This window comes from Streptomyces sp. ISL-98 (genome assembly GCF_018614055.1).
GTDB classification, from domain to species: Bacteria; Actinomycetota; Actinomycetes; order Streptomycetales; family Streptomycetaceae; genus Streptomyces; species Streptomyces spiramyceticus.
In genome coordinates this window covers 1-57,303 of the sequence record NZ_JAGGPB010000026.1, presented here as the reverse complement: position 1 = coordinate 57,303, position 57,303 = coordinate 1, and the positions used below count along the sequence as shown (strand labels likewise).

Here is a 57,303-nt window from a genome sequence, read left to right as displayed (position 1 = left end):
GTACGTCGGGCACGGTATTCGCGGCGACCAGGACGAGGCCCGCCGATACCTCACCGGCGCTCGCCGGATTCGCCGGCGCCGACGGCACGTATCTGCCGCTCGCCTGCACCCTGAACTGCACGCTCGCCGTCGACAAGGTCGCCGCGCTGCTCGGCCTCGACCGCGAAGACGCCGCGCCCGGCGGTGAGGCGGTGCTGCTCCCCTACCTCGACGGCGAACGCACCCCGGACCTGCCCGGAGCCTCCGGCCTGCTCACCGGGCTGCGCCACGACACGACGGGGCGTCAGATCCTGGGCGCGGCGTACGAGGGGGCCGCCGTCACGGTACTCCGCGCCCTCGACGAAGTACTGCGCGCGTGCGGCCTGGACCCGGCCGACCCCGAGGTCGCGGCGCGTCCGCTGCGCGTGGTCGGCGGAGGCGCGCGGGGCCGTACGTGGGTGGAGACCGTACGCCGCCTCTCCGGCCGCCCGCTGCTGATCCCCGACGCGGTTGAGCTGGTCGCACTGGGTGCGGCGGCGCTCGCGGCGGGGGCGGCGGGTGGGCGGGATGCGGTGGCTGTCGCTGCGGGCTGGGGTACGGGTGGAGGTAGGGAACTCCCGGCGGTGGAGCTCGACTTGGCCACTTGGCGGCGGGTTGCGTCGGTGCTTGACCGGGTCAGCGGCGGATTCCCCGGCTAGGGCGGGGCCTGCGGCGCCAGGCCCCCCGGCACCGCCACCCCGCGTCAGACCTTGCGAGCAACTCCCGTGTACCCCGGGATCGGGTCGTCGCCCGCCACCGGTACCAGCTCGCCCAGCTCCGGGTGCCACTCCGCCGCCAGCGAGACCCCGGGGTCGACGAGCTCGAAGCCCTTGAAGAACTCGGCGAACTCCTCGCGGGAGCGCGGGCGCAGCGTCAGGCCCCGCGCCTTGTACAGCGCGGACGCCTTCGCCGCGCCCTCGGGGTCGAAGTCCCCGGTGACGTGCGAGAGCACCAGGTAGCTGCCCGACGGCAGCCGGTCCATGAGGCGGCTCACCAGTGCGTGAGCGCCGTCCTCGTCGCCCACGAAGTGCAGCAGCGCGACGAGGGACAGCGCGACCGGCCGGCTGAAGTCGAGTACCTTGCCCGCCTGTTCGAGAATGGCGTCGGGCTCACGCGCGTCGGCCTGGATGTACTCCGTGGCGCCCTGGGGTGTCGAGCGCAGCAGTGCCTCGGCGTGGGCCAGCACGATCGGGTCGTTGTCGCAGTAGACGATGCGCGCGTCGGGCGCGGTCTGCTGGGCGATCTGGTGGAGGTTGGGCTCGGTCGGTATGCCCGTGCCGATGTCGAGAAACTGACGTACGCCGTTTTCGGCGAGCCAGCGCGTGGCCCGGTGCATGAACGCACGGTTGACGCGCGCCATGTCCCGTCCCCGGGAGTCGAGAGTGAGGAGCTGGCGGGCCATCTCCTCGTCGACGGGGTAGTTGTCCTTGCCGCCCAGGAACCAGTCGTACATGCGCGCCGGGTGCGGCTTGCTGGTGTCGATCTCGACGTGGGTGCGGTCTTGCCCGGTCATACGGCGCTCCATGGGGGGTGGCAGTGACAACGTGGACGGGTGAGACGGGTGAGATGGGTGAGACAGGTGAATCAGATGAGGCAGCTGAATCAGGTGAGCAGGAAGTCGGCCTGGCCGGCCTTCGCTCCCCGGATGAAAGCGGCGATCTCGCCGGGGGTGTAGATCAGCGCGGGACCTTCGGGGTCGGCGGACTGGCGGACCGCGACTCTGCCGTCAGCCAGCTTCATCGCCTCGATGCAGTTGCCGCCATTGCCGCCGCTCCACGGCTTGTACCAGCCTTCGGCGGGGAGGTCGGTCGCGGGCATTCCGTTGTATATCCAGTCCATCACAGCTCCTTGCGGAGATCTTTCAGGATCTCCTTTGTGCGTTGTGCAGTTGCGGCCTGAGCCGCCATGCGGTCCATGACTTCAAGGTGGGCTGCCACCTCGGGCCGCGCATCGAGATAGACGGCGCCGGTCAGGTACTCGCTGTAGACCATGTCCGGGAGCTCCGGCACGGCGAAGCGGAAGAGGACGAAGGGGCCGTAGGTGCCCGCGTGGTGTCCGGTCGCGAACTCCGCGATCTGCAGCGTTACATTGGGCATCTCGGCGGCCTCGATGAGCCGGTCGAGCTGCTCCCCCAGTACGTCCGGACTGCCGACGGGACGACGCAGGACCGTTTCGTCCATCACGACCCACAGCTTCGGGGCGTCGGGTCTGGTGAGGAGGCTCTGGCGCTCCATGCGCAGAGCGACGTGCCGGTCGATGTCCCCGGGTCTGCTCTGGCCGACCGCCCCGCTGCGCATGATCGCGCGGGCGTAGCTCTCGGTCTGGAGCAGCCCCGGCACGAATTGGGGTTCGTACGCCCTGATGAGCGACGCCGAGCCCTCCAGGCTGACGTACATGCTGAACCAGTCGGGCAGGATCCCGTGGAATCGCTGCCACCAGCCGGGTTTGTTGGCCTCCTCGGCCAGCTCGACGAAGGCTTCGGCGTCTTCCTCGGAGTTCCCGTACGCCTTGAGGAGCAGCTGTACGTAAGGGATTTTGAGCGCGACCTCGGCGGTCTCCATCCGGCGGATCGTCGCCGGGGCGACGCGCAGGATCTTGGCGGCCTCCTCGCGGCTCGTCCCGGACCGCTCGCGCAGGTCCTGCAGGCGCTTGCCGAGAACGACCTGACCCACCGTCGGGGCGGACCTCGGTTCACTCACTTCAGACCTCCCCATGGGCTGTTGCGAGCAGTGTGCCACGCAGTCGCGACCAAAGAAACGACACTCTGTAATTTTCACAGTGCCTCTTGCCAAGTGTGCCCGCCGGAGGGAGAGTTGTACTGTGAACTACCGTTCACCCACACCGTGAGGAAGCGCTCGTGGCACCAGGCAATACGCTCGCCCCCCGGCTCATGGACCGGTGCCAGGGGACGGACATACGGCGGTACGGCTTCGATTTGCCGGCACGAGCCGAATGTGTCGCCGCCGCCCGGCGCCTGACGAGAGATCAGCTAACCCGGTGGGGCGTCGACGACGACACCTGCGACACGGCGGCACTGGTCGTCTCGGAGCTCTTCACCAATGCCCTGCTGCACACCGCGAGCGAGCACATCGTGTGCGAACTGCGCGACAGCGACGGGCGGTTGCGCGTCGCCGTGAAAGATCAAGGGCTACGTCCGACCGGACCGCAACTGCGCCAGGCCGCCGAGGAGGAGCACGGGCGCGGGCTGCAGCTTGTCGACGCCATGAGCAGCTTCTGGGGAACGCGCGACGCCGAGGACGGGCCCGGCCGCGTCGTCTGGGCGGAGCTTCCTTGCTGAGGTCCGTAATGACCAGCCTGCCGGCCGGTCGTCTCTCCCGCGCCCGCCGCGGCGCCGGCAGGACAGGCGGCCGGGTACTCCTGCCCGTGCCGGCCGAGCTGTCCGCCCCGCTCGGCTGCGATGCAGTGGGACTGCCCGCGCGGCACGGATTCCGGCTCATGGCGCACCTGTCGCGGCCGGGCTGCGTGTTCGCCGACGCCGACTGGTGGTGGTGGATCGTGCCGTCAGGCTCGGACCTCGGACTGACCTGGCCGCAGCCCGCACGATACGTCGCCGGGGCGTACGTACCGGCGACACGTCCGCGCCTGATCCACTGGCCGGACGGCAACGCGCCGTACACGCCGCCGATTCCGCTCTACCTGATGGCGTGCCGCGTGGCGGGGACCGCGCCCGCCTGGTCGGCCGCCGCTGCGCCGCGACAGCTGCCGTGACCACCGGTCTCTGACGACCGGCCTCTCACCACACACACCTCGGACCACCGCCGCCCGACCACCCGGAAGGCGTCGTTTCGGGTGGGGCGCTCTGGACAAGACATGTCGTACCGGGAGTCAATACCCTCAGTGCCAGTTCTGGCATGTCCATGATGCCCGGGAGAGGAATCTCCGCGCCATGAACAGACCCAAGTTACGCAGCCGCGCCGTGCACACCATGACCGCCGTCGCCGTCGCGATCGGGACAGTCCTCGCCGCCGGCCCCACGTCCGCCGCCGACCGGACGGCCGAGTCCAGCGCATCCGCCGCATCCGCCGCCCGGGGCACCACGCCCGTCGTCACCTGGGCCGCCAGCACCGACCGGCTGACCACCGCCGCCGCCTTCCCCGATCGTACGTACCGGCTCGTCGTGCGCACCAGCGCGGGCGGCACCGGGCTGCGGATCCGGCTCTCCAACGCCTTCGGCGACCAGCCGGTGACGTTCGGCCGCGCCTTCGCCGGACTCCGCTCCTCGGGCGCCTCCCTGGTGCCCGGCACCAACCGCCCGCTGTCCTTCGGCGGCTCGCCCTCGGTCACCGTCCCGCCCGGCGGATCCGTCTACAGCGACCAGCTGCCCGGGACGCTGCGGCCGCAGTCCGACCTCGCCGTCAGCCTGTACGTACGCAGCGCGGGCGGCGTCGCGACCGGGCACAAGATGGCCCTCCAGACGTCGTACATCGCCCCCGCCGGCGACCACGCCTCCGACGACTCCGCCACCCCCTACACCCAGCGGATCACCTCCTGGTTCTACCTCGACGCGGTGACGGTCGGCGCCCGGCGCGGCACCGGCGCCGTCGCCACGCTCGGAGACTCCATCACCGACGGCGCCATCTCGACCCGGGACACCAACCGCCGCTGGCCGGACTTCCTCGCCCGCAGGCTGGACGCCGATCCCGGCTCGCGCATCAAGGGCGTCGCCAACGAGGGGATCTCCGGCAACAAGGTCCTCAAGGACGGGTCGGGCGAGAGCGCGCTCAAGCGGCTCGACCGGGACGTCCTGTCCCAGCGGGGCGTGCGCACCATGGTCCTGCTCGAAGGGGTCAACGACATCAAGGGCGTCCCCGCGCCCACCGCCGCCGAGGTGATCGCCGGCTACCGGCAGCTCATCACCAGGTCGCACGCGGCGGGCGTATGCGTGGTCGGCGCGACCGTCATGCCGTACGAAGGCTGGCGGGATTGGACGCCGGGAGGGGAAGCCGTGCGGCAGGAGGTCAATGCCTTCATCCGGGACAGCGGCGCGTTCGACGCGGTAGTCGACTTCGACAGAGCGGTCAAGGACCCGGCCGCACCGTCCCGGATCCTTCCGGCGTACAACAGCGGAGACCATCTCCACCCCAATGACGCGGGGATGCGGACGATGAGCGACACCGTCGATCTGAAGAGCCTGCGCTGCTCAAGGCGTCAGTAGCTCCGGCCCCCTCGGGAGCTGTAGGCCCCTCGGCCGGGGCGGGCCTTCCGGTCCGGTTCGAGGGACCGCAGTGCCTGCCTCGCCCGTGCCACCAGGCCGTCCGCGCTGCACGACTCCGCGAGCGCCAGGCCCCGGGTCAGTTCCCCGGCGGACCCGGCCGCGATGCCGTACTCGACACGGGCCAGCGCATGCTCGTACGCGCACGGGGACGCTTCGAGGAACGCGACCGCCTTGGACAGCAGTTCCACAGCGCGCTCGCCCTCGGCCAGGGCCGCCTCGCAGCGCAGTGACTCACCGATGGCCGTGTCGGTGCCGAAGCGCTCGGCGCGGTCGCGGGCGTAGGCGGCGAGGGCGGCCGCACGCTCGGGTTCCTCGGCGGCCACCGCGCGGGCGAGGTCGCTCGCCCATGGGGCCATGATCCCGTTGTGATGGCCGCGAGCGGTCAACGCATCGCCCGCTGCTTCGAGTTCGGCGACGGCTTCCTTGGTGCGACCCTGGGCGAGCAGCAGCCTTCCGCGTACGCACTGCGCGTCGGGGATCACCATCGAGGACGGGTACGGAGGGGCGAACGCATAGCGGTCGGCCGCCTCCTGGGCGGCGTCGATCCTGCCCCTGGCGAGCAGCGTGTCGATGAGCATGCACGCGGCGTCCCAGTGCATCGGCAGGCCGTCCCCAACGCGCTCGGCGAGGCGCAGGCTCTCGCGCAGATACATCTCGGCCTCCGCGAGGTTGCCGCGCCTGCGCTGGAGATAGCCGACCTGGGTGTGAGCGAAGGCGAGGTGGCCGCCGCTCCAGCCGGAGAGCTCGAAGTCGTGCAGCGCCTCGTCGAAGAGCCTCTCGGCCTGGTCGAGCCGGTCCGCGAAGGCGTAGGTGAGGCCGAGCAGGGCCGGGGGTTCGAAGCCCCATGTGGTGTTGGTCCAGCCGAGCCCGGGCGCGAGCCGGCCCTCGTACAGGGCGCCGTCGCAGATCTGGACGATCTCCTCCGCATTCTCGCCACGTGCGGTGCCGTCAAAGGCTCTCAGTATCAGCAGGACGCGTTCGGAGTTGTCGCGGCCCCGGAGGCCGTCGGTCATCGCGGCGAGGCGGCGGGACCGTCCGGGCCCGTCGTCCTCGGCCGCCTGCACTCCCTCCCACAGGAAGTGCACGGCCTGGAGCCGCATCCTGGCGGGCCCCGGTGCGGTCCTTGCCACCTCGGCGGCCACGACCTGCGCGGCTTCCCGTGTCTGGTTGTTGTGGGTGAGGGCCTGGGACAGCCGGAACACCACGTCGACGCGCTGGCCGGCGTCGAGCCCCGGCATGTCGAGGGCGGCCCGCAGGTGGCCGACCGTGGTGGCGGGTGAGGTCAGCAGCGTGGCGCAGCCCAGTTCGTACAGGACCTGGGCGTGGTGCTCGGGCAGTGGCGGCTCCTGGAGGGCACGCTCCAGGCAGCGCCTCGCGGCGTCCGGCGCTCCCACCGCGAGATGCTCGGCGGCCGCGGCGCGCAGCTGTGCGACCAGTTCGGGATCGTCGTCCGGGTGGACTTCGAGGAGGTGCCTGGCGGCGGCCGCCGCGCCCCGGCCGACCCGGGTGACCGCCCAGGCGGCCCTGCCGTGCATGGCGGTGCGCATCGCGGACGGGATGGCGCGGTAGACGCCGCCCGCGATGAGCGGGTGGACGAACTCCATCGGGTCCGTCCCTTCGAGGATGCGGGCCGCGCGCAGCCGTTCGGCACAGTCGGCGGCCTCGGCACGCCCGAGTACGGCGAGCGATGCAGCGAGGTCCAGGAAGATCTCGGTGCCGAGAATCGCGGCCGCCCAGGCGAACCGGGTGGTCACGGTGCCGAGCTCTTCGAGCCTGTTGATCAGCCCGGTGCCGCGTGCCGACGCGCCGAGGGCGCGCAGGGCGCCCGCGGAGCATTCGACGGGGTCCAGGCCCTCGTCGCGCACTTTGGCGATCAGTTCCACGGTCTCGTACAGGTTGCCGCCGGTGACCGCCCACACCTCGCGGCAGAACGGATCGTCGGCGTGCTCGCCGAGATCGGCCCGTACGAGCCCGGCCGCGGCGGAGGGAGTGAGCGCCTGCAGGGACACGCATTCGCGCGCGGCCGCCTCGATCGCGCGGATGAACTCCGCTGTGTCGCCGACGGGTTCCTCGGTGCGGTACGCGATGACGACGAGGACGGGAAGCTCGCGCCGCTGGACGAACGAGGCCAGCCAGCCGAGGGTCTCCAGGTCGCACCAGTGCGCGTCGTCCACGATCAGGACGAGCGGACGGTACGCCGCCGCCAGTCGTACGACGAGGGTGTCGAGGCCGTCACGGACACCCTGCGGGTCGGCCTGCCCGCCCGGCGGTGCCACGCCGAGGGCGGGGCCGATGATCTCGTAGCCGTCGCCGAGCAGGCCACGGGTGTCTACGGTGCCGGGCAGTGTGAGCGCGGGTTGCAGCAGTTGTCGTACGACATGGAACGGCACGGATGTGACGGTCTCGCCGCCTCGTGCGGACCATACGGTGCAGCGTCCGGCGGCCATGCGGCGTACCTCGGACAACATTGCTGTCTTGCCCAGTCCGGCCTCGCCGCTGTAGACGAGAACCCCACCGCCGGGCGTGTCGGCGCACAGCGCTTCTACGGCGTGTGCGGCGGCGGCGAGTTCCGTCTCGCGTTCCAGCAGCGGGACGGTGACCGGGTGCTCCTGACGGGGCACCATCATCCCTCCCCAACGGTGGCGGATCTCGAGGGTAGCCCGACGGGACGGCCGACGGAATCGATCCGCGCACTTTGGTCCTGGACGGGTGACGGGCTGGTAGGGGCGTAGATCGTCAATGGCCCGCCACAGCCCCGGAATCATGGGCTCCGGGGAGGGTTCCGGCAGTCTGAGCGACCGTCAACTCACGGACAGTCGGGGTTGTATACAGCTGGCGGAGCGAGACGGGTGGCAGCCCGCGTTCCCGGAGTGCTGCGGCTACTCGGACGGCGTAGAGCGAGTTGCCGCCCAGGTCGAAGAAGTTGTCGTCGGGGCCGACGGGTACGCCGAGTACGGACTCCCAGACCTCGGCCAGGGGATTGCTGGCCTGGACGGCGGGCTCGGGGGTGTGCTGGGGCTGGGGCTCGAACTTGGGCTCGGGCTTCGGTTCGGGCTTCGGTTCGGGAAGTTCGCGTACGTCCAGCTTCCCGTTCTCCGTGAGCGGGAGCGCGGGCAGAGCCGTCACCGTCGTCGGCACCATGTAGTCGGGCAGCAGCTTCGCGACTCGCCGCCGTACCGCGGCCGCGGCCGCTTCGGCGAACCGCTCTTCGAGCAGCACGACGTATGCGTCGATGCGTACGCCCGCCGCGTCCTTCAGCACATCGCCGCCGAGCACTACGGCGGCGGAGGTGACCGACGGGTCGTCGAGGAGGACGCTGCGGATCTCGTCCAGCTCGATCCGGAAGCCGCGTATCTTGACCTGGCTGTCGAGCCGCCCGAGATGTTCCAGGGTGCCGTCGGGGCGGAGTCTGCCGAGGTCGCCGCTGCGGTAGATGCGGCTCTCCTGCCGGTAGGGATCGGGCACGAAGCGTTCGGCGGTCAGCTCCGGGCGCCCCAGGTACTCCAGTGCGACACCGGCGCCGCCGACCCAGATCTCGCCCGCCGTGCCGGTCGGCACGGGGCGGCCCTGCGCGTCGAGCACGTACACGTACCAGCCGGGCAGCGGACGGCCCACGGAGCGTGAACCGGCCATCGCCTCGCGGCGGGTCACCGTCTGGGCCGTGGCGTGGACGGTGGTCTCGGTGATGCCGAACATGTTCACCAGCCGGCACCGGCTCTCCGGGTAGCGGTCGAGCCAGCCGAGCAGTGGGCGCGTGTCGAGCGGCTCGCCGCCGAAGACGACGAGGCGCAGCGGCAGTTCGGGCCGGTGGGGCCGGTCGGCCTCCATGAGCTGGCCGAATGCCGAGGGGGTCTGGTTGAGCACTGTCACGCCCTCGCGCATGAGCAGTGCGCGGAACTCGGCGGGTGACCGGGACACCCAGTAGTCCACTACGACCAGCCGTGCGCCGGTCAGCAGTGCGCCCCAGATTTCCCAGACGGAGAAGTCGAAGGCGCTGGAGTGGAAGAGCGTCCAGGTGTCGTCGGCGCCGAGGCCGAAGTCGTCGCGGGTGGCGTCCAGCAGCGCGGCCACGTTGGCGTGCGGCACGACGACGCCCTTGGGGCGGCCGGTGGAGCCCGAGGTGTAGATGACGTACGCGGCTTCCTGCGGGGCGCGGGCGGGGTGGGTGCGGGCCGCCTTGGATTCTGTGGCCGCCTTGGCGTCCGTGGCCGCCATGGCTTCCGTGCCTGTGGCGGCCAGGTCTGCGGGGGTGAGGGTGCGGACGTCCGTGTCGTCGCCGGGGAAGGTGTCGGGGGCCGTCACGATCAGGCGCAGGCCCGCGTCCTGTGCGGTGTACGTCAGCCGGGCCGGTGGGTGCGCCGGGTCCAGCGGTACGTACACCGCATCCGCCTTCAGCACCGCGAGCATGACCACCACGAGGTCGGCGGACCGCTCCAGGCAGATACCGACCCGCTCCCCCGCCCGCACACCGGCCGCGCGCAACCCGGCGGCACAGAGCTCCGCCCGTTCGCGAAGCTGCGCGTAGGTCAGGGTGCGGCCGTCGTGGGTGAGGGCCGTCGCGGTGGGGCGCAGGGCTGCCTGTTCGTCGAAGAGGGCGTCGATGCGGCGGGGGCGCGGGCGGGGTGGGTGCGAGTCGCCTTCGGGGCGGCCGAGGGCGAGCTGGGTTTCAGCTTCGGCGGCGTCGAGCAGTGCGATGTCGGCGACGGGTTGGCCGGGGGATGCGGTCAACTGCTGGTAGACGCGGGCCACGTGGCGGACGAAGGCACGCGCGGTGGCGTCGTCGACGTGTTGGAGCTCATGGTGCAGGTCGAGGGCGATGCCGCCGTCAGGGGTAGTGGTGGTGCGGATGGTCAGTGTGAGTGGGAAGGGGGCGGTTTGGCAGGGGAGGTGGTGCGGGGCGGGGCTGCAGTGCGTGGCGTGGGGGGTTGGGGTGCGGGTTGCCTGCGGCGCAGTTCCCCTACCCGCCCCTTCCCGAACTGGGGGCAAGCCCCCAGACCCCCGGACCGACTGGAGGTTGCCGTAAATTCCAGCCTCTCCGGCGTTTGAGGAGCGGGCGAAAGAATCCTTCCCCCCGAGGCCCTCGCCGCCCAGCACGCCGACGACGGGGCGGACCCCCTCGTACGGGCCTGGCCGCGCCGCCCGGACCGCGTCCAGCAGCTGTCCCGCCGTGCACCCCTCAGAGAGGTCCACAGCCTGGACCCACGCCTCGTCAAACGCACCAAGAGCGCGCTCGGGCCGGTCCGCCCCCTCCGCCAGCACGCCGACCTCCGTCGCCGCCCGCCCCTCGTACCGCCCCACCACCAACGCCGCAGCAGCGACCACGCACGCCAGCGGATCATCGGACGTACCGGCAAGTGCCGTACTCAACACCACGCCTGTCCCTCCCCACTCGATCCGGCCGCCGGATCCCGGCCGTCCGCGCACCGGTGAGCTGTCGCCCGCGCATCCCTGAGCCACCCAGAACTCCCCGGCTGGCACCCGCCCCAGCACCACGTCCGCGACCCCGGCCAGCGAGCGGGCGTCGAGACGCTGCCGGTGGGCGGTCAGGACCAGGTCGGCTGGCCCGTCGGCGTACTCCAGCAGCACGGCACGCAGCAGCGGTCCCGAAGCGACGCTCACCGGGCGGTGCGTCTCGGCATACAGCCGCCGTTCAGCCGCGTCACAGTCGGCCGGCGCCCGCACCGCCTCCCGCCACAGCACCGGCCACCGCTCCCCCGCTTCGGGCCACCACAGCCGGACAGCGGCGTCCAGCGACCGGCCGAGCCCGTCGGCGTCACCACCGTCCGGCAGGCGTACGGACAGGGCGTGGCAGTGGGCCGACGGCGGGCAGTCCGCCGGGACGATCCGGGAGAGGGCGGCCGGGGCAGGGACGTGTGGCATTGGGGGTTCTCCGGGGGTCAGCGGGCGGTGAAGCCGCCGTCAATGGTGAGCACGCTTCCGGTCACTTGCCGGGACTCGTCCGACGCCAGCCAGACGGCCGCCCCCGCGATGTCCTCGGGCTCGACCAGGGCGTTCATCGGCTGGGCCTGGACGAACGTCTCCTCGTGCTCGTCGACCCGTACGTCCAGGGACCGGGCGATCTCGGAGAGCATCCGGCCCTCCACTTGCGGTTCGTCCCGTACGGAACCGGGGCACAGCGCGTTGACGCGGACCTTGCGCGGGGCGTAGTCCAGCGCGACGGCCTTGGTCAGGCCGACGAGGCCGTGCTTGGCCGCGACGTAACCCGCGAAGTGGCGGTAGCCGACGAGGCCCGCGGTCGAGGCGATGTTGATGATGCTGCCCGAGCCCTGGGCCGCCATCAGGCCGCCCACCGCCCGGATCGTCCGCCAGGCACCGGAGAGGTCGACGTCGAGCATGAGCTGCCATTCGTGCTCTTCGATCTCGTGTGCCGTCTTGCCCGAAGGGGCCGCGATTCCCGCATTGTTGACTAGTACGTCGACACGGCCGAAGCGGGCGACCGTGTCGGCCACCGCCCCCTCCACCTGCCCCAGGTCCCGCACGTCGACGGGGCGCGTGAGTACGGCTGCGCCTTCGTCCCGGCAGAGGTCGGCGGTGTACGCGAGCTGGCTCGCGGAACCGAGCGGGTAGGGGACGCCCTGCAGGTCCCCCGCCACGTCGACCAGCATCAGGTCCGCGCCCTCGCGGGCGAAGGCGACCGCACAGGCACGGCCCAGTCCCCTCGCCGCTCCCGTGATCAGCGCGGTCCTGCCGGACAGCCGTGTCCTCATCGACGTCATCGTGCCCGGGCCGTGCGGAGTTCGGCCGCTGTCAGCCGCAGCAGAGCTTCCGCCCGCTCGGTCACGTACATGTGCCCGCCGTCGAGTTCGGCCGTCGTGAGCTTGCCGGTGGTCGCCCACGCCCACTGCGCGGCCTCCACAGCGCTGACGAGTTCGTCGTCGCGGCCCCGGACCGACGTAATGGGAGCCGAGAGCGGGCGGTCGGAGGAGGGAACGTACGTCTCGTGCATCCGTACGTCCGCACGGAGCGTCGGCAGCAGCAGCGCCCGCATCTCGGGGTCCTCCAGTGCCACGTGCGAGTAGCCCGCGAAGGTACGGACGCGGGCCACGAACTCGTCGTCCGGCAGGTCGTTCGCATGGTCGGCGCGGCGGGTCCAGGGGCCCGGCGAGCCGCTCACGACCAGGCCGTCGAGACTCACGCCGGGCGTCGCTTCGAGCCGGTGCGCGAGTTCGTACGCCAGCACCGCCCCCAGGCTGTGGCCGAACACGGCCACACGGGCGCCTTCGCCGAGCTGCGCGGTCGTCAGGGCGTACGCCTCGTCCACCGCGTCGGCGGCGTCGGTGTGCGGGGGCTCGACGAAGCGCTGCTCACGGCCGGGAAGCTGCACGGAGAGGATGCGCAGGCCCTCGGGGGCCAGGTCCTGCCACGGCGTGAAGAACGACGCGCCCGCTCCGGCGAAGGGCAGGCAGATGAGGAAGGTCTCTTCCACGGGTGGTGTGGCTCCGTTCCGGGGGAAGGCCGCGCTGATCTCGGCGGCCACAGCGTCGCGGTTGTTGGGGTCCAGGAGGTAGAAGTGCCCGCCGGGGAAGGAGCGTTGGCGGCGCCCGGCGGGGGCGTACGTCGTCCAGGCGGCCGGTTCCGGGCCCGTGACGAGTGCGTCGTCCTCGCCCGTCAGCACCGTCGGCGGCACGGGCAGCGCCCGGCCCGCGTTGAGGCGGGCCAGTCGCCGGCCGAGTGTCAGGTCGCAGCGCAGGAGGGACAGTACGCGGTCCCGGAAGAACGGGTCCGCCAGGACCTCGGCCGGGGTGCCGCCACCCCGGCGTACGACATCGAGCAGGGCGGCCTCGTCCCAGGCGTCCCCGGCGTCCCCGGAGTAACCGGCAATACCGGCGTCTCCACGGACCCCGGCGTCCACGTCCGGCGGTGCGCTGAGCACCAGCCCCGCGCACAGGTCCGGCGCCTCCAGGGCGAGCGCCGCCGCGAGCACCGAACCCATGCTGTGGCCGAAGTACACGGTGGGCAGTGCGGGCATCCGACGCAGTTCGCCGAGGACGGCGCGCACGACGGCCGGCGGGTCGTCCGGCGTGTCGGCGAAGGTCTCCGTGTACCGCCGTTCGCGCCCCGGCAGGGTGACCCCGACGACTTCGATGCTGTCGGGCAGGCGCTTCAGCAGGGGCAGGAGGGAATTGGGGCCGGCGCCCGCGTTGGGCACGGCGACGACCCGGCCGCGCGGCCCGGCGTCGTGCGGCCCGGCGCCGTGCGGTCCGTCGCCGCGTGCGGGGCGCAGTACGGCCGTCCATTCCTTACGGGATTCGTCCTGTGTCATCGCCTAGCCCGCCGTGACGAATTCGGTGAGCACCTGAGCCAGCAGCCACGGGTCCTGCGTTCCGCACAGCTCACGCGCCGAGTGCATGGAGAGGCCCGGCACCCCCACATCGACCGTGGGAATGCCCGTACGGGCCGCCGTGAGCGGGCCGATCGACGTGCCGCAGGGCATGGCGTTGTTCGAGACGAACGACTGCCACGGAGTCCCCGCCCTTTCGCACGCCGCAGCGATGACCGCGATCCCCTGCCCGTCGGTGGCGTAGCGCTGGTTGACGTTGACCTTCACGACCGGCCCGCCGTTGGGCAGCGGGCGGTGGTCCTGGTCGTGGCGCTCCGGGTAGTTCGGGTGTACCGCGTGCGTCATGTCGGCCGATACGCAGAACGAGCCCGCGAAGGCCCGCTCCCGGTCCTCCTGTGTACCGCCGCGCGCGGCGACCGACCGGTTCAGTACACGTTCGAGGAGGGGGCTCTGGGCGCCGCTCTCCGACGCGCTGCCGACCTCCTCGTGGTCGAAGGCGGCCAGCACCGGTACGTACGCGCTCTCCCGGCCCGTGGCGGCGGCCAGTGCGGTGACGCCCGCATGGACCGACACAAGGTTGTCGAGGCGGGAGGAGACCAGGAACTCCTCGTCCGCTCCGAGATACGCGGGCGGCTGTACGTCGTGGAACATCAGGTCCCAGCCGAGGATCTCGTAGAAGTCCGCGTCGGCCTCCTCCGCCACCCGGCTGAGCAGCGCGCCCTGTTCGGCCCCGCCGAGACCCCAGATCGGGGCGGTGTGCCGCTGGCGGTCGAGGGCGAGGCCCTCGTTGACCGTACGGTCGAGATGGATGGCGAGCTGCGGCACGCGCAGCAGCGGCCGGTCGATGCACACCAGCCGGTTCGTCCCGTCGCGCATGGTGACCCGTCCCGAGATGCCCAGGTCTCGGTCGAGCCAGGTGTTGAGCGGCACTCCGCCGTACACCTCGACGGCGACCTGCCGCCACCCCACCGAGCTCGTGTCGGGCGAGGGCTTGACGCGGAGGTTCGGCGAGTCGGTGTGTGCTCCGACGATCCGGAAGGGGGTGTGCGCGGGTGCGCCCTCGGGGACGTACCAGGCGATGAGGGCGCCGCCCCGTACGACGTAACAGCCGCCGCTCTCACCTGACCAGCTGTCGGTCTCGGCCAGCTCGCGGAAACCGGCCTTCTCCAGCCGCTCGGCCGCGCTCGCCACCGCGTGGTACGGGGACGGGCTGGCGCGGATGAAGGAGATCAGGTCGTCGCTGTGACTCCGGTCGTGGGTCAGCGTCATGCGGTCCGTGCCTTTCCGTTGGCCTGCAGCAGAGATCCGACCGGCTCTTCGGGCCGGGAGCACAGCTCGCTCAGGAGGGTGGTGTATTCGGTGAGCAGTGCCTCGGCGGCTTCCGCGTCCCACAGGTCGGCGGAGTATTCGAGGAACGTCCGGTAGCCCGTCGCGGGGTCCCTGCGCGGTGCCAGGCCGAAGCAGAGTTCGCTGCGGGCGAGCGGCGGCGCCAGGTCGTCCACCTCGACGCCGAGATGCGGGATCTCGATGTCGGTGTCGACGGAGTTCTGGAAGGCGAGGACGTACGGGACGCGGTCGGGCACGTCGGTCGCGCCCGCCTCCCGCATCGCCTGCATGATCCGTGCCGTGGGCAGCACATTGGCCATGGCTTCCATCGCGCCGGCGCCGGTGCGGGTGACGAGGGCGGCGCAGCTCTCGTCCGGGTCGGGGCGTACGCGGACCATGATCGCTGTCGATGTCATGGCGACCAGGGATTCGAAGGCGGTGGCCTCGCGGTTGGCGTAGGGGACGGCGAGGAGGATGTCCCGCTCGCCGGAGAGCCTGGCCAGGAAGACGCCGAGGGCGGCGGCGGCCACGGCGAAGGGTGTGGTGTGCCGGGCCGCGGCGAACCCTTCGACGGCGGCGCGGAGTTCACCGGACGCGAGGCCCCGGATCGTACCGCCGCGTCCGCTGAGCTTTTCGGGTCTCGGGAGTGCGGTGGGTACGTCGAGGGCGGCCGGTACGCCGTCCAGGTACGCGGCGCAGTGTGCGGCCCTGCGGGCCTCGGTGGCCGGGTCGTCCTGCTCGCGCTGCCAGCGTGCGTAGTCGGTGGACTGGGACGTGGGGGCGGGGAGGGTGTGGGCGGTGCCTGAGGCGTACGCGGCGTACAGTTCGGCGATTTCCGCGAGGAGCACGGACAGGGACCAGCCGTCCACACAGATGTGGTGCAGTACGAACATCAGCGCCCACTCGTCCTCCTCGGTCCGGATCAGGCGGAGGCGGGGCAGGACGGGGCGGGTGAGGTCGAAGCTCGCGGCGGCTGCCTCGTGGCACAACTCCTCGCCGTGTTTGCGGCGTTCGGCGGCGGCCGGGAGATGCGTGAGGTCCTCGACCGGCAGGTCGAGCGGCGGAGGCGCGACGACCTCCTGCCACCAGGCGCCGTCGTCCTGCTGTACGAAGCGCGTGCGCAGGCCGTGGTGGCGGCCGATCAGCTCGGCGAGGGCCGCCCGGAGCGCGTCCGGGTCCAGGGCGCCGGTGAAGCGGATCCTGGTCGGTATGTTCCAGACCTCGGCGTGCGGTACGGAGTAGTGGCCGGCGATCATGCGGGCCTGCTGGTCGCTCGCCGGGGCCCGGTCGGTCACCTCGTGCGTGACGCCGGAGATCCGGGCGATCAACTCGGCTTTGTGCGAGCGCAGTTCGGCGAGGAGGTCGTCGGTGAGCGCATGCCGGGGCGCGTCGTAGCGCAGTGCGCCCCCGGGTGTCGCCAGCAGCCGTACGTCGAGTGCTTCCAGCCGGGCGAGCAGTGTGTCGATGTGATCGGGTACGGTCACAGTTCCCCCTGTACGCGCGGCGCGTCCTGGCCGGGTCCGGCCAGCTGGTCCTGCATGGCCCGCAGGGTGGCGTCTTGGAAGAAGTCCGCCATGGGGTAGTCGGTCCCCAGCGCGTCGCGCACCCGGTTGACGAGCCTGATCGCGCTGATCGAATTGCCGCCGAGGTCGAAGAAATTGCTGTCGGCAGGGAAGCCGTCGGTCCCGAGAACCGCCTCCCACACCGCGCGCAGGGTTGCAGCGGTCGAGTCTCCTGCCGCGTACCCCGGGGGCGCCGGCAGCTCGCCCACGCGCTCGGCGGTCCCCTCCGCCATCGCCGCGAGCACCCGGTCGAGCTGGTCCAGGCAGCCGCGCACGGTGGCCTCGTCGAAGAGATCCGCGTCGTAGCGGACACGGAGCTTGAGCCCGGCGGCGCTGCGGGTGGCCATCAGGGCCAGTTCGAGGGGCGCGGACTCGGTGCCGCCGTCGAGCCCTTCGACGCGCAGGCCGGGCAGTTCGATACGGGCGAGGGGTTCGGTGTCGAGGTCCGCCGAGACGGTGACCAGCGGACGCGGGTTGCCGGGGTCGGGATGGCCGGCGGCCAGCAACGCGTCGAGGTCCACCTCGCGATGCGCGTCGGCGCCGAACAGCGTGTCCCTGGTCGCCCGTACGGCGTCGGTCAGACCGGTGCGGTCCGTGAGCGACGTACGCAGCGGGAGCAGCGCGACATGGAAGCCGACCGTGTCGCGCTGGTCCGGCGCTCTGCGCCCGAAGGTGCTGCCGACGACGAAGTCGTCCTGACCGGCGTACTGGCGGAGCACGATCTGCCAGCCGGTGAGCAGCGTCGCGAACAGCGTGACGCCTTGGCGCCCGGCCCAGTCCTGAAGCTGTGCGGTGCGCTCGGGCCCGAGCCTGACGGCCACGGCGGCGCCCCGGCCCGCCACGGTGCGTCCGCGCGGGCGGTCGGTCGGCATCAGGAGCACGGGCGGCTTGTCCCCGAGGTGGTCGCGCCACCACGTGAGGTCGTCGTCGTCCGGGCTGCCGGGCGGGGCGGCGGCCGGTTCGAGCGTCGTACCGGCGGGGCGGGCGAAGGCGGGTTCGCGGCCCTCCACGCCCGCCCGGTACAGCTCCTGGAGGTCGGCGGCGAGGATCTCGGCCGAGTGGCCGTCCGTGAGGATGTGGTGCATGCCGAGCAGCAGCGCGTGATCGCCGGGGCCGAGCAGGAGCAGCCTGGGCGTGAACAGCGGCCCTTCGGCCAGGTCGTACGGGCGCTCGCTCTCCTCGCTCAGTGCCTCGGCGATCGCCTTGTCGGCGTCCTGCCCACAGGCGTCGGTGACCACCAGCAGCTCGGGCCGCAGGCCGGGACGTACGACCTGGACAACGGTCTCGTCCCCGCGCCCGGTGCGGAAGACGGTACGCAGCGCCGCGTGCCGTTCGGCGAGGCCGGTGACGGCGGCGCGCAGGGCGGCCGGATCCAGGTGCCCGCGCAGGCGCACGGCCTGTATCTCGTTGTACGCCGCCGGGTTGCCGATCAGCCGGGAGGCCAGCCAGAGGCGCTGCTGGGCGGGGGTGGCGGGGGCGGTGACCGCCTGGGGCGTCGCCGCCGGGGGCATGGTCGCCGGGGCCGTCGGCGCCAGGGCCGTCGGCGTCTCGCGGTCGTGGTAGCGCCTGCGCAGTACGTCCAGCTGCTCAAGACCCGACCGCATCAGCTGCGTCGGCATGCCGAAGTCGACCAGCGCCGCGATCTCGTCGGCGCCGGCGGCGTGCAGGGCGTCGACGACGGGGGCGCAGGTGTCGGGTGTACCGATCAGGGCGCGCTGGTCGCAGTAGCGGTCGTACGCCCGGCGGAACAGGTAGTCGAGGTCCTCCTCGCTCGCGGCGGCCACGTCCTCGGGGCTGCGGCCGAGCGCCGTCGCGGCGGAGCGCATCAGCAGCGACGAGCGCAGGTAGCTGCTCATCGGCTCCAGCGCGTCGGCCCGCGCCTTCGCGTGGTCCTCGGCGAGGTAGGTGTGGATCAGGACGGTGACGCGGCCGGCGTCGGGGTCGAGGCCGTGTTCGGCGCGGACCTGCCGGTAGTGGCGGATGTTCTCGGCCAGTTGGGCAACGCTCTGGTTCATCAGATTCGTGACGATGCCGAGGTCGCGTCTCGCCGCCTCGGCGTACGACGCACGCTGCCCGGAGGTCGCGAGGAACATGGGCGGCATGTCCTGGACGGGGCGCGGCTGGATCCGTACGTCGATGTCGCGGCCCTCTCCGGTGCGGCGGCGCACTGCATCGCCGCGCCACAGGCGCCGTACGTCGTCGAGATGGGCGAAGGCGATTTCCTTGCGGTCCTGGAAGCGGTACGGGTGGAGGACGAAGTCGTTGGCGTGCCAGCCGGTGGCGCAGCCGATACCGACGCGGCCGCCGGAGAGGTTGTCGGCCACCGACCACTCCTCGGCGACGCGGACGGGGTCGTGCAGGGGCAGGACGACGGATCCGGCGTTCAGCCTGATGCTGCGGGTTTCGCGGGCGAGGGCGGCGGCCAGGACGGCAGGGTTGGGGAACAGGCCGCCGAAGGAGTGGAAGTGGCGTTCGGGCAGCCAGAGGCTGCTGAAGTCGTGCGTGTCGGCGAACTTGGCCGTCTCGATGAGCTGCTCGTACTTGTCGCCTGCGGCGACGTCGTCGTCCGTGGTCTTTTCGGGGTAGTTGCCGAAGAAGTAGACGCCGAAGTCGGGGGCGGGGCGCTTGCGAGGGGAGTCGGTGGGACGGGCCTTTGCTTTGGCCTTCTCGGGAAAGTAGCCGCCCTGGCGGCGCAGTTCGCGCAGGGAGTCCTTCACCGCGTCGGTGATCCGCTCGGTGTCGGAGTCGGTGTGGGCGGTGGAGAGGTAGAAGCTGCGCCACTCCCACACATGGATGCCGCGCAGCATCAGGTGGTGGTAGAGCAGCTCCATGTCGGCGCGGTGCGTGAAGCGGAACATCGACCCGAAGTGGGCCATTTCCAGAGGGAATTCCTCGTCGCGGAAGAAGCGGTTGAGGTCGTCGGCGAGTGCGTCCGTGCGTGCGTTCAGGCGCTCCTGGAGGCCTGGCCCCTGCTCCTTGAGGTGCGTGAGGACCGCTTTGGCCGCCGCCATGGAAACGGGGTGCTGGATGTACGTACCGCCGAAGAAGGTGGTGTCGCGCATCGGGCGGCTGTCGTCGCCGTACTGCCAGAAGCCGCCGTCGATGCCGTCCATGATGTCGGCGCGGCCCGCGATGGCGCCGATGGGGAAGCCGCTGCCGAGGGCCTTGCCGTACGTCGCGAGGTCGGGGACGACACCGAAGTGGTGCTGGGCGCCGCGCGGGTGGGGGCGCAGACCGGTGAGCATCTCGTCGAAGAGGAGCACGATGCCGCGACGGGCGGTGAGTTCGCGCAGCGAGCGGAGGAACTCGACCGGCCGGAGGCCGGGGTTGCGGCACTGGACGGGCTCGACGAGTACCGCGGCGATGGTGTCGCCGAGCGACTCGATGGTCTCCAGGCTCTCCTGGGCGCCGTATTCGAGTACGAGCAGTTCGGACACGGCGCTGCGCGGGATGCCGCGGGACACCGGGACGGCGTGGTGCCCTTCGGGGCCCGGGCGCCCGAGCACGGAGTCCACATGGCCGTGGTACGAGCCGCGGAACATGACGATGCGGTCGCGGCCGGTGGCGGCGCGGGCGAGGCGGACGGCGGCGGAGTTGGCCTCGGTGCCGGAGTTGGCGAAGGCCAGCCGCTCCATGCCGGTCGTCTCGGCGAGCAGCTCGGCCACTTCGCCGGTGTCGGCCGAGCGCGGGCCGAGGCGCAGCCCGTCGGAGAGGTGGCGGCGTACGGCATCGGCGACGAAGTCCGGTTCGTGGCCGAAGAGCAGGGCACCGAAGCCCATGGTGATGTCGGTGTAGTCGTTGCCGTCGACGTCGGTGAGACGGGCGCCGAGCGCGGAGCGGGCGGCGATCGGGTACAGCATCTCCTTGGTGGCCCGCCGGAAGCCCACTACGGCGCGACTGTCGGCGAGGACGGACCGGTGCCGCTGGGCCAGTTCCTTGGAGGTACGGGTGCGCTCGGTGAACCGCCGCACGAGGTCGGCGACGTGCGCCAGTTGCTTGCGATCGGCCCCGTCCCCGGCCATGCCGGAGCCCGGGGGGACGGTGACGCGGGGACCGTGCTGCTGGGTGGGCAGGGGTGGTTCGGGGGAGGCTGGGAGTGCAGGTGCGGGTGCGATCCCGGCCTCGGGCTCGGTCGGAAACGCGGGTGCGGGTGTCGGCGTGGCCGGTGCGGACACCGATGAAACTGCAGGAGCGATCGCAGCCTCGGCTGTCGACACAAACGCGGGTGCGGGCGCTGCACGGCGTTGCTTGGCAGCGGCCAGCCGTGCTGTGAGCTGTCGGGAGAGCTCGGCTGCCTTGGCCACCTCGTCGGCGGAGGCCGTGACGGATACGCCTGGAGTACTCATCGGGCCGCCGCCTCGGGGCCCTCGGTCAGGAGCGCGACGGCTTCGGAGAGCTGGGTGAGCATCTCCGCCTGAGTCGCAGCGAGCTGCCGTATCTGCCGCGCAAGCTCCTCGACCTCGGCGCGCGTCGCGTACGCCGGCGAGCCGTCGGCGGCGGCCGATGGCATGGCCGCGGGGCTCTCGCCCAGGGAGCCGTCGGTGGCGGTCGGCACCGCGGGCGCCCCGGCAACCGGCGTGGTAGCGCCCGAGTTGGGGAGGGCAGGCGCCGGAGTGCCGCCCAGCGCGGGCACGGCCGACGCGGCGGCACCCGATGCGGGAGCAGCCGACACGGACCCAGCCGGTGCAGAAGCCGCCGAGGCGGAGCCGGCCAGCGGGGAGGTAAGCGGTGCCGGAACAGCCGAGGCGGAGCCGGCCAGCGTGGAGACAGCTGATGCAGCCGCACCCGGTGCGGCGCCAGCCGGTGCAGGAGCAGCCGGTGCGGCGCCAGCCGATGCGGGAGCAGCCAGTGCGGCGCCAGCCGGTCCAGGACCAGCCAGCGCGGGAGCAGCCGACGCGACGGAGGGCGACACAGAGCCAGCCGGCGCTGCGCCAGCCGGTTTCTCTGCACCCGGCGCGGCGCCAACCGCTGCCGGTGCCGCTGCCGCTGCCGGTGCCCCAGTCGCACTCGCGCCCCGGCGGGTGGTGATCAAGGTCGCCGTCAGTCGTGGTGTGCCCACTTCCTCCAGCATCTCTCGCATCGCTATCTCTATGCCGAACTCCCCCTCCAACTGCCGCAGCATCCCGATCAGTTGGAGCGAGTCCGCACCGAGGCCCACGAAAGTCCGGTCGGCTCCGACCTGTGACGGCTCGTAGCCCAAGTGGCCGGCGGTCAGCTCCAGCACCCGGTCCAGTACGGACTGTTCAGTCATGGCGTTCTCCGTGGTGGCTCGATGGTCGTCGTCTTCGGAGGGATTCCGGGGCCCTGGACCGGGACCCGCCGGGCCCCTGAAGAACGGCGGTGGCCCCGTCCAGTGCGACTCATGCTGGAACGGATACGTGGGCAGCGGCACCCGGCGGCCGCCGCAGCCGTCGAGCAGCGCCGCCCAGTCGATGGCGTGGCCCGCGCAGTGCAGGCGCGCGACGGCGGCCCACAGCGGCTGGAGCGTGGCGGTGTTCCGGCGCTGCGTCGGCACCGCGACCGTGTCCGGCAGGACCCGGCGGGCCATCCCGGTCAGCGGCGCGTCGGGGCCGAGTTCCACGAGCAGCGGCCTTCGCGGGGCGAGTGTGCGCAGGATCGCGTGGAAGTCGACGGGCTCGCGTGCCTGCCGTACGAGATCGTCCGCGTCCGGCAGCCAGCCCGCCGGACGCAGCGCGCCGTCCAGGCCGCTGACCAGCGCCGCACGAGTCGGCCTGAGTTCGGCCTTCTCCGCCGCGATACGGAGGTCGTCGAGCACGGGGTCGATCAGCGACGTATGAAACGCCCGGTCCACCGCCAGCGGCAGCCCCGCCTCGCCGTGTTCGGTGAGCCACGTGCGGGCTGCCGCCACCGCCCGCCGCCCGCCGGCAACCACATGATGGGCCTGGCCGTTGACCGCGGCGAGCTCTAGGCCGTCGACGTCGGCCAGGAGCCGGCGTACGCACTCTTCCGGCGCGAGTACGGCGATCATGCCGCCGGGTTCCGTATGGCGTTGCATCAGCCGCCCGCGCCGGCACACCAGCCGCAGCCCGTCCTCCAGCGTCAGGGCGCCCGCGACGCACAGGGCCGCGTACTCGCCCACGCTGTGTCCCGCGACGACCGCCGGCTCGACGCCGAGCCGGCGCCACAGCCGCGCCTGGGCGACCTGGAGGGCGAAGATCGCGGGCTGGGCGAATTCCGTGTCCCACTGTTCGGGTCCTTCGTCGGTCAGGAGGCGTTCGAGGAACGTGTCCTCACCCGTCTCGTCCCGATGGATTCGCGCGCACGCGTCGAGCGTCTCCGCGACCACGGGGAAGCGAGCGGCGACGGAGGCCGCCGTCCCCGGTCTCCCACCGCCCTGCCCGCTGAAAAGGAACACCGCCTCGGGAACGGCATCTTCCGGGACCTCGCCCAGTGCGTACGGCGCGTCCCGACCGGCCTCCAGCGGGCTGTCGAGGTAGTTTTCGAGCGCGCGCAGCAGGCCGTCCGGCTCCGCCGTGACGACGAGCCGGTGCCGTAGATGGCGACGGCCCAGCGCCGCGCCGGTGAGCAGATCGGCGGGCGCCGTCCCCGGGTGGCGTACGAGGTGGTCCCGGAAGGCTCGTGCGTACTCGGTCAGCGCTTGCGGGTCGTGCCCCGACAGCGGCAGCAGGCCGGGTAAGGCGGCCCGGTCCAACGCCACCGGCAGGCCTGCCGCCGTCGGCTGCGCCTCTTCGAGGATCACATGGGCGTTGGTGCCCCCCATGCCGATGGAGTGCACGCCCGCCCGGCGCGGTACGCCACCCCCGGGCGCCGGCCACGCGCGAAGCCGGTCCGGCAGGACGAACGCGCTGCCTGCGACATCGAGGGCCGGGTTGGGCCGGGAGAAATTCACCAGCGGCGGAATTTCGCCGTGCCGGAGCACGAGGATCGCCTTGATGAGTCCGGCCAGTCCCGCGCAGCTGTCGAGGTGGCCGATGGCGGGCTTGGTGGAGCCGAGCGCGCAGAAGCCGGTCCGATCCGTGTGGCGCGCGAACGCCTCGCTCAGCGCGGCGAATTCGATCGGGTCGCCCTTGAGCGTGCCCGTGCCGTGCGCCTCCAGATAGCCGATCGTGTCGGCCGGGACACCGGCTGCCCGCAGCGCCCCGAGTACGGCGTCCCGCTGCCCCGCGACCCCCGGCGCGGCGAAACCGCCCTTGCCCGCACCGTCGTTGGTGACCGCCGAGCCGAGGATCACGGCGTGCACCGTGTCGCCGTCGGCGAGCGCGCGGTCGAGTGGCTTGAGCAGCACCGCGGCCACCCCGTTGCCGCCGACCGTGCCTTCGGCCGCCGCGTCGAAGGCACGTACCGTACCGGTCCGCGAGAGCGTCGAGCCCTTGACGTGCGGGTGACCGGTCACCTGGGGCAGGTGCAGCGCGGCCGATCCGACGACCATCAGGTCCGCGTCGCCGGATGCCAGTGCCTGGCGGGCGAGGTGTACGGAGACGAGCGAGCTGGAGCAGGCGGTGGCGACGTTGACGGCGGGCCCGGTCAGGCCGAGCCTGAAGGCCGCCCGGCTGGCGGTGAAGTCCGGATAGTTTCCGACCTGCACCTGCTTCACGGCGTGCCAGTCCGCCGAACGGGCTTCCCGTTCAAGGTTGTTGGCCAGGTAGCTGTGGAGGGAGTAGAGGCGGTACCCGGTGCTCGCGTAGACGCCGATACGGACGTCCGGGTCGGGCCGCGCGTATCCGCCGTCCTCCAGCACGTGGTAGACGCACTCCAGGAAGAGCCGCTGCTGCGGGTCGGTGACGGCGGCCTCCCTGCCGCTCATCCGGAAGAAGCCCGCGTCGAAGCCGTCGATGTCCCGGAGCGGCGCACTGGCACCCATGAAGTCCGGTGCCCGGTACGCCTCCTCGGGGATCCCGGCGGCGGCGAACTCCGCGTCCGTGAAGCGGCGTACGTGCGACGTCCCGGAGCGGATGTCTTCCCAGTACTGCCCGGGACTGTCAGCCCCCGGAAACCTCAGCGCCATCCCGACGACCGCTGTGCGGGTCTCCCGCATCGGCATTCCCTCCCTCTACGGACGACCTCTTGTCACTCCGACCCCACCGGCCCCGCCCGCCCATGAGCCGGATCAGGAAGACCAGCGCGACGACGATCGCGACGCCGTGGGACCAGGCGACGACGGAGAACGGTGAGAACGCCTCCAGCGCGGCGGCGACGGCGATCATGCCGACGCCGAAGCCGAGGTTCTCGACCGTGGCCGAGATTCCGAACGCGTGGCCGCGCAGGGTCTCCGGCAGCGTCTGGAGATGCGAGGTGTACGACACCTCGGTGAGCCCGTCCGCGGCTCCGGCGACAAGCGCGATCACCAGCGTGGCGGCGATCGGGAACCCGGCGAAGCCCAGGATGAAGGCGCTGGACATGGCGACCGTACCCAGGCCGAATCCGACGGCGCCGACGGATCGCCCGGTGTGCTTGACCCACCGCTGGATGACTTGTTGGGCCAGTACGTTCCCGAGGGCCCAGAAGAGCCAGAAGCGGCTGACGAACGCCGCCGGGTCGCCGGGGTCGAGCGCGCTGGAGTACACCGGGAGGGCCGCGTTGTGCGAGGACGAGCCGAGGGCGTCGACGCCGCGCAGGATCACCATGAGCCCCATCGCGGGCACGGCCGCGAGCGCGGTCACCGCGACCGACAGCTTGCGCCCGGAGTCTGCGCCCGCCTCGGCCTTCTCAGCAGTGCCTGCCCCGTCGGCCGTACGATCGCCCTCCGCCGTACGCCCGGCCTTGTCCGGCAGCCAGATCACCGTCGCCGCGCACACCAGGAAGCTCGCCGCGTCGAGCAGGAACGCGGCGGTGAATCCGAGCTGCGACACGACGACGCCGGCGGAGGCGAAGCCCGCCACCATGGCCATCGAACGGCCGCCCACCATCAGCGAGTTGGCCCAGCTGCGCCGCTCCTCCCCCACCAGATCGGGAATCGAGCTGCGCAGCGCCACCATGAAAACCGTGCTGCAGGCGCCGATCGTGGCGGAGGCGACGAACAGCGCGACTGTGCGCAGCCCGTCCGGTACGAACGCCAGCACCAGCATGGCGGCCGCCTGCGCCAGGTTCATCCAGAGCATGACCGGCTTGACGGCGACCCGGGCCAGCAGGGAGCCGGCGGTGAGCCCCGTGAGGAATCCGGCGCCGAGCCGTACGGCCATGAACAGGCCCATGGCCAGGGCACTGTCCGTCGTGGCGTAGACGAAGAGGTTGAGCGCCACCATGTTGAGGAAGGTTCCGTACGAGGAGACCGAGTAGCCCCCGACGAGGATCCGGTAGCGCCAGTCGGCCGTCACGGCAGCAGGCATGTTCCCTCTTCCTCGGCGGGCGCTCGGTGCGGACGTGAGCGGGCCGGTCCCGCTCCCGATCATGCTTGCCGAATTGCGCGGCGCCACCCGGGAACGGTCAACGCACAAATGTAATCTGCACAGTTGTGAACGATGACCATTCCACCTCGATGGCGTTCGATTGCGACAATTCGCCGTTGGAAGGGCCGTGCGCCACCGCGCTCGCGACCTACCGGCGTGCGCTCACGGAAGGAAGGCTTCCTCGGAACGAGGCGCCGGACTGTCTATGGAGATTTCACCTTGTACTTGAAGACCCTTATTCGCCCGAATTTGTTATAGCCGTCCCCGCGGAGGCCGCGGCCTTTGCCGTACTGGCCCCGATCGAGAACGCCATTTCCCAGCAGCGCCAGACCCTTCGCGCAACACGCGCGGCCCTGTCGGCCTTTGGGGAGGTGTACACCGACGCACGCAGCGCAGACCAGCCTCCGCTGACCCTGCTCACCGGAGGTGAGCTGATCAGCAAGGCGCTGACGGCGGCCGTGGACGGGTGCCGTCACGAGCTGCTGACGGCCCAGCCGGGCGGCGGCCGCGCACCGCAGATGCTCAGTGAAGCGCTGGAGCGCGATCTGCGCCTGCTGTCGCGCGACGTACGGCAGCGGACGATCTATCAGCACACCGTGCGCTCACACCGGGCGACACTGTCCTACATCGAGCAGGTCACGGCGGCGGGCGCCGAAGTCCGTACGCTGGCCGAGGTGTTCGAGCGGTTCATCATCTGCGACCAGAAGGTCGCCTTCATTCCGGTGTCGGAGGAGCGCGGCAGCGCCGCACTGGAGATCCGTCATCCCGCCCTGGTCCGCTTCCTGGCCCAGTCCTTCAACAACGCCTGGGCCAGGTCGATCCCGGTCCATCCGGACACCTCACCACTGCGCTCGCCCAGCATCACGTCCGACGTACAGCGCACGATCCTGCTGGCTGTGGTGTCCGGCGAGACCGACGACTCCATCGCGCGCCGCCTCGGCATGAGCCGCCGCAGCGTCGCCGAGCACATCCGCAAGGTGTCGCTCCGGCTGGAGAGCAGCAGCCGGGCCCAACTCGGCTACCTGCTGGCGGCTTCGGGACTGCTGGAAGGCGACGGGGCCGTCGGCGCGGACTGATCCGCTGTCGCGACAGCTGCGGCGTACCCGTGCGGCGCCGCCACGTCGCTGATCACCCACCCCGCCGGATGACGCACCGCCGTCCGGGCCGTGCCGAGGTAGTCGAGCGAGGGGCTGCGGGCGAGGCCGGTGCCGAGGCCTTTGAGGTACGCCTCCTTGCGCGCCCATGTCCGGGCGAAGGCGGCGGGCCGCCCGGCCTCCGGCGCGGCAGCCAGCTCCGCCGTCTCGTCGGGATGCAGTTCGCCCGATATCTCCCGTACGACGGCCAGTTGCGGTACCGCCTCGACGTCGACCCCGACCGGGACTGCCGCGCAGGCGAGCAGGGCCAGACTGCCGCTGTGCGAGAGCGAGAAGTGGACCGGCCCGTCGGTGGTGGCCGGCTTCCCGTGGGGGCCGCCGCAGGACAGGCACGGCTCGCGGTGCAGCCGCACCGCGCCGGGCTCGATCCCCAGGCAGGAGCCGAGCATGACGCGCAGCGCCACGTGCGCGGTGGTGTAACACCGGCGGTCGATGTCCCGTACGAAGGACGCCGCGCGCTCCTTCTCCGTGTCGTCGAGGATCTCGGCGGCGAGCCGCGCGGCGACGCGCCCCTGGCGCTCCGCGTCGACGCTCCACAGCACAGGAGCTTCGCCCGCCTTCGGCAGTTCCATGCGCCCGGCGGGTTCTCCGAGCACCGGAGTCATGGGTACGTGCATCGCCGTTCCGTTCACCCGCCGAGCATAGGCAAGTCACCCTGGAATTCCGAAGCGAGGGTGGCTGGATCCTTGCGTCCAAAATCTCGCGGGACTACGAACTGGTCAGGCTGTCGTGAGCAGCACTCCCGCGTACGAGACTCCGGCCACGACCACCCACGCGCACAGCCCCAGCGCCGCCACCCTCCCCCAGCCTCCGGCCGGGGGGACCCCCATCTCGCTTCGCTCGCCCGTTCGGCTCAGGGACGGCAGGTGCACCGCGCTGCCGAGCCCGAACAGGGCGGTCGCGAGCAGGAGTTCCTGCGCCGTGTGCGCCACGTCGAGGGCGCCGTCGGGCAGCAGGCCCGTGCTGCGCACGGCGACCATCGCCAGGAAGCCGACGACAAAGAGCGGCACGAGCGGCGGCCGCTTCGTGCCCGCGCTCGAAGCGGTGGTGCGCCTGCGCCGGCGTACGGACACGGCCACCGCCGCGACGAGCGGCGCAAGCAGCGCGACCCTCATCAGCTTGACCAGGACCGCTTCGCCGAGCGCGTCCGCCCCGGCGGTCTGCGCGGTGGCCACGACCTGCCCCACGTCGTGCACGCTCGCGCCCGCCCAGCGGCCGAACTCCGCATCGGTCAGCCCCAACGGCTGCTGCAGCAGCGGCAGTACGGCGATGGCGAGCGTCCCGCACAGCGTCACGAGCGCCACCGACGTCGCGGTGTCGCGTTCGTCGCTGTCCGTCGCCTCGCTCACCGCGCCGATCGCGGACGCCCCGCAGATCGAGTAGCCGGTGGCGATGAGCAGCGGCTGGTCGCCGCGCAGCCCCATGCGGCGGCCCAGCCACCAGGTGCCGAAGAAGGTGGCTGTGACCACGCCGAGCACCATCGCGACGGTGGCCCATCCGATGCCCAGTACGTCGTCCAGGCCCAGTTTCAGGCCGAGCAGGACGATGCCGAGGCGCATCAGCCGTTTCCCGGCGTACGAGAGTCCCGGTCGCGCACTGCCCCGTACGAGAGCACGCATTCCCGGCAGATGCGCGGCAGCGACGCCGAGCACCACGGCGGCGGTCAGCATCGGGACGCCGGGGAGGAGTTGGTGCACGGCCCAGGCGACGCCCACGCCGGCGGCGGCGAGCGCGAGTCCCGGCGACCTGCCGGGCGCGGGTGTCTCCCGCCCCGACTCCTTGACCCGTTCCCTGAGGAGCGCCATCAGCGGTCGGCCGGCAGCTCGTACACCCGGCGGACGCTCGTGCCGAGCTTGGATATGTCGGCGCCGTACACATGCAGGGATATCGCTTCGGACGTGCCCGCGTTCCAGACCCGGTGGATGTCGCCGGGCGGCGCGAAACCGCAGACGGCGCCCTGCGGGTTGACGACGTCCTGCGTGGCGACGAGGCGAGCCGCCGAGCCGTCGCAGGACGGGACGAGCCGGTAGCGCCGCTCGTGCTCCTCGCCCACGTGGACGCCGGTCGCGCACCACGCGACATGGTCGTGCACGCTGGTGCGCTGGCCCGGCCGCCAGACGAGCGCGACGATCGAGAAACTGCCGTCGCCCTCCGCGTGCAGCAGGTGCTGGCGGTAGCGCTCGGGGTCGCCCTCGCGCTGCTCCGGGGCGAGGAGGTCGTCCGCGCCGAGGTGCGGCGCGAGCCGCTCGCCGACCAGGTACGCCGTCGGGTCGGGCGGCAGGCCCTGACCTACGGCCTCACGGATTTCGCCGACCAGCGCGTCGAGGCGAGCGGTCGTACGGGCAGCCGTCAATGCGGTCGAAGTGGTCATACGAGCAGACTGGCGCCGCTCGATCGAGGACGTCCAAGGAGCGTTTGTACGCCGCCGCCCAAACTCTCCTTATGATTCGCGCCGATTCGCCCTGTCTAGCAGCCGATCTTGTTCGCGGCCACCGCCCGGAGCTCTTCGAGTACGAGCCCGGTGGCCGGAATCCGCAGATGCTCGCGCAGGACGTACGCCGAGACCTGCCGCCGGGATGCGGGCTCCAGAGCCCGTCCGGTGACCTTCGGGTGGCGCAGGAAGTTGAGGACGAGCCCCGGCATCATGGCGACGCCGAGCCCTTCGGCGACGAGGCTCTGCACCACGAGGTTGTCGTCGGTCGTGAACGCGATGTCGGGCGCGAAGCCCTGTTCCGCGCATTCGTGCAGGAAGTTGACGCGGCAGCGTCGGCAGCCCGCGATCCAGCGTTCCTCCGCCAGGTCCGCCAGTTTCACCGCCCGGCGCCGGGCGAGCGGGTGCGCGGTCGGCAGCACGACCGTCAACTGGTCTTCCAGCAGCGGGATTTCCACCATCTCGTCCGGCACATCCGGCACGTCCTCGTGCAGGCCCGGATAGGTGAAAGCGAGCGTGATATCGCATTCGCCGCGCACCAGCTGCCGCAGCGACTCCGGCGGCTCGTTCTCCAGGAGCTCCACGCGCACCCCGGGGTGACCGGCGGCCAGGCGGGCCATGGTCTCGGGTATGAGAGTGGCGTTGGCGCTGGGGAAGGCGCAGACCCTCACCCGCCCGGTGTGCAGGCGGGTGAGGGAGCTCATCTGCTGCTGGGCCGCGGACATCGTGTCGAGGATGATGGCCGCGTGCCGCGAAAGCGCCTCCCCGGCCTCGGTGAGGCGCATGCCGCGGCCGATGCGGGTGAACAGCGGCGTGCCGACGTCCCGTTCGAGAGCCTTCATCTGCTGGGTGATCGCGGGCTGTGTGTAGCCCAGAGCACGAGCGGCCGCCGAGTACGAACCGGTCTTGACCACTTCATGGAATGTCTTGATGTGCCGTGAGTCGAACACCCGGGAATCATAAGCAGAATTTGGGAAGCGCCAACATCATCATGTCGGCCGTGATGGTTGGCCGAATCCGGAGCCTCCGGAGCGTGGTTGCCCGGTCACTCTCCTGCGGCGTGCCGCAGCGCCGGAATGTCGATCTTCTTCATCCCGAGCATGGCCTGCATGGCCCGGCCGGCCTTCTCGGAGTCCGGGTCGCGCAGCAGCTCCGTCAGCGCCCGGGGAACGATCTGCCAGGACAGGCCGTACTTGTCCTTGAGCCACCCGCAGGACCCTTCCGAACCGCCGCCGGCGGTGAGCTTGGCCCAGAGGTCGTCGACCTCCTCCTGCGACACGCAGTCGACGTACAACGAGACGGCTTCGGTGAAGGGGAACTCGGGGCCGCCGTTGAGCGCCATGAAGCTCTGGCCCTCCAGTTCGAACGTCACGAGCATGACGGAGCCCGGCTTGCCCGGCCCTGTGTCCCCGTAGTGCTGCACATCCAGCACGCGGGAGTTGCCGAAGACGGATGTGTAGAACTCCGCGGCCTCCTCCGCCTGGTCGTCGAACCACAGAAACGTGTTGATCTTCTGCATGGGGTTCCTCCTGGCTGGGCGCGAGCGGACGCACGCGAGCGAATGCGGCTGAAGGGTGGACCTGCCGCGGCACCGGAACTCATCGCTCGCTTCCGGCTACCTGCCCTGGAGGCGGGCAGCGATCTCCCTGATCGCGGGCAGTTCGGCCATCAGCGCACCGCCCGGGCAGATCGTTTGGTAGCCGTCGCTGTGCCCCGACACGGCGTAGAACAGCGCAGTCGTCCCTTTTCGGTACTTGCTCAGGCTGTTCGAAGACTCCAGCCGCACCCTGGAGCGCGGGTCGATGTCCGACACACCGAGCTTCCAGGCGACGATCGCCGCGATGGCATCGATCATGCGCTGCGGGACCGGCACGCCCTCGGTGTACCTGCCGATGGCGGCTATGCCCACCGTGCGCCGGTTGAAGCCCTGGGCGTGCGCCCCGACGACGGGCTGGTCGATGCCTCCGGCGCGGCCCTCGTAGATGGTGCCACAGCGGTCGACGAGGAAGTTGTAGCCGATGTCGTCCCAGTGCTTGGCACCGGCCTGGCCGCGGTACACGGTGCTGATGATGCGTGGGGCGTCGGCGCAGTCGTAGCCGTTCGGCGAGTTGGTGTGGTGGACGAAGACCGCCTCGATGCGGTCGGCAAAGCGGGCGGGCGGGCGACGGTACGTATCCCGGGCGAGCCACTTCGACCGGGGCACGATGCTCGGATACGGGGCGAGGTGCGGCGATATGCGGCGTACCGGGGCGGCGGCCGCCGGCATCAGGGACGTGTGCGGAGGCTGATCGCCGGCCCGTACGCCGGACACCGCAGGGTCGACCCCCGCCGCGCACAGCAGCAGGAGCCCCAGGGCACTCGCCCCGGGCACACAGCACAGCGCCACACGGAAGACGCGCATGGTCACACTCTCGGCCTGCCCGGGGCTGCCCGCGACACGCGCTGTGCCGAATGGGTGAAGACGCTGCGGCACCCCCGCCGGGCCCCACCGGCGGAAGTGCCTCTGCGCGTCACGTCCTCAGGGCCTGATGATCAGCTTGCCCCGTGCGTGTCCCGCCTCGCTCAGCTCCAGTGCCTTCGCCGCGTCCGCCAGCGGGAAGACCTCGGCGATCCGGACGTCCAGCCGGCCCTCGGCGGCGAGACGGGCGTGCTCGGCCAGGCCCGCGCGGATGGCCTCCGGGGCCGTGCCGCCCGCCGAGAAGGCGACTCCGTGGTCGGCGGCGTTCGGGTCCGCGATGGTGACGACGCGGTCGGCCGCGCCGCCGAGCAGCTCGATCGAGAGCGGCAGCACGCCCTGGCCCGCCGTGTCGAACACCGCGTCCACGCCCTGCGGAGCGGCGGCCCGGACGCGCGCGCCGAGACCGTCGCCGTACACGACGGGGATCGCGCCGAGCGAGCGCAGATAGTCGTGATTGGCTTCGGACGCCGTGCCGACGACCGTGATGCCCGCGGCCACCGCGAGCTGCACCGCGACCGAGCCGACCACTCCCGCCGCGCCGTGCAGCAGCAGGGTTTCGCCGGTCTTCACCCGCAGCTGGTCGAGGACGCGTTGGGCCGTCTCGCCCGCCACGGGGAGGGCCGCCGCCCGCTCCCAGGTCAGTGCGGCGGGCTTGGCGGCGATGTGACCGGCCAGCGCGTATTCGGCGTACGCACCGGTCGTCGTCCAGCCGAAGACCTCGTCGCCGACTGCCGCGTGAGTCACGCCTTCGCCGACCGCGTCCACGATCCCGGCGAACTCCAGCCCGGGTATCGCCGGGAACGTCGTCGGGAAGAGCTGCTCCATCGTGCCGTACCGGATCTTGTAGTCGAGCGGGTTCACGCCGGCCGTCACCACCTTGACCCGGACTTCGCCCGCGCCGGGCTCCGGCTTCACGGCCTGGCCGTGGCGCAGTACTTCCGGGCCGCCGAACGTCTCGTAAACGATCGCTTCCATGACTGACTCCCCGCTGATACGGATCGGTTGACGGCTCAAGCCTCGACGGGCGGGGCGCCGGCTCCGGCCCGTCTTTGGGACAGTCCGACCTGGCCGAAAGACCAGCCGTGGGCGGGGCGGCGCTCGTTACGCTGGCCGAATGGAGCTGACACTGACCGGGGCCGTGAGGTCCGTGACCTTCCTGCCTTCGCAGGCCGCCACCCCTGCCGCCGTCCCGGCCCAGGCCCTCACGCCCGGCGCCGGCACCCTGGCAGCCCTGTCGGCCGGTTACGACGTCATCCGGCAGCCGCTGGGCGAGATCCTGCCCCGGCTGTCCGCGACCCTGGCCGAGCTGGTTCCGCACCTGGCCGCCGCCGAACTGTCCACCCACTGCGCGCACTCGCCGTTCAAGGCGGTCGGCGAGCCGGAGTTCGCCGCGCGGATCAGCGCCGCGGATCTGGAACCGCTGTTCGTCGCCGGCATCCCCCGACAGCCCTGGCAAGGCACGGCGAGGATCGCAGGGGCCGAGCGGTCCGTGGTCGCCGTGATGACCGACGCGACGGCGAGGGGTGCGCTCCTCGTGCTCGTACGTGACGACGACGCTCCGCCGGTCGACGAGAGCGCCCTCGCCGTCGCGCAGGCGCTGTGGTCCCTGGTGACCAGTCACTTCGAACGGTTCGCGTCGGAGGCGACCCCCGGCGCCCTGGCCCGCTCACGCGCCGCGGCCGACACCCGGGCCCGGGTGATCGCGGAGCTGGGCGAAACGCACTCGGCCGCGCTGACCGGGCTGTTGGGGGTCCTGCGCAGCCGCAGCCTCGACGACGCGGCCGCGCGGGCCACCGCCACCGAGCTGGCCGTGTCCGCGCTGATCGAACTGCGCGCCGAGGCCGACCGGGACAAGGCCGTCGCCGAGGAACGGGCCGACGAGGCGTTCGCCCGGCTCGCGGACTCGCTGCGACCGCTGCTGCGCCACAGCCCCGTACGCCTGGAACTCGGCCCGCCCGACTCCGTCCGCAGGGTCGCGGCCGATGTGGCGCACGCGGCGCGGGCGATCGTACGCGCGGTGCTGCTGACCGCGCTGGAACAGGAGCCGATGACGCGCGTTCATGTGGGCTGGCAGGTGACCGAGCAGGAGTTGCGTGCGACCGTACGGGACGACGGTCCCGGCGCACTGTCGATGTGCAAGCTGGGTCCGGCGCGGATCACCGACCGGCTGGACGTACTCGGCGGACGGCTCGACCTGGACGCGGTGCCGGGCTGGGGGACGACGGTCACCGCGGTCATCCCGCTGACGACGCCCGACGCCCCGGCGTCCACCGATCCGCTCAGCTCACTGGGTGCGCGCGAGCTGGAGGTCCTCACGCGGCTCGCGCTCGGCCACCGCAACCGGGTGATCGCGCAGGAACTGCACATCAGCGAATCGACGGTGAAGTTCCATGTCGCGAAGATCCTGACCAAGCTGGGGGTCGGGTCGCGGGGCGAGGCGGCCGCGCTGTTCCACGCGGCGGCGTAGGTCAGCCGAGTTCAGTGGCGATCAAGGGAAGTGGCGTGCTCTGTCAGCGCGGTGAGCTTCGTCAGAATTTCACCGCGCAGTTCCGGATCATGTACGAGCCCGTCGGCGCCGACAGCCTGGCGGGGCACGGGAATGCGAGCGCAGGCGTCCTCGACAATGCGGGCGCCGGTGTAACCGAGCACCCGGCGCAGTGATTCGTGTGCGGAGACCGCGCCGGTGGGCGCGCTGGAGACGTTGATCCACGCGCACGGCTTTTCGCCGATCTCCACGCCGCCGACCGTCCAGTCGAGCAGGTTCTTGAACGAACCGGGCAGAGCGCCCGCGTACTCCGGCGTACAGAACAGCAGCGCGTCCGCGGCCCCGATCCGCGCGCGCAGGTCGGCGACGGCGGGGTGCAGTGGGGCGTGGTCGTCGTCGGGGTTGAAGTGCGGCAATGTGCCAAGTCCCGTGTAGAGAGTGGCCGTTACGCCCTCGGGCGTGACCGCCATCGCGGTCCTGAGCGTCGCCTCATTGACCGAACCCGCCCGGACGCTGCCGCACATCATCAAAACCTTGATCGTTGACATCGGCGCAGGGTACCTCGCGTACGCCCGGAGCCGGCCGGACGAGGCGTGCGTACCGCCCACTTGAGAGACGGCCGCCGGTCTTGTGCACACCGAGCCGCCTCCTCAATACTCGGCGCAGCGCCTGTCAGGGACACGCCACCGCTGTCCCCTGACGCGCCTCACAGGGCCCCTCACCCCCCGGGCCCCGACGCTCCTAGGAGGAGACCAGTGAGGATCACGCGCACCACTTCCCGCACCGGCACAGCGAGACGCACCACGCTCGCCACTCTCGCCGCCGTCGCCGCCGTCGCCGCCGGCCTGCTGACGGCCACCGCCGTCACCCTGCCGCAGGCCCAGGCAGCAGCCTCCCGCACCTTCAGCGCCACCCAGCTCGCCGAGGTCGACCGGGCCGTACTCAACGCCGATGTCGGCGGCACCACATGGCACGTGGACCGGGAGAGCGGCCGGGTCGTCGTGACCGCCGACAGCACCGTGTCCGCGGCCGGCCTCTCGAAGCTCAGGAAGGCGGCGGGCGCCGACGCGGGCGCGCTGCGGATCGAGCGCACCGCCGGGAAGTTCACCCGGCTCCTCGGGCCCGGCGACGCCATCTACGGCAGCGGCTACCGCTGTTCGCTCGGCTTCAACGTCGTCAGCGGCAGCACCCATTACTTCCTCACCGCAGGTCACTGCGGCAACGTCGTCAAGACCTGGTACGCCAACTCCGCCCAGAGCACGCTGATCGGCCCCACCGTGGGCTCCAGCTTCCCCGGCAACGACTACGCGCTGGTCCGCTACGACAATGCCTCGCTCAGCCACCCGGGCGGATTCACCGCCGCCAACGCCTTCGTCGGCGAGTCGGTCAAGCGCAGCGGTTCCACCACCGGCACCAAGAGCGGAACGGTCACCGCGCTCAACGTCACCGTCCACTACAGCGGCGGCGGCACCGTCCGCGGCATGATCCAGACCAACGTGTGCGCCGAGCCGGGCGACTCCGGCGGCGCCCTGTACGACGGCACGAAGGCGCTCGGCATCACCTCCGGCGGCAGCGGCAACTGCTCCGTCGGCGGTACGACGTTCTACCAGCCCGTGCCGGAAGCCCTCGCCAAGTACCGGGTCTCCCTCTCCTGAGCCGCCTCCGCACTGAGCCGCATCTGCCGAGCCGCGTCTACTGCGCCGCCAGGTCCTGGGCCGCGATGTAGCCGAAGGTCATGGCAGGCCCGATCGTCGAACCCGCGCCCGCGTAGCTGTGGCCCATGACGGCGGCGCTGGCATTCCCGGCGGCGTAGAGCCCCGGAATGACAGTGCCGTCGGCCCGCAGCACCCAGGCGCGGGCGTCAGTGCGCATTCCGCCCTTGGTGCCGAGGTCACCAGGGACGATCTTGAACGCGTAGAAGGGAGCCAGCCACAGCGGAGCCAGGCATGAGCTGGGGTGGATTCCGGGGTCCGTGTAGTAGTGGTCGTACGCACTGTCGCCACGGCGGAAGTCGGAATCCGCCCCGCTTCGCGCGAAGCCGTTGAATCGGTCGACGGTGGCGCGCAGGGCGGCCCCCGGAACGCCGATCCGCCGGGCCAGGAGATCCAGGGTCCATGCCTTGTGCACGGCCCCGGATTCGTACCAGGCGGCCGGGAACGGCAGCGTCGGCGCGACGTCCTTGAAGAGATAGCGGTTGCGGTAGTTCTGGTCGACGATCAGCCAGGCCGGGATGTCCGGATCGGTCGCGTCACGCTCGTACATGGTGTGTACGACATCGCTGTACGGGCCGGCCTCATTGACGAAGCGCGCCCCGGCGGCGTTGATGAGGAGCCCGCCGGGCAGCGTGCGTTCGGCCAGGCAGAAGTACGGCTGGCCGGGCAGTGGGATCGTCGGTCCCCACCAGGCGTCGTTCATCAGGTCGAGTGCGGCCCCGGCCCGTTGGCCCGCCCGGATGCCGTCGCCGGTGTTCTCCTTGGCGCCGACGGTCCAGTCGGTGCCGATGGGCTGCTGCTGGTACTGCTCGCGCATGGCGGCGTTGTGCTCGAGTCCCGTGTCACCGTCACCCCGGTGACGGCGCCGTTCTCGATGCGCAGATCGGTCAGTGGGGTGTTCAGCCAGACCGGCACGTGGGCGGCGAGCAGCCCGGCGGCCAGCGACTGGCCCATGGTGAGGGGTCGTCAGCTGCTTGCCGGGGAGCGTGCACTAGGGCGGTTTAACTCGATCGTGTGATGGTCGGCTTCCGGGCTTGCGGCCTCCTGGGCCGTCCGGATTAACGTGATCGTGTGATCTGGGACGCCGGGTACGGCGCCAGCGTGCGGGGCCCCTGCTCCACCGGAGTGATGGTTCAGGGCCTCCCCGTCGCCTCTGGCCGTACCCATTTGGCCAGATCGCGCAGGGAACCGACCTCCCGGGCCCGGACCACGCACAGGATGCGTGTCACCGCCCCGGGGTTGAGTACGCCGGGGACCAGTGCGCCCAAGACCGTTCGGGGCGTGCGGCTGAGCAGATTCACTCCTGCTCAGTCCAGAGGAACGGTAGTAGTCGCTGTACCCCCACCGGAAGGTGAGCGGGCTGTTGTCCATGACGAAGGAGATCATGGCGGGACCGTGGGCGAGGAAGGCCTGCTGCCGGTCCGCGGGCACGTCGTCGCCGACCACCGCGGCGAGGTAGGCGGCGGCCTTCGCCGGGGTGTCCGGCACTCCGGCGGCGAGGATCACCGGGTTGTTCGGTATCCAGATGCCGGCGCCGGACCGGGCGGCCGACCCTCCGTACGTCGGTGCCTTCTCGACGACGACGCAGCTCAGCCCCCGCTCGGCGGCGGTCAGGGCGGCCGTCATCCCCGCCGCCCCGGCGCCGACCACCACGACGTCGTACTCGCCGAGAACCGGCACGTCCTGCTCCGCCCGGGCGGGCTGAGCGGCTGCAGCCACGGGGCCGGGCAGCAGGCCGACGGCGAGCCCGGCCCCCGTTCCGTACAGCACCTGTCTGCGGGAGGGGCGTCCGGAAGGATCCGCGCTCGTGGTCATCGGCAGTCACTCCCCGGTAGTCAGGCTCTGACACTGCGTCAGGAATCTGGCGCGGGGGCTGTCCGATGCCAAGGGCCGCAGGTTACTCGCGAGGAATGACAAGGTTGCTCTAAGGTGAACGCTCCGATCGAATACACCTGCGTATCCCATGAATAAATAGGGCTTCGCTGTGCCGATCGAAGGATGTCCTGCCAATCCAGGACACAAATAGTCAGTGCAGGGCGACGTGGTGTCGGCAACTCCGCCAGACGTCGGCTCCGTACGAGCCGATCGGCCCCTCGTCCCGCCATCCGGGACTCGAAGGCGGCGGTCTCCTCTCAATCACCTACCTCGCGCGAAGGCAAGGCAGAGATGGCACGAGATTCCCGGCAGTCCTCCCGGCAGCTCCCCCGACAGCGGCCCCATCCCGTCGACGAGCTGCTCCCCCTCCCCAAACTCACCCTCTACGGATTCCAGCACATCCTCGCGTTCTACGCGGCAGCGGTGATCGTCCCTGTTCTCCTCGGAAACGCCCTCGGGCTGTCCGAGCAGGAGCTCGTCTACCTGATCAACGCGGACCTGCTGACCTGCGGCGTCGCCACGATCATCCAGGCCCTCGGCATATGGAAGGTGGGCGCCAGACTGCCGCTGGTCCAGGGCGTCACCTTCACCGCGGTCTCGCCCATGGTCGCCATCGGCCTGGGGGCGGGCGGCGGCACCGCGGGGCTGCTCGTCGTCTACGGTGCGGTGATCACGGCCGGTATGGCGACGTTCCTACTCGCACCGTTCTTCAGCAAGCTGGTGAAGTACTTCCCGCCGGTCGTCATCGGCACGATTCTCACCATCATCGGCCTCACGCTGATCCCGGTGGGCCTGCAGGACGCGGCCGGCGGGGCGCATCTCATCGGCGAGCCCGCGTACGGGGATCCGAAGAACCTCGCGTACGCCCTCGGCACTCTGGTCTTCATCCTGGCCGTGGTCCGGGTCGGCAAGCCGTTCCTGAGCAGCCTGGCCGTGCTGATGGGACTGGTCCTCGGTACGGCGGTGGCCTGGATGTTCGGCGACGCGCATTTCGGCGCGGTGAAGGACGCCGACTGGTTCGGGGTCACCACACCGTTCCACTACGGCATGCCCGAGTTCGAGCTGCTGCCGATCATCGCCATGACCGTCGTCATGCTGATCACGATGGTGGAGACCACCGGCGACGTCTATGCCATCGGGGAGATCACCCGCAAGAAGGTCGACAGCGACACGGTGGCCAGGGCCCTGCGCGCCGACGGCTTCGCCACCGTGCTCGGCGGCGTCCTCAATTCGTTCCCTTATGTGGCATTCGCGGAAAACATCGGCCTTGTGCGGATGTCGAGAATCATGAGCCGGTACGTCGTCGTAGCGGCCGGCGTTTTCATGATCGTCCTGGGAGTGCTGCCGAAAGCGGGCAGCCTGGTCGCCGCAATTCCGCACCCGGTGCTCGGGGGCGCGGCGATCTCGATGTTCGGCATGGTGGCGGCGGTCGGCATCCAGATCCTGGGCAAGGTCGATCTGCGCGAGGAGCGCAACGCTCTGATCCTGGCGGTCAGCCTCGGCGCCGCGCTGCTGCCGACCACGGTCGCGCCCTTCTTCGACGGGATGCCGGACGACGTCCGGGCGGTCCTCGACAGCGGGATCACGCTGGGCGGCCTGACCGCCATCGTCCTGAATCTCTTCTTCAACGTCTTCACGCGCCGCAAGACGACGGAGATCGACTGGGACGACATCGAGGAGGGCGGTTCGGCGGATCCGTACACCGGTGCGGCCGCCCGCTGAGCCGCGCCGGTGGCTGTTGCGGGGCCGGGAGGGACATCCACTCCCTCACCGGCCCGCGACCGCCGTACGCCGGGCGCTGCACGCCGGGGCTCCACGCCGTCCGCCCGCTCAGTCGCCCACCGCATTGAACGGCGGCACGTCCCCCGCCTCGCCGATCAGCTCCCAGAAGTGGTCCACCAGCCGCCGCAGATACGCGGAGCGCTCCGCCGCGACCTCCTTCAGCCGGGCGTCGTCGTTGCGGCCCACCAGGTGCCCCATGTAGCGCTCGGAGAACTCGGCGAACTCCGCGTGCATCTCGCGCAGCGCGTCGCCGACCCGGGTCTCGTTGACCGCGACGATCTCCGCGACCGGCACGACGTACACCTTCCAGCGTCCGTCGATCGCCGCGCGCAGATGCCCGGCCAACTCGTCGACCCGGCCCATGATTCCGACCAGATGCCGCAGGGACAGCCCCAGGATCTCCACCAGAGCCCGGGTCTGCCGGGGGTCTCCTCCCCATTGCTGCCGCGCCTCCGCCGCCCGGTAGTCGGCCGCGTCCATGCCGATCCGGTACGCGACCCGCTCCACGCTCAGCTGCCGGGCCAGCCGGTGCTCGGCGAGCGTCCGTGGTTCGACGCCCATCAGCGTCGTGGAGGTGCACCACAGGACATCGGCCAGGGCGAAGAGCTGAGGCTCCGACGGCACATGGGTGCCCTGCTCCCAGGCGGCGATCAGGTCCGGGTGGACGGGGGCGCCGCATGCGGCCATGGAGTGGGCGACCTGAGCCGTGGTCAGGCCCATGCGGGCCCGGGCGGATCTGGCCTCTACGGGGGAAAACGGAGTGCTGTACACGTACGAGACACCTCGCTGCACCCGGCGTACACAGGGCGCTTGGGGGGAGAGGGACTGTGGCCGAACATCCAGGAGCGGGCAGATTAACAGATGGTCCAGTGGTGCGAAGCGCCAACTTCCCTTCGATATGAAGGCGTAATGGCTGCCACAGGGAGCAAGAAGGTGAAGACTGGAGGCAGACGGCACAGGTCGGCGAAGATGTGACTGTCACCCGTCCCGTCATGAGTGCGTGAGTGCGCGAGGAGCGTCTGCCCGATGGCCAGTCCCGGTTCCCCCACCCGGCCGCCGACGATCTCCGACGTCGCCAGGGCCGCATCGGTGTCGCGGACGACCGTGTCCCATGCGCTCAACGGACTCGGCAAGGTCGACCCCCGGACCCGCGAACGTATCAAGAAGGCCGCCGCCGAGCTCGGTTACCGGCCGAATCTGCGTGCCCAGCGTCTGCGCCGCGGCCAGGCGAAGGCGATCGCGCTCGCCTCCTCCATGCCGTTCGCAGTGGCCGGCGGGCCCTCCCGGCTCGGCTTCTACATGGAGGTCGCCGCCTCGGCCGCGGAGACGGCCCTGCTGCACGACTACGCACTCGTACTCGTACCGCCGGTCCAGTCCGGCTCGGCCCTGTACTCCGTGGACATCGACGGCGCGATCGTCGTCGAGCCCGACGAGAACGACGTGGCCGTGGCGCAGTTGCGCGAGCGCGGTCTGCCGTACGTCGCACTCGGCCGGCAGGTGTCACCGTCGCCCGGCGACGACGCCCCGTACGTCGACCTGCACGGCGGGCCGGTCGCCGAGCTGCTCCTGGCCCACCTGCGCGAGCAGGGCGCCCGCCACCCCGCGCTGCTGATCGGCGCGGGCGCGCGCCACTCCGCCGTCGACGCCCGCGCCGCGTTCGAGCGCACCGCCGCCGAGCACGGCTGGGCGCCGCTCACCGTCACCGCCCCGGAGGAGGGCGGCGAACAGGCCGGGTACGACCGCTGCGCGGCCCTGCTGGCCGAGCACCCGGAGGTCGACGCAGTCTGCGCGCTCGTGGACGCCTTCGCGGTGGGCGCCGTACGCGCGATCCACGACAGCGGCCGGAGGATCCCGGACGACGTCATGGTGGTCACCCGGTACGACGGGCTGCGGGCCCGGACCTGCGAGCCACCGCTCACCGCCGTCGACCTGCAACTGGACCGGGCAGCCGCCGAGGCGGTGGAGCTGCTGCTCCACCGCCTGACCGAGCCCGCCGCCGCGACCGCGGACGCGGTGCCCGCGCCCGCGCCGCGCATCGTCGCCCGGGCCTCTTCACTGCGGGCCGGTGTCACGGAGCCAGGATGAGCACCGCCCCGGAGACGAGGGCGAAGACCAGGACGAGCGGGCGCATCTTCGCGGCGTCGATCCGGTGGTGCACGAGCCGGCTCAGCCACGCCCCGGCGGCGAGGGCGGGCAGCAGCAGCGCGGCCCAGCCCAGCTGCGCCGGACTGCCCTCCCCCGTCGCGAACAGCAGCGCGAGCGAGGCGACCTCCCCGACGAGGAAGCACACGGCGACCGTGGACCGCAGCTCCGCCGGAGGGCGGTGCTGGTAGACCAGGGCCAGCGGCGGGCCGCCGACGCCCGTCGCGGTCTCCGTGAGCCCGGTGACGACCCCGGCCCCGAGATACGCCGCCCGGCCGGGCGTGAACGCGGGCGCCGCCAGGCTCACGGCCGCTGCCAGCACGGTCGCCGCCCCGACGACAAGGCCCAGGCTGTCGTCGGGCACCGCCCAGAGCAGGAGCAGCCCGCCCGGGGTCGCCGCCAGCCGCGCTGCCGTGATCCAGCCCGCTCCGCGCAGATCGAGGGAGTGGCGCTCGCGCCAGGCGACGTACACATTGAGCGGAATCATCGACGCGAGGACGAACACCGGGAGCAGGCCGGGATCGAGGAGTCCGGCCACGGGCGCGACGATCAGTGCGAATCCGAGCCCGCTGGTTCCCTGGACGAACGCGGCGGTCGCCACTACGACGGCGAGGACGGCCACCGTTTCGGTGCTCATCGTGCCGCGCTCCGCGCCTGTGCCTGTGCCTGTGCCTGTGCCCGTGCCTCGGTGGATGTGGGGTGGACGCGGGTCACCGAGGCCCGCCGTACCGCCTCCCTGCCCAGTTCGGCCGCCCGCCGTACGAAAGCCGGGCCGTCCCAGTCGACCGGCCATCCGCGCCACAGGCGCAGCCGCCCGGCGACGAACACGGCGCTGATCTGGTCGCGGTTGCCGCGCCGTACGAGCTCCCACGGCAGGTCCCAGGTCGGCTGCATTTCCGGGCCGCTGACGTCGACGAGGAGGAAGTCGGCTGCCAGGCCGTCGGCGATCCGGCCGGTACGGGCTCCGAGGCCGACGGCGTCGGCGCCTCCCGGGCCCCCGCGCTCCAGCCAGGTCCAGCCGGCGCCGCAGGACGAGTCGCCGGTGGCCAGGCCGTACGTGATGCGCTGGGCGAACTCGGCGGCCTCGACCAGGCGGAACGCGTCGCCGCGGGTGCCGTCCGTACCCAGTCCGAAGCGGATCCCGCGTTCGGCCATGGTGGTCGCCGGGGCCACCGCGTTGCCCTTCCAGGCGCTGGCTACGGGGTTGTAGCTCACGGCGGTTCCGGTGTCGGCGAGCAGGGTCAGTTCGGCGGGGGTGAGGAGGGTGGCGTGAGCGGCCAGCAACTGCGGTCCCAGGGCGCCCACTTGATACAGATACTCCAAGGGGCGCATCCCGTGGCCGACGAAAGAACGCTCCACGCCCGCGAGATGCTCGTTGACATGGATCTGGACGACGGCCCCCGCCTCGGCGGCCAGCCGGGCGGTGTCGCGCAGGGTGTCCGCGGTCGCGGCCTCCGGTATGGAGATCGCGAGCGACGGGTGGACCAGGTCGTCGTCGGCGTAACGGGCAAGGTGCTTCTCGGCGTTGGGCAGAGCAGAAGCGGTGCCGGTGTCGGCGTCGTTGCAGACGAGCCCGAGCACGCAGCGGATCCCGGCGTCACGGGTGGCCGAGGCCACCGCCTCCAGGTCGACGGCCGCACGGGTGCCCGCGTCGGCGACGGTGGTGAATCCGCCGCGCAGCGACTCCAGTGCCGCCAGTTTCGCCGCCGCGTACGCCGACTCCTCGTCGAGGGCGCCCTCCAGGGGGACCCATACCCGGCGGAAGATCTCGGAGGGCTCACCGAAGGCCAGCGCCGAGCCGAAGCTCTGCGTCAAGTGGTGGTGGGCGTCGACGAATCCGGGCATCAGTACGTGGCCGGGGAGCCGGACGGGAACCAGGTGCGGGTAGGTCCGCTCCAGTTGTCCGGCCCGTCCGACGGAGGCGAAGGCACCTTCGGCGACCACGGCCGCGTATCCGTCCATCAGGCCGTCGGGCGTCAGTACCGCGTCGGGTACGAGGAGCAGCACATCGGCCCCGAGAAGGTCGGGAGTCAGGTCGGTCATCGATCTCTTTCGTTACAGGTTTCGCGACAGGTCTCGTGCCGGATCAGGCATGCGGGACGGCGTCGCGGGGTTCGCCCTCGTCGACGGGGGCGGTGGCGTGTTCGGCGGACCGGGTGGATGTGCGCGACAGCCGCGGCCGCACGTGATGGAAGAGGACGTTGAGGAAGGCGGCGACGAAGGCTCCGACTGCGACGCCGCTTTCGAGGAGGATGCGGGCGTTCGGCGGGAAGCCGCCGTACACACCGGGAATCAGGATGGGCAGAAGCCCCAGGGCCAGCGCGACGGCGCAGATGAAGGTGCTGGTGTGCCGGTCGAGGTCGGACCGCCCGAGCATCTGCACGCCGAGCACGGTGATCACGGCGAAGACGACCATGGCCGTTCCGCCGACGACGGCCGACGGGACCACGCTGATGGCGCGCGTGACCGGCGCGAGGAAGCCGATGGCGATGAGCACGACGCCCGCGGCGGCAGTGACGTAGCGGCTGCGTACGCCGGTGACTCGTACGATCCCGATGTTCTCGCCGCTCGTCACCATCAGCGGCAGCCCGAAAAACCCGCCGAAGAGGGACGTGGCGGCGTCACCGCGGATGGTCTTGGGCACATCGGTGCGCTTGTCGATGTCCTTGCCGACGGCTTCCGCGTTGATCACGGTCTGTCCGGTCGCCTCCGCCATGGAGGCGAGGCTGTACAGCATCAGCGGCAGCGCGGCGATCAGGTTGAACTCGGGCGAGCCGAACGGCATCAACTGCGGGACGTTGACGAGTCCGCCCTCGGCTGCCCGCCCGAAGTCGACACTGCCGAGCACGAAGGCCAGAGCGGTGCCTGCGATCAGCCCGAGCATGACCGCGAGTTGCCGCAGCACACCGGTGAACACCAGATAGAAGGCGACGGTGAAACCGATCGTCGCCATGCCCAGCATCAGGTTGGTGGTGTCGGCGAAGCCGGGCTCCCCCGGCCGTCCGGTGACCAGTACCGCGCCGACCTTCACCAGATTCACGCCGACGATGACGATCATCGTGCCGATGACGAGGGCGGGGAAGAACTTGAGCAGCCGCGAGAAGACGGGCAGCACGACGAAGTAGAAGGCGGCCGTGATGATCACCGCGCCGCTCGCGGTCCGGAGGCCGTGCTGCTCGGCGATGGCCAGGAAGAGGATGAGCGGGGCGCCGCCGGGCAGCATGACGAACGGCAGCTTGGGCCCGAATTTCCATGGCCCCAGCGACTGGATCAGCGAGCCGGCTCCGGAGAGCACGAAGGCCGCCGAGAGCAGATTGACGGTGAGGCCGGGGTCGAGATGGAGCGTGGCGCTCATCAGGAAGATCGCCGAGATGGGGGTCGCGGCCATGACGAGGACGTGCTGGATGCCGAAGAGCAGAATCCTGCTGAGCGGGCGGGATTCGTCTACGGGGTGGGTGGGCTGGGTGGCGCTGGTGGGCATGGGGCGGGGACTGGACACGTTCGAGCTCCGTTCGGCTCGCTCCGGTTTCAGCCGAGATCCGGCCCTGGACGGGGGACCAAATCGATTCGGCCAAATCGATTTGGCCGCCAGTATGTGAGGGCCGGAAGGGCGCGTCAAGGGATCCGGCAGTGTTCCGTGAGGCGGGTGAGGAGCTCAGGCGCCAGGATGTCCCAGATCTCCGCAGCCCGTCTCGTCCGGCAGCAGTGGGCGGAAGTCGAGGTGGTACGTACGACCGCCCGGGGCACGCCACAGGGTTTCCGGGGTGGCGGCGCGGGCCAGGCGCTGGGCGGCGCGGCTGGCATCCGGGGCGAGGGCCGTGCACTGGCCCTCGCGGGTGGGCATGCCGGTGAGGCCCGGATCGTCATACGGCCAGACGACCGGCTCTGCGTCCTCGTCCCCGCCCTCGACCGGCGTCGCGAAGACGGCCAGCGAGGCCGGTGTGTAGGGGCGCGGTCCGCTCTCGAAGGCCGTGTCCGGCCATTTCGCCGGGTCCGTCCGCGCGCGGAATTCCGCGATCTCGTCCGCCTGGAGGGGCAGCTCCGCCGCGTCGGGCTCGGGCCGCGACGCGCCGGTACGTCGCGCTTCGGCAACCGTGAGCGCAAGCACTCCCCCGTCGACCACCTCCGGCGATTCGACGGCAGTACGGGCCGTCGCATACGCGTCCCTGTACAGGTCTCGTACCCGCTCGCCTGTCAGGCGGCGGACCGTGGCCGTCTGCAGGGCGCCCGTGCGGCCGGAAGGCGTGATCGCCCGGCCGTCGCCGTAGAGCGAGAGCCGGGGCAGGCCGCGCAGGATCTGCGGGGACGGGGTGCCGGGGATCTCCCGTACACCGACCAGGAGTTCGGCGGGCCCGACCGAGGGCGGCTCCGGGGCCGCGGGGCTCTGGGGGCCGGCGCAGGACGTGCCGAATGCCAGGAGAGCCATCAGCAGGGCCGGGGCGGTCAGGGCGGTACGCATGTGAATGGGACGGGCGCACGGGACCTTCCGGTTCCGTACGCCCGTCCCTTCCTTCATGTGCCGGTGCCTAACCTCGCGTACAGAGTGAAGGTCAGGACTTGGTCAGCGTGTACGTACCGCTGCCCGCCTTGTTGACGACCACCAGACCGTGGCAGCCCTCCGGCAGGGTGACCGCGACCGACTCCGGCTGGCCGGGGCCGCCCGCCGTACCGCTCTCGGCAGCCCCGGAACGGGAGTCGACGTTGTCGGCCCCGGTCCGGTCCGCGTCGAAGACGAAGAGCTCCGCGTCCTGACCCGTACCGGACGGAGTCACGGTGTACGTCGCCTTCTCGCCCGCCGTCAGGCAGATGTCCCAGACGGCGGCGAGTCGGCCCGCGCCGAGGGTGACGGTCGGAGAGCCGCTGAAGATGCCCTCGGTCTCGTCGGCCTCGATCCGGTAGTCGCCGGTGCCGCTGACGTCGCTGACCCGCGGGTAGTAGTCGCCCGCCTCGCGGCGGTTGGAGTTCACCGCGACGAAGTCGGTGACACCGGCCGCCTGCCCGCTGAAGCCCAGCAGCTGGTTCTGGGCCTGGTCGTCGTACAGCGACAGGTCGTAGTCCGCGGTGGCCGGAGGGCGCACTGCGACGACGGACCAGAAGCGCATCACTGTGTCGAAGCGGTAGTTGTGGTCCGGCTCGGGGGTGGGGCGTTCGAGCGGGACGTGGTTGGTGAGCGGGTTGCGGAAGCCGTAGTCGACGGTGTTCTGGAAGAGGCTGCCGAGCGCCGGTGCGCCCACCTCGTGGCCGTCGCCGGCCCGGTGGTTCCAGTACTCCTGGAAGGTGGTGTCCCGGTGGTTGAGGAAGGTGTTCCAGACGTTGGTCAGGCCCTCCCCGTACTGGTCCCAGGGGGCCTCGCCGACGCCGTCGACCAGGTCCCAGAGCGCGCCCGCCACCCGGCCCTCGACGGCGTCGCCGTTGTCCCAGCCGGCCGTTCCCCAGGTGTGGTTCTCGAAGTCGACGGTGAAGGGTGATACGCCCCCGTCGACGTAGACCGGATCGTTGAAGACCGCCACGCCGTACCAGTCGCCGAACCCTTCCGACCATGCGCAGGGCCGACTGGAGGTCCGGGTGATGATGTGCGGGGACGGGCACTGGGTGTCGAAGGTGTTGTCGTCGTAGACGTCGTCCATCACCGCGTGGCCGATTTCATGGGCGACGACATTGCGGTCGTCGGCGTCCTGCGGCACGAGGTAGATCTCGTCCTCGCCGGGGCGGTAGAAGGAGCCGCCCGGGTCGTCGTCCGGGTGCCAGTTGATGTCGATGCGACGGCAGTCGGTGTCCTTGGAGTCCCAGCAGTCACCGGGCGTCCACGCCGAGGCGGCATTGGCCCAGCTGTAGGCGCGGAGCGAGCCGTGCAGGCGGGCATCGGTGGGGTGCAGGGCGCCGAAGTCGGTGGTGGTGCCGTCGCCGAGGTTGTCGCGCTGTCCGCTGCGGAACTCGTATTCGTCGTCATCGTCGCGCTCGACGCCCCACTGGCCGTTCTGCGTGACGAACACGAGATAGACGTCCTGGCCGCCGCGTGCGTCGGTGCTGTTGTCGAAGCACAGCCGGTAGGCGCCGTTGTCGTCGGTGAGGCCGACGGTCAGGAGGTCGTCACTGTTGGCCGGGTCCTCGTCCCAGACCTGGACCTGGAGGTTGGCCGAGTTGCGCCAGGCGCCTCCGGCGTCCTGATAGTTGAAGGAGCCGCGTACGCAGGTCAGCGCCTGTGCGCCGACGCCCTGTCCCTCGGCGGCCGCAGGGTCGTCGGAGTGCGGCTCGGCGAGGCCCTCGGTGCCGAGTCCTTCGGCGGACAGCTCGGTGGGCGCGGTGGGCTTGGCGTCCTCGGGGACGGCCGAGGCCTCGAAGGGGCCCTTGGCGAGGCCGAGACGCGAGGACGCCTGGTCCTCACCGACCGTGGCCAGGACGGGCTCTTCGATGCCCACGCCGTAGCCCTTGGGCGGCAGCACCCGTACGCGTACCGACAGTTCGCCGCCGGCCACAGCCTCGACCGGCAGGGAGTAGGACGTTTTGCGCCCGGCCGTCAGATCGACGGTGCGTACGGCTGTGGTGACCGAACCGCCGTTGGCCGGCAGCGCGGAGGAGTGGCGCGAGACCTCGAAGCCGTCCGGGTCCCCGGCGAAACGCAGGGCCGCGGGGAGGTCGATCTCCACACGGGCGCCGGGTATGTCGATCCGGGGATCCAGCTTCACCGAGAGGGCGGCCGAACGGCCCTGGGAGATCTTGTGGTTGAACTTGGCGGTGACGCCCACACAGCGCACCCCCCGGTCCGGCTGGGCCTTGCAGGCCGCGGTACGCGCATCGCCGTCCGGTGCCGGCTCGGCGGACGCCGGTACGGCGGTCGTCCCGCCGACCAGCAGTACTGCCGAGAGCAGCACCGTGCCTAATCTTCGTCTCAAGAGAGTCCCCCTCCTCGTACGTGTCATGTCACGACCAACGGAGCACCGTCCGATGATGGCAGGACTCTTCACACCCGCTCCAGAAACGCTCAATGGTTTCGGAAATGGCTTATTCCGCACGCCTGTTGGCCGGACGGCTGCCGCGGCGCCACGGAACGCCATGGAACCTCGTCTCACCCCCGGGGCCTCTGACATGGTGAGGGTGGCCTGTGGCGGCGAGTGAGAGGCGAAGGGATGCGGAACGGCAGGGATGAGGCGTTCACGGCCTTCATGGCCGCGCGCTACGGCTCGCTCCTGCGTACGGCCACGCTGCTGACCGGCGGCGGCCGTTCGCGGGCCGAGGACCTGGCACAGGAGGCGCTGTTGCGTACGTACCGCGCCTGGCACCGGATCGGGCGCCTCGACGCGGCCGAGGCGTACACCCGCACCACGATGGTCCGGCTGCTGATCAAGGACCGCCGCAGGCACTGGCACGCGGAAATCCCTGCCGAGCGAATGCCGGAGATTCCTCGCCCGGGCCACGAGGACCAGGTGACGACCGCGGTCGCCGTACGCGAGCTGTTGCAGACCCTTTCTCCCGCCCAGCGGGCCGTCCTCGTGCTGCGCTTCTACCACCAGCTGACCGAGCGGGAGATCGCCGACGTGCTGGGCTGCTCGCCGGGCACGGTGAAGAGCCGTGCCGCCCGCGCCCTGGCCGCCCTGCGCGACAAAGGGTTCGTCACCGCGTCCGTACCCGACCGGGAGAGGGGTTCCGCCGATGACTGACCAGCAGCTTCCGGAGGAAGAGCAGGTGCGGCTACTGCTGATGGCCGCCGCAGAGCCGGAGGGCCGGGCCGCCGCACCCGGTACGGCCTTCACCGCCCGCGCCCGTCGGGGGCTGCTGCGCCGCCGCCTTGCCGTGGCGACGGCCACCGCCGCGATCGTCGCCGCCGCAGTCGTGGTCCCCACGGTGCTCGGAGGCCTCTTCGGGGACGACGAACCGGCCCCGACCGCCTCGGCCGACTGCCTTCGGACGGCGGCGCAGAAGATCAGAGACCGGCAGGAGCAGGGCTACCGGCCGGTGTACGGGACGCTGCGCGCCGGACGTATCGCGGTGGACGACGGGGTCACCAGGAGCTCCGCCTTCCGGTTCGACGTCGACGGTGCGCTGGCGGACGGCACCGGTGTGCCGTCCTCGGGCCGGGTCACCGTGTGGTACCCGACGGCTGAGGTCCAGCTCCCCGATCCCGGCCGATACGTTCTGCTGCTCGACCCGGCGGAACGTCCCGCCAAGGAGGGGGAGCACCTCTTCCACTTCGCCCCGGAGCAGGCGCTGCCGCTCGGCGACGACGGCCGCGTGACGCTGGAGTGCGCCGACGGCGGGAAGGGCGCGGTGGAGCGGGAGCAGCTGCGCGCCGCGGTGACCGAGCCGTAGCAGCGGCCACCGCGACGCACGCAACGCCGGTCTCAGGTACGGAAGTACCAGAACTTCTCACCGTCGCTGTGCTCCGCGATGATCTCGCTGAGCGGCCTGTTGAGCGTGTCCGTGGAGTGGTAGCTCATCTTCGGCATCCAGTCGTCCGTGAAGTCCGTGACCATCATGGTGTGGCCCGGCTGACCGGGGTCGCTGTAGCCGAAGATCTCGAACTGGACCACGTCCGCGATCGCGAGACTGGAGGGGCCGGACAACTCGTACACCCGCTCCGACTCGTCCCGCGCGAAACGCTGCCAGTTGGGCGCCCCGCCCCAGGTGTAGCTGTGCGGCGGGAGCGGCCACGGGTTGCCCGTGTACCACCAGACCGAGTCGCTCCGGTACCAGCCGAGGACCCGCTCCCAGCCGCCGGCCTTGAGGGCGTGCGAGATGAAGTTGGTGCAGTCGTTCTCGTCCCGGTCGTAGGGGACGTTGTCCTCCGGCTCCGGTTCGGCGTACTTGGTGGCGAAGGCCACCATCGCGCTGTAGTCGTACGCCGCCGCCGGGCGGACCCCGGTCCCTGCGGACGCCTTCTTCGCCGGATCGGTGATCTTCCCCTCTCCCTCGGCGGCCTCGGCGCGAAGCTCCTTGGCCGCCTTCCGGGCGGCGCTCAGTTCGGCCGGGTCGAGCTTCTCCGGCGTGGACAGGTTCGCCGGGCCGTCCAGCGTGGAGATCTTGGAGAGGGCCCAGTCCCCGTCGGTGCGGACGAAGGACAGGTTGTGCCGCACGGTGTAGCTGTACGGCTCGTCCTTGCTGCCCGCGAAGGTGTACTCCGTGTGCTCACGCACGCTGAGGCGTGCGGTGTCGCCCTGGGTGCGGACAGAGCCGACCGGGGTGAGCTCGGTATCGACACCCGAGTAGCGCACGCCGGCCAGTTCGTTGATGCCGAGCAGCTGCTCGCGGGCCTCCATCCGGTCGTCCCGTACGGCGCGGAACGCCTCGGCCACCTTGAGATCCTCGGCCTTGCGGGTCGCGCTGGCGGCCGTAGCACCGCCCTCCACGGTGATCGCGTTCTCACCGGCGAAGTAGGTCCGGGCGGCTTCGATCAGTGCCTTGTCCTCGGCGGGCGCGGGCTGCGCGGCCTGCGCCGGGCTGTTCCCGAGGACGGATACGGCTAACCCCGTGACGACTGCGGCGATCGCCGCCCGTCGCATTGCTGTGCGGATGATCACTGTTTCTCCCCTGTAACGAATGGCCTTCCCGCTGCGCGGCGCCTGCACGACGGGAGTTGATGGCGTACGTCGAGTGGTCGAGTACGACGCTAGCGACGGAGGCCAGGTATTGAGGTGCACTCGTCAAACGGGGCTGAAAAGCTACGACCGCTCAAACAGGTCGCGTGGCGGGGCTGGGGTATGTCCTGGACTGCTTCACGCTGCCGAACGCGAAACTCGATTCGATCGAGGAAATGCCGGGGATGGCGTGGATCCGGGTGCGCACCAGGACTTCGTACGCCTCGAGGCTCTCGATGACGACTCTGAGCAGGTAGTCACTGCTTCCCGCCATCAGGTAGCAGTCCTGGATGTGCTCGATGCGCCCGACGTGTTCCTCGAACACGTTGACGGCCTCGGCAGTGTGGCGTTCCAGGCGGACCCGTACGAAGACGGTGATCGGGAGCCCGAAGGCGACCTGGTCGACCATGGCCGTGTAGCCACGGATGAGCCCGGCCTGTTCGAGCCGACGTACCCGTCGCAAGCAGGGAGAGGGAGACAGGCGCACCCGGTCGGCGAGGTCCTGGTTGGACAGCCGTCCGTCCGCCTGCAACTCACGGATGATCAGTAGGTCGACAGCGTCCATCGTTCACTCCTTGGCAGATCCTGCCCCGAACGTAGGCCTGAGAGGCAGAAGAAGCAATCGGCTGCCTCGCTGATTGGCTTAGCGTTGCTCAGCGGGGCGGGGCCGGTTCTCGGCCAGGTACGGCGTGGCCGTTTCGTGCCCGTCGAAAGGTCAGAGACTGGAGGACTTCGTTGGTCGCGACGAACACCATGGGGGCGGCGGCGCCCTCCGGGGCGAGCCTGGAGGGCGACAGGGCCCGGACCGCGGGCCCACGGTTCTCCCCCAATGCGGTGGCCGGGCTCGCGCTGCTGCTGACCGTGGCGATCTGGGCCGCGTTCGCGCTCAGCGCCCGGGCGCTGAGCGCCTCCACTCTGCTGCCCGCCGACGCGGCTCTGCTGCGGTTCGGCACACCCCTGGTGATCCTGGCGCCCGCGCTGTGGCGGCGCCGACGGCGACTGGCCGCCGTGCGTCCGGCCACGGCTATGAAGATCATCTGCGGTGCCGGGGTGCCGTTCTTCCTGGCGGCCATGTACGGCGGTTCCCTCACGTCTGCCGCGTTCGTCGGCTCGCTCATCCCGGGAATGGTCCCGCTCTTCGTCTCCGCACTCATGGTCGCGAGCGGGCGCGGCGTTCCTCGCGGGACGCAGGCGGCCGGGCTCGTCCTGATCGCGGTCGGCGTCATCATCCTGGTCTGGCGCTACACGGTTGCGCTGGACGCGGACGTGCTTGTCGGTTGCGGGGTGCTCCTGGTCGCAAGCGGGCTGTGGGCCCTGTACACGGTGGGACTGCGGGAGGTGGACCTCGATCCCGTCGGCTCGATCGGGCTGCTGTGCCTGCCGTCGTTCGCCGTGATGGCGCTCCTGGTCGTGACCGGGGTACTTCCCACCGGCTTCGCGCACGCGGCGGGAAGCGACATCGCGCTGTTCTTCGGCGTACAGGGGCTGGGGGTCGGCCTGTGCGCCGGGCTGCTGTACGCGTTCGCGATCCGCAGGCTGGGCGCGGAGCGCAGTTCCGTCATAGGCAGCCTCAGCCCTGTTGCCGTTGTTCTCCTCGCCATCCCGCTGCTGGACGAGTCACCGACGCTCGCCGTGCTGATCGGCGTGCCCGTCCTCACCACCGGCGTCGTGCTCTCCAACCGACGCCCCCGACACAAGGTTCCCGCCGATGTTTGAGCTTCTCCCTCCCCCGCCTGCCGACCCGCTGTGGGACCTGTCTGCCGAGTTCGGCACCGATACGCGTCCCGAACGCCTGAACCTCGTGCTCGGCGTCTACCGTGACCACACCGGGGTCACCCCCGTCATGGCGGCCGTCCGTGAGGCCGAGATACGCCTGGCGGAGCGTTCCGCGTCCAAGGAGTACCGGGGGCTGTCGGGCAACGCCGCCTTCAACCGCGCGATGCTGTCCATGGTCCTGGGAGGCGCGGGCACGGCCGGCCGGGCAGCCGCGGTCCAGACCGTCGCGGGCACCGGAGCGCTGCGGCTGCTGGCCGACCTGGTGCGCCGGACGCGGCCGGGCGCAACGGTGTGGATCAGCGACCCTGCCTACGTCAACCACCGCCCCATTCTCGAAGCCGCCGGACTGACCGTACGGACGTACAGCTGGCTCGACGCCGAGGGGTGCTCGGACACGGCGGGCATGCTGCGAGACCTGCAGGACGCGCGGCGCGACGACGTCGTCCTGCTTCAGGGGTGCTGCCACAACCCCTCTGGGGTCGAGCTGTCCTTCGAAGCCTGGGAGGCCCTGGCCGAGCTGGCCGAGCACAACGGCTGGGTTCCGTTCATCGACCTCGCGTACCACGGGCTCGGTGACGGCCTGGAGGCGGACCTGCGGGCCACGCGCATGCTGGCGATGCGGGTTCCGGAGATGCTGATCGCCGTCAGCTGTTCGAAGAACTTCGGCCTCTACAGCGACCGTACCGGCTGCGCTGTAGTCCTCGGCCCGTCAGGGCAGGCACTGCGGCACGCCGAGACTTCGCTGCAGAACATCGCCCGGACGCTGTACTCCATGCCGCCGGAGCACGGTGCCGCTGTGGTGACCACCATCCTCGAGGACGAGGGGCTACGGGCCACGTGGCGGTCGGAACTCGACGTCATGCGCGGCAGAATCACGGCAAACCGGGCCGATCTGGTCGCCCACCTGGACGGCCTGGGGTGCGCCGGCCAGGCTCGGCCGCTCGCGCGGCAGAAGGGCATGTTCTCCACGCTGCCGCTCACGCCGGATCAAATGCGAGAGCTGCGCGAGGAGTTCGCCATATACGGCACAGCCTCGGGGCGGATCAATATCGCAGGGATCTCGGCACACCGGATCCCCTACCTCGCACGGGGCATCGCGGCGGTCCTCGGCACGATGGACCGGGTGCGGACCGTACAGTCGGCGGTTTCGTGAACTGACCGTCGCCCCGCACGCACAACGCGAAATGCTGGCCGGGATGAATCCCGACCAGCATTTCGCTTGATCAATCTTTATGTGTCCGAGGGGGGACTTGAACTCTCCACTCGGGCACCAGCCTCTGTGTGTCCTGACCTGCGCAAACGCCTGCGGTGGAGCGGTTGTTGGAGGCTGCGTTCTCCTCTTCTTTCCTGCTGTTTCTGCCCGTTCCCGGGGGCTGTTGGTCATGCGTTGGTCACGTGACCAACCTGCCCACGTGGTGCCCAAGGTCGTTCCCGGAGAGGCCGTCCGGACCGTGCGAGCGCCACAGGTTTATGCGACAACGCAAATATTGGTGTTGCCGCATGGACGGCGACGGCACGCCCTCCGTACGGTCGTGATGTCGCCCCACGAGGGGCGCGAGACAGGGGGTTTCACCATGGCTCGTGAGGAACTGACCCGACTGACCGGCAACGGGAACGGCGAGTGCGGAAAGGACGACTGCCCGAACGTCTACCGGACCGCATCCGGCTCGTTCGTTGTCCAGGGCGACGTGTCCAAAGCCTTCTCGGCCCCGCAGGGGGAGGGGCTCGTAGAGATCCCGGAGGAGACGCTGAGGGAGGCTTTCCGTGCGCTTGGCTGGTGAGGCATGGGCGGCGCGCTTCGAGGACTTCACACGGGAGGCATGGCGCCTGGAGCTCCTACCGCAGTACCTCATGCCGCAGGAAGAAGAGGAGTTCGCAGCGTTCCGCGCAGGTGCTCGTATTGAGCCCGGCACCGTGGCGAATGAGTACACCGACCGGCTACGCCGACAAGCGGCTGAGGGACGCACACAGGGCCGCGTCCACGTCGTTGCTCGCCCCCTGTCCGACTACCTGCGGTTTGAGTTCCACCACTACTACAGGGCCCACGCCTTGGCCGGGGAACAGATCCGTATTCTCGACATCACAGACAGGCCGAACCCTCTTGAGGGAGCGCAGGACTTCTGGATGTTCGACCATTCCGAAGTGGTCCTGATGAACTACCACCCGGACGGCAGGCAGATCAGCCGCGAAATACACGACGGCGATACGGCACCGTTCATCGAATACCAGAGGATCGCGGTAGCTGAGTCGGTGCCCTTCGAGGAGTACGTGAAGGGCCTTGACCTTTGAGCCTGAGGCCCTGGGTCAGTCCAAGGCGGACCTAGCGGCAGTCCTGAAGCAAGAGCGCAAGCGGGCCGGGTGGACTCAAATCCGGCTCGCTAAGCGCTGCAACATGAGCCAAACCAAGGTCAGCAACATAGAAAGCGGGAAGCTAACCCCCGCCATAGTCGACGTTGAGCTGATCCTTGACGCCCTTGGCGCAGAGGGGCCGCTAGCAGCCGAGATCCTCACCCTTGCCCGATCCGCAAACACGGAATGGCAAGACCACTGGAACTCCCGCCGCCGGGGCCTGGACAAGAAGCAGAATGAACTAGCCAGACTCGAAGCAGCTTCCACAGAGTTGCGGTACTTCCTGCTCTCCATGATTACCGGCTTGCTCGCCACACCTGACTACGTGCGTGCGAGCATCGCTGACGTTCCGGGAGACCAGTCCAAGACCATCGCTAGGAAGCTTGAGCGGCAAAGCGCCCTGGTCGACCCGGAGAAGAGGTTCACCTTCCTTCTCACGGAGCAGGCCGTCAGGTGGCCTTTGCTGCCACCTTTGGCAATGGCCATGCAGCTTGACCGACTGGTGTCCGTCTCCCGAATTCCGAACGTGCGTCTCGGCGTGATCCCGCTGAGTGGCCATATTCCGGAGCGGCCCCTCAATACGTTCACAGTCTATGACCGCCGACTGGCCACCGTGGAAACAGGGACAGGCGCCCTGATGCTCAGAGACCGCCGGGACGTGAACGCTTACCGCGAGGACTTCGAGAGGTACGAGGGATACGCCTTCTGGGGCGATGATTTCCGGTCACTCATCAGCGACTGGGCCGTGATCTTTAACCGACAACGCCAATAAACGTAGGCGCTTTCCACCCGCCGGACGACACTTGTCGGGCGCTCAAGACAGGCAGTCAGGGAGGCGGCAAGCGTGAGTAATCCGAGAACGATGAGTGGCCCGGTACACCTGTCTCTGCCGCGCACTCCGCCCGACCCTGCGCCAGGCTGCGAGGTGTGCGGGGCGTTGGTCTCTCAGCGGCAGGCGGCGCGGGACAGGGGTGACTTGTCGGCGGCGACGGATGCGGATGTGGAGATCAGGAATCACCCGCACAGGACGCGGGGGCGACGGTGACGGCGCGGGCGGCATTCCGGTACGTGGAGCACCGCATTACGGAGCACCCGAACACTGACGTGACCTTCGAAGCTGAGTGCCTGTGGTGCGACTGGAAAGCCACCCCTACGACGGACAGTTCGGCTGTGGATGTGGAGTGCATGAGTCACACCGGCCGGTCTGGCCACGCTGCCTTTCGGCGCATCCGTACGTCGTTCGCGATGGTGGTTCGCGCCGAGTAGAGACCCCCGCCCCGGTGGATCACGGCCCTAGGACAGCCAGAGTGCCCGCCGGGGCGGGGCAGCAGGTGCAGTGCGCCACTCCAACAGAGAGAGGTACCACGCATGACCGTGCCCGAATTCGAGTTCCGCACGTCCAGCGCGTGCCAGTACAACAACAACGACCCCCGCTGTGTCGAGGTCGCCACCAACGTTCCCGGCAAGGTGGTGGTCCGCAACTCCGTGAGCGGCCAGACGGTCGAGTTCACCGCCGTGGAGTGGGCGCAGTTCCTTCCTGGTGCCAAGCTGGGGGAGTTCGACGTCACAGCGTAGGGAGTCGTCATGCAGCAGTGCCCCCGGTGTGGTGGCAGCGTGGAGAGAGATCCGGAGCACTCCAGGGTGATGCGCTGCATGTCGTGCTGGGAAGCGTGGGCGCTGCCAACTGAACGACGCTGCCCAGGCGTAGGCCGGGGCACTTTCGCCCCGGCTCTGTGAGGTGCCCCCCGGAGTGTG

The 57,303-nt window shown here is 70.7% G+C and carries 46 protein-coding genes and 2 pseudogenes (1 of these 48 only partly in view); 17 read left to right on the top strand and 31 right to left on the bottom strand.

Annotated elements, in window-relative coordinates; translation table 11 throughout:
• A protein-coding gene (xylB, locus tag J7I98_RS18760; RefSeq protein ID WP_214921890.1) for a xylulokinase crosses the window boundary here: on the top strand, positions 1-677 show its 3' end. The gene continues 811 nt to the left of window position 1, outside the view; the window shows 677 of its 1,488 coding nt (coding positions 812-1,488); its start codon lies off the left edge, out of view; its stop codon occupies positions 675-677.
• 44 nt (positions 678-721) lie between these two features.
• Here xylB and J7I98_RS18755 read toward each other — a convergent pair whose 3' ends face one another.
• From J7I98_RS18755 to J7I98_RS18745, 3 genes are all read right to left on the bottom strand, one after another.
• Entirely contained in the window at positions 722-1,531 is an 810-nt protein-coding gene (locus J7I98_RS18755; protein ID WP_214921889.1) for an SAM-dependent methyltransferase, read from the bottom strand.
• 89 nt (positions 1,532-1,620) lie between these two features.
• The gene (locus J7I98_RS18750; protein WP_214921888.1) at positions 1,621-1,857 is read right to left on the bottom strand and encodes a DUF397 domain-containing protein; all 237 of its coding nucleotides are present in this window, start codon (positions 1,855-1,857) and stop codon (positions 1,621-1,623) included.
• Positions 1,857-2,717 (bottom strand): helix-turn-helix transcriptional regulator, encoded by an 861-nt coding sequence (locus tag J7I98_RS18745; protein WP_214921887.1) that lies wholly within the window; start codon positions 2,715-2,717, stop codon positions 1,857-1,859. Before J7I98_RS18745 ends, J7I98_RS18750 begins: the two co-directional genes overlap by 1 nt.
• 158 nt (positions 2,718-2,875) lie before the next feature.
• On the opposite strand from J7I98_RS18745, the gene J7I98_RS18740 reads away from it, so the two are divergent.
• The 3 genes from J7I98_RS18740 to J7I98_RS18730 all read left to right on the top strand — a co-directional run bounded on the left by J7I98_RS18740 (position 2,876) and on the right by J7I98_RS18730 (position 5,194).
• Positions 2,876-3,316 (top strand): ATP-binding protein, encoded by a 441-nt coding sequence (locus J7I98_RS18740; protein WP_214921886.1) that lies wholly within the window; start codon positions 2,876-2,878, stop codon positions 3,314-3,316.
• A gap of 8 nt (positions 3,317-3,324) precedes the next feature.
• The gene (locus J7I98_RS18735) at positions 3,325-3,747 is read left to right on the top strand and encodes a hypothetical protein (protein WP_214921885.1); all 423 of its coding nucleotides are present in this window, start codon (positions 3,325-3,327) and stop codon (positions 3,745-3,747) included.
• Positions 3,748-3,925: 178 nt separating this feature from the next.
• Positions 3,926-5,194 carry an SGNH/GDSL hydrolase family protein gene (locus tag J7I98_RS18730; RefSeq protein WP_214921884.1) on the top strand — a complete coding sequence of 423 codons (1,269 nt, stop codon included), beginning with the start codon at positions 3,926-3,928 and terminating at the stop codon, positions 5,192-5,194.
• On the opposite strand, the gene J7I98_RS18725 is transcribed toward J7I98_RS18730, so the two are convergent.
• The 10 genes and pseudogenes from J7I98_RS18725 to J7I98_RS18680 form a co-directional block, all read right to left on the bottom strand.
• Entirely contained in the window at positions 5,188-7,878 is a 2,691-nt protein-coding gene (locus tag J7I98_RS18725; RefSeq protein ID WP_214921883.1) for an AAA family ATPase, read from the bottom strand. The two genes, J7I98_RS18730 and J7I98_RS18725, sit on opposite strands and share 7 nt — an antisense overlap.
• Before the next feature lie 112 nt (positions 7,879-7,990).
• A complete protein-coding gene (locus tag J7I98_RS42275; protein WP_285438049.1) occupies positions 7,991-11,134 on the bottom strand; it encodes an amino acid adenylation domain-containing protein in 3,144 nt (1,047 codons plus the stop codon).
• A 17-nt stretch (positions 11,135-11,151) separates the two neighbouring features.
• Positions 11,152-11,991 carry a mycofactocin-coupled SDR family oxidoreductase gene (locus J7I98_RS18710; protein ID WP_374225147.1) on the bottom strand — a complete coding sequence of 280 codons (840 nt, stop codon included), beginning with the start codon at positions 11,989-11,991 and terminating at the stop codon, positions 11,152-11,154.
• Entirely contained in the window at positions 11,988-12,701 is a 714-nt protein-coding gene (locus J7I98_RS41130) for an alpha/beta fold hydrolase (RefSeq protein WP_308377863.1), read from the bottom strand. The genes J7I98_RS18710 and J7I98_RS41130 overlap by 4 nt, the downstream gene beginning before the upstream one ends.
• A 42-nt stretch (positions 12,702-12,743) precedes the next feature.
• Positions 12,744-13,538 (bottom strand): annotated as a pseudogene (locus J7I98_RS41125) (thioesterase II family protein); the annotation flags it as partial.
• Between the two features lie 3 nt (positions 13,539-13,541).
• Complete coding sequence (locus J7I98_RS18700; protein WP_214921880.1) at positions 13,542-14,825, bottom strand: M18 family aminopeptidase; 1,284 nt, start codon at positions 14,823-14,825, stop codon at positions 13,542-13,544.
• Positions 14,822-16,366 carry a condensation domain-containing protein gene (locus J7I98_RS18695; RefSeq protein ID WP_214921879.1) on the bottom strand — a complete coding sequence of 515 codons (1,545 nt, stop codon included), beginning with the start codon at positions 16,364-16,366 and terminating at the stop codon, positions 14,822-14,824. Before J7I98_RS18695 ends, J7I98_RS18700 begins: the two co-directional genes overlap by 4 nt.
• Positions 16,363-20,790 (bottom strand): MupA/Atu3671 family FMN-dependent luciferase-like monooxygenase, encoded by a 4,428-nt coding sequence (locus tag J7I98_RS18690; RefSeq protein WP_214921878.1) that lies wholly within the window; start codon positions 20,788-20,790, stop codon positions 16,363-16,365. Before J7I98_RS18690 ends, J7I98_RS18695 begins: the two co-directional genes overlap by 4 nt.
• A complete protein-coding gene (locus J7I98_RS18685; protein WP_214921877.1) occupies positions 20,787-24,461 on the bottom strand; it encodes a type I polyketide synthase in 3,675 nt (1,224 codons plus the stop codon). The genes J7I98_RS18690 and J7I98_RS18685 overlap by 4 nt, the downstream gene beginning before the upstream one ends.
• Complete coding sequence (locus J7I98_RS18680) at positions 24,406-25,752, bottom strand: MFS transporter (RefSeq protein ID WP_214921876.1); 1,347 nt, start codon at positions 25,750-25,752, stop codon at positions 24,406-24,408. Before J7I98_RS18680 ends, J7I98_RS18685 begins: the two co-directional genes overlap by 56 nt.
• Positions 25,753-26,183: 431 nt before the next feature.
• On the opposite strand from J7I98_RS18680, the gene J7I98_RS18675 reads away from it, so the two are divergent.
• Positions 26,184-26,888 (top strand): LuxR C-terminal-related transcriptional regulator, encoded by a 705-nt coding sequence (locus J7I98_RS18675; RefSeq protein WP_308377856.1) that lies wholly within the window; start codon positions 26,184-26,186, stop codon positions 26,886-26,888.
• Here the strand turns inward: J7I98_RS18675 and J7I98_RS18670 are convergent.
• The 7 genes from J7I98_RS18670 to J7I98_RS18640 all read right to left on the bottom strand — a co-directional run bounded on the left by J7I98_RS18670 (position 26,831) and on the right by J7I98_RS18640 (position 32,830).
• Positions 26,831-27,598, bottom strand: coding sequence for a 4'-phosphopantetheinyl transferase superfamily protein (locus J7I98_RS18670; protein WP_308377855.1), 768 nt, complete (start codon positions 27,596-27,598; stop codon positions 26,831-26,833). The two genes, J7I98_RS18675 and J7I98_RS18670, sit on opposite strands and share 58 nt — an antisense overlap.
• Positions 27,599-27,685: 87 nt before the next feature.
• Positions 27,686-28,771 carry a YeiH family protein gene (locus tag J7I98_RS18665; RefSeq protein ID WP_214921875.1) on the bottom strand — a complete coding sequence of 362 codons (1,086 nt, stop codon included), beginning with the start codon at positions 28,769-28,771 and terminating at the stop codon, positions 27,686-27,688.
• Entirely contained in the window at positions 28,771-29,337 is a 567-nt protein-coding gene (locus J7I98_RS18660; protein ID WP_214921874.1) for a cysteine dioxygenase family protein, read from the bottom strand. Before J7I98_RS18660 ends, J7I98_RS18665 begins: the two co-directional genes overlap by 1 nt.
• 95 nt (positions 29,338-29,432) lie before the next feature.
• Positions 29,433-30,347 (bottom strand): LysR family transcriptional regulator, encoded by a 915-nt coding sequence (locus J7I98_RS18655; RefSeq protein ID WP_214921873.1) that lies wholly within the window; start codon positions 30,345-30,347, stop codon positions 29,433-29,435.
• Positions 30,348-30,442: 95 nt separating this feature from the next.
• A complete protein-coding gene (locus tag J7I98_RS18650) occupies positions 30,443-30,916 on the bottom strand; it encodes a VOC family protein (protein ID WP_214921872.1) in 474 nt (157 codons plus the stop codon).
• Positions 30,917-31,012: 96 nt separating this feature from the next.
• The gene (locus J7I98_RS18645) at positions 31,013-31,798 is read right to left on the bottom strand and encodes a peptidoglycan recognition protein (protein ID WP_214921871.1); all 786 of its coding nucleotides are present in this window, start codon (positions 31,796-31,798) and stop codon (positions 31,013-31,015) included.
• A 117-nt stretch (positions 31,799-31,915) separates the two neighbouring features.
• Positions 31,916-32,830, bottom strand: a complete 915-nt coding sequence (locus J7I98_RS18640; RefSeq protein WP_214921870.1) for an NADP-dependent oxidoreductase — start codon at positions 32,828-32,830, stop codon at positions 31,916-31,918.
• Between the two features lie 139 nt (positions 32,831-32,969).
• Between J7I98_RS18640 and J7I98_RS42270 the strand changes: the two genes are divergently transcribed.
• Positions 32,970-34,322, top strand: coding sequence for a LuxR C-terminal-related transcriptional regulator (locus J7I98_RS42270; RefSeq protein WP_214921869.1), 1,353 nt, complete (start codon positions 32,970-32,972; stop codon positions 34,320-34,322).
• Positions 34,323-34,333: 11 nt separating this feature from the next.
• On the opposite strand, the gene J7I98_RS18630 is transcribed toward J7I98_RS42270, so the two are convergent.
• The gene (locus J7I98_RS18630; RefSeq protein WP_214921868.1) at positions 34,334-34,888 is read right to left on the bottom strand and encodes an NADPH-dependent FMN reductase; all 555 of its coding nucleotides are present in this window, start codon (positions 34,886-34,888) and stop codon (positions 34,334-34,336) included.
• A 207-nt stretch (positions 34,889-35,095) separates the two neighbouring features.
• On the opposite strand from J7I98_RS18630, the gene J7I98_RS18625 reads away from it, so the two are divergent.
• Positions 35,096-35,995, top strand: a complete 900-nt coding sequence (locus J7I98_RS18625) for a S1 family peptidase (protein ID WP_214921867.1) — start codon at positions 35,096-35,098, stop codon at positions 35,993-35,995.
• 37 nt (positions 35,996-36,032) lie between these two features.
• Here J7I98_RS18625 and J7I98_RS18620 read toward each other — a convergent pair.
• Positions 36,033-37,018 (bottom strand): annotated as a pseudogene (locus J7I98_RS18620) (FAD-binding protein); the annotation flags it as partial.
• Positions 37,019-37,867: an FAD-dependent oxidoreductase gene (locus J7I98_RS41115; RefSeq protein ID WP_285438048.1), complete on the bottom strand. Its 849-nt coding sequence runs from the start codon at positions 37,865-37,867 to the stop codon at positions 37,019-37,021. It lies immediately after the preceding pseudogene.
• Positions 37,868-38,218: 351 nt separating this feature from the next.
• Here J7I98_RS41115 and J7I98_RS18610 point away from each other — a divergent pair, with 351 nt between their 5' ends.
• On the top strand, positions 38,219-39,649 hold the full coding sequence (locus J7I98_RS18610; RefSeq protein ID WP_214921866.1) for a nucleobase:cation symporter-2 family protein: 1,431 nt from the start codon (positions 38,219-38,221) through the stop codon (positions 39,647-39,649).
• A gap of 108 nt (positions 39,650-39,757) precedes the next feature.
• Here J7I98_RS18610 and J7I98_RS18605 read toward each other — a convergent pair whose 3' ends face one another.
• The gene (locus J7I98_RS18605) at positions 39,758-40,480 is read right to left on the bottom strand and encodes a helix-turn-helix domain-containing protein (protein ID WP_214921865.1); all 723 of its coding nucleotides are present in this window, start codon (positions 40,478-40,480) and stop codon (positions 39,758-39,760) included.
• A gap of 255 nt (positions 40,481-40,735) precedes the next feature.
• Here J7I98_RS18605 and J7I98_RS18600 point away from each other — a divergent pair, with 255 nt between their 5' ends.
• Positions 40,736-41,794 (top strand): LacI family DNA-binding transcriptional regulator, encoded by a 1,059-nt coding sequence (locus J7I98_RS18600; protein WP_214921864.1) that lies wholly within the window; start codon positions 40,736-40,738, stop codon positions 41,792-41,794.
• On the opposite strand, the gene J7I98_RS18595 is transcribed toward J7I98_RS18600, so the two are convergent.
• The 5 genes from J7I98_RS18595 to J7I98_RS18575 all read right to left on the bottom strand — a co-directional run bounded on the left by J7I98_RS18595 (position 41,778) and on the right by J7I98_RS18575 (position 48,744).
• Positions 41,778-42,488, bottom strand: a complete 711-nt coding sequence (locus J7I98_RS18595) for a sulfite exporter TauE/SafE family protein (RefSeq protein WP_214921863.1) — start codon at positions 42,486-42,488, stop codon at positions 41,778-41,780. The two genes, J7I98_RS18600 and J7I98_RS18595, sit on opposite strands and share 17 nt — an antisense overlap.
• The gene (locus tag J7I98_RS18590) at positions 42,485-43,894 is read right to left on the bottom strand and encodes an amidohydrolase family protein (protein ID WP_214921862.1); all 1,410 of its coding nucleotides are present in this window, start codon (positions 43,892-43,894) and stop codon (positions 42,485-42,487) included. The genes J7I98_RS18595 and J7I98_RS18590 overlap by 4 nt, the downstream gene beginning before the upstream one ends.
• A gap of 43 nt (positions 43,895-43,937) precedes the next feature.
• Positions 43,938-45,350, bottom strand: a complete 1,413-nt coding sequence (locus J7I98_RS18585; RefSeq protein WP_308377854.1) for a uracil-xanthine permease family protein — start codon at positions 45,348-45,350, stop codon at positions 43,938-43,940.
• Between the two features lie 156 nt (positions 45,351-45,506).
• Complete coding sequence (locus J7I98_RS18580) at positions 45,507-46,310, bottom strand: hypothetical protein (protein WP_214921861.1); 804 nt, start codon at positions 46,308-46,310, stop codon at positions 45,507-45,509.
• 91 nt (positions 46,311-46,401) lie between these two features.
• Positions 46,402-48,744, bottom strand: a complete 2,343-nt coding sequence (locus tag J7I98_RS18575) for a hypothetical protein (RefSeq protein WP_214921860.1) — start codon at positions 48,742-48,744, stop codon at positions 46,402-46,404.
• 234 nt (positions 48,745-48,978) lie between these two features.
• On the opposite strand from J7I98_RS18575, the gene J7I98_RS18570 reads away from it, so the two are divergent.
• Positions 48,979-49,509: a SigE family RNA polymerase sigma factor gene (locus tag J7I98_RS18570; protein ID WP_214921859.1), complete on the top strand. Its 531-nt coding sequence runs from the start codon at positions 48,979-48,981 to the stop codon at positions 49,507-49,509.
• The gene (locus J7I98_RS18565) at positions 49,502-50,158 is read left to right on the top strand and encodes a hypothetical protein (RefSeq protein ID WP_214921858.1); all 657 of its coding nucleotides are present in this window, start codon (positions 49,502-49,504) and stop codon (positions 50,156-50,158) included. The genes J7I98_RS18570 and J7I98_RS18565 overlap by 8 nt, the downstream gene beginning before the upstream one ends.
• A 32-nt stretch (positions 50,159-50,190) precedes the next feature.
• Here J7I98_RS18565 and J7I98_RS42265 read toward each other — a convergent pair whose 3' ends face one another.
• Positions 50,191-51,366 carry an amidase domain-containing protein gene (locus tag J7I98_RS42265; RefSeq protein ID WP_214921857.1) on the bottom strand — a complete coding sequence of 392 codons (1,176 nt, stop codon included), beginning with the start codon at positions 51,364-51,366 and terminating at the stop codon, positions 50,191-50,193.
• 151 nt (positions 51,367-51,517) lie between these two features.
• Positions 51,518-51,988, bottom strand: coding sequence for an Lrp/AsnC family transcriptional regulator (locus tag J7I98_RS18555; protein ID WP_214921856.1), 471 nt, complete (start codon positions 51,986-51,988; stop codon positions 51,518-51,520).
• Between the two features lie 170 nt (positions 51,989-52,158).
• Here J7I98_RS18555 and J7I98_RS18550 point away from each other — a divergent pair, with 170 nt between their 5' ends.
• From J7I98_RS18550 to J7I98_RS18525, 6 genes are all read left to right on the top strand, one after another.
• On the top strand, positions 52,159-53,139 hold the full coding sequence (locus tag J7I98_RS18550; RefSeq protein ID WP_251020841.1) for a DMT family transporter: 981 nt from the start codon (positions 52,159-52,161) through the stop codon (positions 53,137-53,139).
• Positions 53,132-54,352 carry an aromatic amino acid transaminase gene (locus tag J7I98_RS18545; RefSeq protein WP_214921855.1) on the top strand — a complete coding sequence of 407 codons (1,221 nt, stop codon included), beginning with the start codon at positions 53,132-53,134 and terminating at the stop codon, positions 54,350-54,352. The genes J7I98_RS18550 and J7I98_RS18545 overlap by 8 nt, the downstream gene beginning before the upstream one ends.
• 421 nt (positions 54,353-54,773) lie before the next feature.
• Positions 54,774-54,980, top strand: coding sequence for a hypothetical protein (locus J7I98_RS18540; protein ID WP_214921854.1), 207 nt, complete (start codon positions 54,774-54,776; stop codon positions 54,978-54,980).
• Positions 54,964-55,488 (top strand): DUF6879 family protein, encoded by a 525-nt coding sequence (locus J7I98_RS18535; RefSeq protein ID WP_214921853.1) that lies wholly within the window; start codon positions 54,964-54,966, stop codon positions 55,486-55,488. The genes J7I98_RS18540 and J7I98_RS18535 overlap by 17 nt, the downstream gene beginning before the upstream one ends.
• The gene (locus tag J7I98_RS18530; protein WP_214921852.1) at positions 55,478-56,320 is read left to right on the top strand and encodes a helix-turn-helix transcriptional regulator; all 843 of its coding nucleotides are present in this window, start codon (positions 55,478-55,480) and stop codon (positions 56,318-56,320) included. The genes J7I98_RS18535 and J7I98_RS18530 overlap by 11 nt, the downstream gene beginning before the upstream one ends.
• A gap of 596 nt (positions 56,321-56,916) precedes the next feature.
• The gene (locus J7I98_RS18525; protein ID WP_214921851.1) at positions 56,917-57,123 is read left to right on the top strand and encodes a DUF397 domain-containing protein; all 207 of its coding nucleotides are present in this window, start codon (positions 56,917-56,919) and stop codon (positions 57,121-57,123) included.
• Positions 57,124-57,303: the final 180 nt, after the last annotated feature.

What these genes read in the sequence shown, in the direction of transcription:
- J7I98_RS18525 (WP_214921851.1), top strand. Translation starts at nt 56,917, where the DNA reads ATGACCGTGCCCGAATTCGAGTTCCGCACGTCCAGCGCGTGCCAGTAC.
- J7I98_RS42275 (WP_285438049.1), bottom strand. Translation starts at nt 11,134, where the DNA reads ATGCCACACGTCCCTGCCCCGGCCGCCCTCTCCCGGATCGTCCCGGCG.
- J7I98_RS18650 (WP_214921872.1), bottom strand. Translation starts at nt 30,916, where the DNA reads ATGCAGAAGATCAACACGTTTCTGTGGTTCGACGACCAGGCGGAGGAG.
- J7I98_RS18660 (WP_214921874.1), bottom strand. Translation starts at nt 29,337, where the DNA reads ATGACCACTTCGACCGCATTGACGGCTGCCCGTACGACCGCTCGCCTC.
- J7I98_RS18540 (WP_214921854.1), top strand. Translation starts at nt 54,774, where the DNA reads ATGGCTCGTGAGGAACTGACCCGACTGACCGGCAACGGGAACGGCGAG.
- J7I98_RS18570 (WP_214921859.1), top strand. Translation starts at nt 48,979, where the DNA reads ATGCGGAACGGCAGGGATGAGGCGTTCACGGCCTTCATGGCCGCGCGC.
- J7I98_RS18590 (WP_214921862.1), bottom strand. Translation starts at nt 43,894, where the DNA reads ATGACCGACCTGACTCCCGACCTTCTCGGGGCCGATGTGCTGCTCCTC.
- J7I98_RS18690 (WP_214921878.1), bottom strand. Translation starts at nt 20,790, where the DNA reads ATGAGTACTCCAGGCGTATCCGTCACGGCCTCCGCCGACGAGGTGGCC.
- J7I98_RS18750 (WP_214921888.1), bottom strand. Translation starts at nt 1,857, where the DNA reads ATGGACTGGATATACAACGGAATGCCCGCGACCGACCTCCCCGCCGAA.
- J7I98_RS18755 (WP_214921889.1), bottom strand. Translation starts at nt 1,531, where the DNA reads ATGACCGGGCAAGACCGCACCCACGTCGAGATCGACACCAGCAAGCCG.
- J7I98_RS18630 (WP_214921868.1), bottom strand. Translation starts at nt 34,888, where the DNA reads ATGTCAACGATCAAGGTTTTGATGATGTGCGGCAGCGTCCGGGCGGGT.
- J7I98_RS18610 (WP_214921866.1), top strand. Translation starts at nt 38,219, where the DNA reads ATGGCACGAGATTCCCGGCAGTCCTCCCGGCAGCTCCCCCGACAGCGG.
- J7I98_RS18595 (WP_214921863.1), bottom strand. Translation starts at nt 42,488, where the DNA reads ATGAGCACCGAAACGGTGGCCGTCCTCGCCGTCGTAGTGGCGACCGCC.
- J7I98_RS18725 (WP_214921883.1), bottom strand. Translation starts at nt 7,878, where the DNA reads ATGGTGCCCCGTCAGGAGCACCCGGTCACCGTCCCGCTGCTGGAACGC.
- J7I98_RS41115 (WP_285438048.1), bottom strand. Translation starts at nt 37,867, where the DNA reads ATGACCACGAGCGCGGATCCTTCCGGACGCCCCTCCCGCAGACAGGTG.
- J7I98_RS18735 (WP_214921885.1), top strand. Translation starts at nt 3,325, where the DNA reads ATGACCAGCCTGCCGGCCGGTCGTCTCTCCCGCGCCCGCCGCGGCGCC.
- J7I98_RS18545 (WP_214921855.1), top strand. Translation starts at nt 53,132, where the DNA reads ATGTTTGAGCTTCTCCCTCCCCCGCCTGCCGACCCGCTGTGGGACCTG.
- J7I98_RS18710 (WP_374225147.1), bottom strand. Translation starts at nt 11,991, where the DNA reads ATGACGTCGATGAGGACACGGCTGTCCGGCAGGACCGCGCTGATCACG.
- J7I98_RS18640 (WP_214921870.1), bottom strand. Translation starts at nt 32,830, where the DNA reads ATGGAAGCGATCGTTTACGAGACGTTCGGCGGCCCGGAAGTACTGCGC.
- J7I98_RS18730 (WP_214921884.1), top strand. Translation starts at nt 3,926, where the DNA reads ATGAACAGACCCAAGTTACGCAGCCGCGCCGTGCACACCATGACCGCC.
- J7I98_RS18600 (WP_214921864.1), top strand. Translation starts at nt 40,736, where the DNA reads ATGGCCAGTCCCGGTTCCCCCACCCGGCCGCCGACGATCTCCGACGTC.
- J7I98_RS18685 (WP_214921877.1), bottom strand. Translation starts at nt 24,461, where the DNA reads ATGCGGGAGACCCGCACAGCGGTCGTCGGGATGGCGCTGAGGTTTCCG.
- J7I98_RS18665 (WP_214921875.1), bottom strand. Translation starts at nt 28,771, where the DNA reads ATGGCGCTCCTCAGGGAACGGGTCAAGGAGTCGGGGCGGGAGACACCC.
- J7I98_RS18580 (WP_214921861.1), bottom strand. Translation starts at nt 46,310, where the DNA reads ATGCGTACCGCCCTGACCGCCCCGGCCCTGCTGATGGCTCTCCTGGCA.
- J7I98_RS42270 (WP_214921869.1), top strand. Translation starts at nt 32,970, where the DNA reads ATGGAGCTGACACTGACCGGGGCCGTGAGGTCCGTGACCTTCCTGCCT.
- J7I98_RS18565 (WP_214921858.1), top strand. Translation starts at nt 49,502, where the DNA reads ATGACTGACCAGCAGCTTCCGGAGGAAGAGCAGGTGCGGCTACTGCTG.
- J7I98_RS18555 (WP_214921856.1), bottom strand. Translation starts at nt 51,988, where the DNA reads ATGGACGCTGTCGACCTACTGATCATCCGTGAGTTGCAGGCGGACGGA.
- J7I98_RS18700 (WP_214921880.1), bottom strand. Translation starts at nt 14,825, where the DNA reads ATGACGCTGACCCACGACCGGAGTCACAGCGACGACCTGATCTCCTTC.
- J7I98_RS18680 (WP_214921876.1), bottom strand. Translation starts at nt 25,752, where the DNA reads ATGCCTGCTGCCGTGACGGCCGACTGGCGCTACCGGATCCTCGTCGGG.
- J7I98_RS18645 (WP_214921871.1), bottom strand. Translation starts at nt 31,798, where the DNA reads ATGCGCGTCTTCCGTGTGGCGCTGTGCTGTGTGCCCGGGGCGAGTGCC.